Source organism: Photobacterium chitinilyticum, from assembly GCF_004104355.1.
Taxonomy (GTDB): Bacteria; Pseudomonadota; Gammaproteobacteria; order Enterobacterales; family Vibrionaceae; genus Photobacterium; species Photobacterium chitinilyticum.
Genome location: NZ_RJLM01000002.1, coordinates 576716 through 634386 on the forward strand (window position 1 = coordinate 576716; position 57671 = coordinate 634386).

The 57671-nt window shown below is 45.3% G+C and carries 49 protein-coding genes, 2 tRNA genes and 1 pseudogene (1 of these 52 cut by a window edge); 27 read left to right on the forward strand and 25 right to left on the reverse strand.

Annotated features, from left to right (window positions below; genetic code table 11):
* The 4 genes from EDI28_RS08610 to EDI28_RS08625 form a co-directional block, all read left to right on the forward strand.
* Positions 1 to 371 carry the 3' portion of a RidA family protein gene (locus tag EDI28_RS08610; RefSeq protein ID WP_128783434.1) on the forward strand. The gene continues 7 nt to the left of window position 1, outside the view, so the window shows 371 of its 378 coding nt (coding positions 8-378); the start codon falls outside the window, past its left edge; the stop codon is at positions 369 to 371.
* Positions 372 to 909: 538 nt separating this feature from the next.
* Positions 910 to 2169, forward strand: a complete 1260-nt coding sequence (locus EDI28_RS08615; protein WP_128783550.1) for an SLC5/6 family protein — start codon at positions 910 to 912, stop codon at positions 2167 to 2169.
* 464 nt (positions 2170 to 2633) lie between these two features.
* A complete protein-coding gene (locus EDI28_RS08620) occupies positions 2634 to 4274 on the forward strand; it encodes an ABC-F family ATP-binding cassette domain-containing protein (RefSeq protein WP_128783435.1) in 1641 nt (546 codons plus the stop codon).
* A gap of 48 nt (positions 4275 to 4322) precedes the next feature.
* Entirely contained in the window at positions 4323 to 4541 is a 219-nt protein-coding gene (locus EDI28_RS08625; protein ID WP_128783436.1) for a hypothetical protein, read from the forward strand.
* A gap of 17 nt (positions 4542 to 4558) precedes the next feature.
* On the opposite strand, the gene EDI28_RS26900 is transcribed toward EDI28_RS08625, so the two are convergent.
* The gene (locus EDI28_RS26900) at positions 4559 to 4708 is read right to left on the reverse strand and encodes a hypothetical protein (protein ID WP_164918509.1); all 150 of its coding nucleotides are present in this window, start codon (positions 4706 to 4708) and stop codon (positions 4559 to 4561) included.
* A gap of 46 nt (positions 4709 to 4754) precedes the next feature.
* Between EDI28_RS26900 and EDI28_RS08630 the strand changes: the two genes are divergently transcribed.
* Positions 4755 to 5030, forward strand: a complete 276-nt coding sequence (locus EDI28_RS08630) for a hypothetical protein (RefSeq protein ID WP_128783437.1) — start codon at positions 4755 to 4757, stop codon at positions 5028 to 5030.
* A gap of 23 nt (positions 5031 to 5053) precedes the next feature.
* Here EDI28_RS08630 and EDI28_RS08635 read toward each other — a convergent pair whose 3' ends face one another.
* Positions 5054 to 5707, reverse strand: a complete 654-nt coding sequence (locus EDI28_RS08635; RefSeq protein WP_128783438.1) for a GntR family transcriptional regulator — start codon at positions 5705 to 5707, stop codon at positions 5054 to 5056.
* Positions 5708 to 5853: 146 nt separating this feature from the next.
* On the opposite strand from EDI28_RS08635, the gene EDI28_RS08640 reads away from it, so the two are divergent.
* The 4 genes from EDI28_RS08640 to EDI28_RS08655 all read left to right on the forward strand — a co-directional run bounded on the left by EDI28_RS08640 (position 5854) and on the right by EDI28_RS08655 (position 11632).
* The gene (locus tag EDI28_RS08640) at positions 5854 to 7209 is read left to right on the forward strand and encodes an FAD-dependent oxidoreductase (protein WP_128783439.1); all 1356 of its coding nucleotides are present in this window, start codon (positions 5854 to 5856) and stop codon (positions 7207 to 7209) included.
* A gap of 10 nt (positions 7210 to 7219) precedes the next feature.
* Complete coding sequence (locus EDI28_RS08645) at positions 7220 to 8344, forward strand: mandelate racemase/muconate lactonizing enzyme family protein (protein ID WP_128783440.1); 1125 nt, start codon at positions 7220 to 7222, stop codon at positions 8342 to 8344.
* 96 nt (positions 8345 to 8440) lie between these two features.
* Complete coding sequence (locus EDI28_RS08650) at positions 8441 to 10069, forward strand: BCCT family transporter (protein WP_233353320.1); 1629 nt, start codon at positions 8441 to 8443, stop codon at positions 10067 to 10069.
* 270 nt (positions 10070 to 10339) lie between these two features.
* Complete coding sequence (locus EDI28_RS08655) at positions 10340 to 11632, forward strand: cytochrome-c peroxidase (protein ID WP_233353321.1); 1293 nt, start codon at positions 10340 to 10342, stop codon at positions 11630 to 11632.
* A gap of 85 nt (positions 11633 to 11717) precedes the next feature.
* On the opposite strand, the gene EDI28_RS08660 is transcribed toward EDI28_RS08655, so the two are convergent.
* The 6 genes from EDI28_RS08660 to EDI28_RS08685 form a co-directional block, all read right to left on the reverse strand.
* Positions 11718 to 12335: a DUF1190 family protein gene (locus EDI28_RS08660; RefSeq protein ID WP_128783442.1), complete on the reverse strand. Its 618-nt coding sequence runs from the start codon at positions 12333 to 12335 to the stop codon at positions 11718 to 11720.
* A gap of 11 nt (positions 12336 to 12346) precedes the next feature.
* Complete coding sequence (locus EDI28_RS08665) at positions 12347 to 12763, reverse strand: DUF350 domain-containing protein (protein WP_128783443.1); 417 nt, start codon at positions 12761 to 12763, stop codon at positions 12347 to 12349.
* A gap of 29 nt (positions 12764 to 12792) precedes the next feature.
* The gene (locus tag EDI28_RS08670) at positions 12793 to 13428 is read right to left on the reverse strand and encodes a YjfK family protein (RefSeq protein ID WP_128783444.1); all 636 of its coding nucleotides are present in this window, start codon (positions 13426 to 13428) and stop codon (positions 12793 to 12795) included.
* Between the two features lie 65 nt (positions 13429 to 13493).
* The gene (locus EDI28_RS08675; RefSeq protein ID WP_128783445.1) at positions 13494 to 14516 is read right to left on the reverse strand and encodes an ion channel; all 1023 of its coding nucleotides are present in this window, start codon (positions 14514 to 14516) and stop codon (positions 13494 to 13496) included.
* Positions 14517 to 14576: 60 nt separating this feature from the next.
* Positions 14577 to 15263, reverse strand: a complete 687-nt coding sequence (locus tag EDI28_RS08680) for a PspA/IM30 family protein (protein WP_128783446.1) — start codon at positions 15261 to 15263, stop codon at positions 14577 to 14579.
* Positions 15260 to 15661, reverse strand: coding sequence for a DUF2170 family protein (locus tag EDI28_RS08685; RefSeq protein ID WP_128783447.1), 402 nt, complete (start codon positions 15659 to 15661; stop codon positions 15260 to 15262). Before EDI28_RS08685 ends, EDI28_RS08680 begins: the two co-directional genes overlap by 4 nt.
* 357 nt (positions 15662 to 16018) lie before the next feature.
* On the opposite strand from EDI28_RS08685, the gene EDI28_RS08690 reads away from it, so the two are divergent.
* Both EDI28_RS08690 and EDI28_RS08695 read left to right on the forward strand, forming a co-directional pair.
* Positions 16019 to 16567, forward strand: a complete 549-nt coding sequence (locus tag EDI28_RS08690; RefSeq protein ID WP_128783448.1) for an NAD(P)H-dependent oxidoreductase — start codon at positions 16019 to 16021, stop codon at positions 16565 to 16567.
* On the forward strand, positions 16567 to 17772 hold the full coding sequence (locus EDI28_RS08695) for a NupC/NupG family nucleoside CNT transporter (RefSeq protein WP_128783449.1): 1206 nt from the start codon (positions 16567 to 16569) through the stop codon (positions 17770 to 17772). Before EDI28_RS08690 ends, EDI28_RS08695 begins: the two co-directional genes overlap by 1 nt.
* Before the next feature lie 499 nt (positions 17773 to 18271).
* On the opposite strand, the gene EDI28_RS08700 is transcribed toward EDI28_RS08695, so the two are convergent.
* The 8 genes from EDI28_RS08700 to EDI28_RS08730 form a co-directional block, all read right to left on the reverse strand.
* The gene (locus EDI28_RS08700) at positions 18272 to 19057 is read right to left on the reverse strand and encodes a phytochelatin synthase family protein (protein ID WP_128783450.1); all 786 of its coding nucleotides are present in this window, start codon (positions 19055 to 19057) and stop codon (positions 18272 to 18274) included.
* 10 nt (positions 19058 to 19067) lie between these two features.
* Positions 19068 to 20231 (reverse strand): amidohydrolase, encoded by a 1164-nt coding sequence (locus EDI28_RS08705; protein ID WP_128783451.1) that lies wholly within the window; start codon positions 20229 to 20231, stop codon positions 19068 to 19070.
* A gap of 56 nt (positions 20232 to 20287) precedes the next feature.
* Complete coding sequence (locus EDI28_RS08710; protein WP_128783452.1) at positions 20288 to 21625, reverse strand: APC family permease; 1338 nt, start codon at positions 21623 to 21625, stop codon at positions 20288 to 20290.
* A gap of 617 nt (positions 21626 to 22242) precedes the next feature.
* The gene (tkt, locus tag EDI28_RS08715; protein ID WP_128783453.1) at positions 22243 to 24237 is read right to left on the reverse strand and encodes a transketolase; all 1995 of its coding nucleotides are present in this window, start codon (positions 24235 to 24237) and stop codon (positions 22243 to 22245) included.
* Positions 24238 to 24335: 98 nt separating this feature from the next.
* Complete coding sequence (gene tal, locus EDI28_RS08720; protein ID WP_128783454.1) at positions 24336 to 25286, reverse strand: transaldolase; 951 nt, start codon at positions 25284 to 25286, stop codon at positions 24336 to 24338.
* 391 nt (positions 25287 to 25677) lie between these two features.
* The gene (locus EDI28_RS08725; protein ID WP_128783455.1) at positions 25678 to 26070 is read right to left on the reverse strand and encodes a SirB2 family protein; all 393 of its coding nucleotides are present in this window, start codon (positions 26068 to 26070) and stop codon (positions 25678 to 25680) included.
* A gap of 65 nt (positions 26071 to 26135) precedes the next feature.
* On the reverse strand, positions 26136 to 26279 hold the full coding sequence (locus EDI28_RS26905; protein WP_164918511.1) for a hypothetical protein: 144 nt from the start codon (positions 26277 to 26279) through the stop codon (positions 26136 to 26138).
* Complete coding sequence (locus EDI28_RS08730) at positions 26276 to 28543, reverse strand: nitric-oxide reductase large subunit (RefSeq protein WP_128783456.1); 2268 nt, start codon at positions 28541 to 28543, stop codon at positions 26276 to 26278. Before EDI28_RS08730 ends, EDI28_RS26905 begins: the two co-directional genes overlap by 4 nt.
* Before the next feature lie 353 nt (positions 28544 to 28896).
* Between EDI28_RS08730 and norR the strand changes: the two genes are divergently transcribed.
* The gene (gene norR / locus EDI28_RS08735; protein WP_128783457.1) at positions 28897 to 30447 is read left to right on the forward strand and encodes a nitric oxide reductase transcriptional regulator NorR; all 1551 of its coding nucleotides are present in this window, start codon (positions 28897 to 28899) and stop codon (positions 30445 to 30447) included.
* Positions 30448 to 30814: 367 nt separating this feature from the next.
* Positions 30815 to 32674 carry a nucleotidyl transferase family protein gene (locus EDI28_RS08740; protein ID WP_128783458.1) on the forward strand — a complete coding sequence of 620 codons (1860 nt, stop codon included), beginning with the start codon at positions 30815 to 30817 and terminating at the stop codon, positions 32672 to 32674.
* A 283-nt stretch (positions 32675 to 32957) separates the two neighbouring features.
* Here EDI28_RS08740 and EDI28_RS08745 read toward each other — a convergent pair whose 3' ends face one another.
* From EDI28_RS08745 to EDI28_RS08760, 4 genes are all read right to left on the reverse strand, one after another.
* Positions 32958 to 35783 (reverse strand): ATP-binding protein, encoded by a 2826-nt coding sequence (locus EDI28_RS08745; protein ID WP_233353325.1) that lies wholly within the window; start codon positions 35781 to 35783, stop codon positions 32958 to 32960.
* 440 nt (positions 35784 to 36223) lie between these two features.
* Complete coding sequence (locus EDI28_RS08750; RefSeq protein WP_128783459.1) at positions 36224 to 37714, reverse strand: IS1 family transposase; 1491 nt, start codon at positions 37712 to 37714, stop codon at positions 36224 to 36226.
* A gap of 382 nt (positions 37715 to 38096) precedes the next feature.
* A complete protein-coding gene (deoD, locus tag EDI28_RS08755) occupies positions 38097 to 38807 on the reverse strand; it encodes a purine-nucleoside phosphorylase (RefSeq protein ID WP_128783460.1) in 711 nt (236 codons plus the stop codon).
* A gap of 42 nt (positions 38808 to 38849) precedes the next feature.
* A complete protein-coding gene (locus EDI28_RS08760; RefSeq protein ID WP_128783553.1) occupies positions 38850 to 39020 on the reverse strand; it encodes a XapX domain-containing protein in 171 nt (56 codons plus the stop codon).
* Positions 39021 to 39599: 579 nt separating this feature from the next.
* Between EDI28_RS08760 and EDI28_RS08765 the strand changes: the two genes are divergently transcribed.
* The 9 genes and pseudogenes from EDI28_RS08765 to EDI28_RS08805 form a co-directional block, all read left to right on the forward strand.
* The gene (locus tag EDI28_RS08765) at positions 39600 to 40115 is read left to right on the forward strand and encodes an outer membrane beta-barrel protein (protein ID WP_128783461.1); all 516 of its coding nucleotides are present in this window, start codon (positions 39600 to 39602) and stop codon (positions 40113 to 40115) included.
* A 251-nt stretch (positions 40116 to 40366) separates the two neighbouring features.
* Positions 40367 to 41155 (forward strand): hypothetical protein, encoded by a 789-nt coding sequence (locus EDI28_RS08770; protein ID WP_128783462.1) that lies wholly within the window; start codon positions 40367 to 40369, stop codon positions 41153 to 41155.
* A 119-nt stretch (positions 41156 to 41274) separates the two neighbouring features.
* The gene (locus EDI28_RS08775) at positions 41275 to 41481 is read left to right on the forward strand and encodes a DUF3283 family protein (protein WP_128783463.1); all 207 of its coding nucleotides are present in this window, start codon (positions 41275 to 41277) and stop codon (positions 41479 to 41481) included.
* 341 nt (positions 41482 to 41822) lie between these two features.
* The gene (locus EDI28_RS08780; protein ID WP_128783464.1) at positions 41823 to 42548 is read left to right on the forward strand and encodes a response regulator; all 726 of its coding nucleotides are present in this window, start codon (positions 41823 to 41825) and stop codon (positions 42546 to 42548) included.
* Positions 42549 to 42583: 35 nt separating this feature from the next.
* A complete protein-coding gene (locus EDI28_RS08785) occupies positions 42584 to 44026 on the forward strand; it encodes an ATP-binding protein (protein WP_128783465.1) in 1443 nt (480 codons plus the stop codon).
* A 34-nt stretch (positions 44027 to 44060) separates the two neighbouring features.
* Positions 44061 to 45308 carry an ABC transporter substrate-binding protein gene (locus EDI28_RS08790; protein ID WP_128783466.1) on the forward strand — a complete coding sequence of 416 codons (1248 nt, stop codon included), beginning with the start codon at positions 44061 to 44063 and terminating at the stop codon, positions 45306 to 45308.
* Between the two features lie 153 nt (positions 45309 to 45461).
* Positions 45462 to 45974: a SixA phosphatase family protein gene (locus EDI28_RS08795; RefSeq protein ID WP_164918512.1), complete on the forward strand. Its 513-nt coding sequence runs from the start codon at positions 45462 to 45464 to the stop codon at positions 45972 to 45974.
* Between the two features lie 95 nt (positions 45975 to 46069).
* A tRNA-Ser gene (locus EDI28_RS08800) sits at positions 46070 to 46160 on the forward strand.
* Positions 46161 to 46410: 250 nt separating this feature from the next.
* Positions 46411 to 46518 (forward strand): annotated as a pseudogene (locus EDI28_RS08805) (NAD(P)-dependent oxidoreductase); the annotation flags it as partial.
* A gap of 107 nt (positions 46519 to 46625) precedes the next feature.
* Here EDI28_RS08805 and EDI28_RS08810 read toward each other — a convergent pair.
* Complete coding sequence (locus EDI28_RS08810) at positions 46626 to 47624, reverse strand: permease (protein ID WP_128783468.1); 999 nt, start codon at positions 47622 to 47624, stop codon at positions 46626 to 46628.
* A gap of 251 nt (positions 47625 to 47875) precedes the next feature.
* Complete coding sequence (locus EDI28_RS08815; RefSeq protein WP_128783469.1) at positions 47876 to 49057, reverse strand: cation:proton antiporter; 1182 nt, start codon at positions 49055 to 49057, stop codon at positions 47876 to 47878.
* Positions 49058 to 49509: 452 nt separating this feature from the next.
* Between EDI28_RS08815 and EDI28_RS08820 the strand changes: the two genes are divergently transcribed.
* Positions 49510 to 49600 (forward strand) — tRNA-Ser (locus EDI28_RS08820).
* Between the two features lie 266 nt (positions 49601 to 49866).
* Here EDI28_RS08820 and EDI28_RS08825 read toward each other — a convergent pair.
* The 3 genes from EDI28_RS08825 to arcC form a co-directional block, all read right to left on the reverse strand.
* On the reverse strand, positions 49867 to 50121 hold the full coding sequence (locus tag EDI28_RS08825) for a hypothetical protein (protein WP_128783470.1): 255 nt from the start codon (positions 50119 to 50121) through the stop codon (positions 49867 to 49869).
* A gap of 149 nt (positions 50122 to 50270) precedes the next feature.
* Positions 50271 to 50882, reverse strand: a complete 612-nt coding sequence (locus EDI28_RS08830; RefSeq protein WP_128783471.1) for a TetR/AcrR family transcriptional regulator — start codon at positions 50880 to 50882, stop codon at positions 50271 to 50273.
* 124 nt (positions 50883 to 51006) lie between these two features.
* Positions 51007 to 51915: a carbamate kinase gene (gene arcC / locus EDI28_RS08835; protein ID WP_128783472.1), complete on the reverse strand. Its 909-nt coding sequence runs from the start codon at positions 51913 to 51915 to the stop codon at positions 51007 to 51009.
* Positions 51916 to 52314: 399 nt separating this feature from the next.
* On the opposite strand from arcC, the gene EDI28_RS08840 reads away from it, so the two are divergent.
* The 4 genes from EDI28_RS08840 to EDI28_RS08855 all read left to right on the forward strand — a co-directional run bounded on the left by EDI28_RS08840 (position 52315) and on the right by EDI28_RS08855 (position 57624).
* Complete coding sequence (locus tag EDI28_RS08840) at positions 52315 to 53721, forward strand: APC family permease (RefSeq protein WP_128783473.1); 1407 nt, start codon at positions 52315 to 52317, stop codon at positions 53719 to 53721.
* Between the two features lie 15 nt (positions 53722 to 53736).
* Positions 53737 to 54828: an agmatine deiminase gene (gene aguA, locus EDI28_RS08845; protein ID WP_128783474.1), complete on the forward strand. Its 1092-nt coding sequence runs from the start codon at positions 53737 to 53739 to the stop codon at positions 54826 to 54828.
* A gap of 84 nt (positions 54829 to 54912) precedes the next feature.
* Positions 54913 to 55959: an ornithine carbamoyltransferase gene (gene argF / locus EDI28_RS08850; RefSeq protein WP_075762775.1), complete on the forward strand. Its 1047-nt coding sequence runs from the start codon at positions 54913 to 54915 to the stop codon at positions 55957 to 55959.
* A 396-nt stretch (positions 55960 to 56355) separates the two neighbouring features.
* Complete coding sequence (locus tag EDI28_RS08855) at positions 56356 to 57624, forward strand: RidA family protein (RefSeq protein ID WP_128783475.1); 1269 nt, start codon at positions 56356 to 56358, stop codon at positions 57622 to 57624.
* The last annotated feature ends 47 nt before the right edge of the window (positions 57625 to 57671 follow it).

Consider the following 57671-nt stretch of genomic DNA (forward strand, 5'->3'; position numbering starts at 1 on the left):
AGACAGTAAATACAGATAAAGCACCAGCAGCAGTTGGTCCGTATGTGCAAGCGAAGAAGTTTGGCGATATGCTATATACCTCAGGTCAGCTACCGCTAAACCCTGAAACGGGCAAAATGCCTGCAGACGTTGCTGAACAGGCGCAGCAATCTTTGGCAAATGTTGAAGCGATTGTTAATGCTGCTGGCTTGGCAAAAACAGACATTATTAAAGCAACAGTGTTTGTAAAAGACTTAAATGATTTCGGTACTGTTAATGAAGTCTATGCGGCATTTTTTGGTGATAATTGCCCAGCGCGTAGCTGTGTTGAAGTTGCGCGCCTTCCTCTGGATGCGAAAGTAGAAATTGAAGTGATTGCTGTTTCTCAATAATCCTGCATCTTGATAGCTTGGGAATAATAGGCCTGCATTATTGTAGGCCTTTTTATACAAGCTGTTTTTAATGTAAATCAGCCCTTAAAAATTGATGGTTTTTCATTCAATTAGTATTTAATTTGATATTTTTTGTTATTTTGAATTTTAGACAATACCTTCGACTTGCTCTTCTTGTTTCTAATTAAACATCCTCTACTTTTATATCGATATAACTTTACTCATATCCATCAAATAATAGAAAGTTGATTGCCTTGCAATGGTTTAGTAGAGAAAAATAATTCTATTTCATTGTTCTGTAACGAACTTTATAGTTTTACTCCTTCTTGTCATCGTATGATGTTTATCAGTTCCACCTTGAAATGATAATAATGTAAATGGAGTTTGATGGTTGTTAACTTATTGTTTCCAGTGCGTCGCGATAATAATAACAACTCTTACAGGTATACAATAAATGGAGTAAGTAATGAGTGAACAACTCAATGCAGGTACAGGTGAAATAAATCTGGGGAAGCCTTCGATATATACAAAAGCCAATATGACTGAAGCAGAGTGGAAAGAAGCAATTAAGTTCGATAGTGTTGATCTTGGTTGGATTGTCATGAGTATCGGGATGGCTGTTGGGGCCGGAATTGTTTTTCTTCCTGTTCAGGTTGGCGTGATGGGATTGTGGGTTTTTCTGCTTTCGTCTGTCATTGGCTACCCGGCGATGTACCTCTTTCAGAAACTTTTTATTAATACCCTTGCTGAGTCGAAAGAGTGTACGGATTATCCTGGTGTAATTACGGGATACTTGGGAAAAAACTGGGGGATGATTTTAGGCGCTTTATATTTTGTCATGTTGGTGATCTGGGTCTTGGTTTATTCTCTCGCAGTGACTAACGATAGTGCCTCTTATCTCCATTCTTTCGGGGTAACTGAAGGGCATCTCAATGACAATGTATTCTATGGCTTGGGGCTGATTTGCATATTGTCATTTCTTGGCTCTAAAGGGGAGAAGCTGCTCTTCAAGCTGTCTGGGTTTATGGCCGTAACCGTTTTATCTCTGGTTGCAATCATGGGCGTATTGTTGGTTGCACGCTGGGATATGGCGAATATTCCGCAACTCGGTGAGTGGGGTTCGATGCTTAAAGATGCAATTATTACATTGCCGTTTACGTTGACTTCTATCCTCTTTATCCAGTCACTCAGCCCAATGGTTATCTCATACCGTTCTCATGAAAAATCAATAGAGGTTGCACGCTATAAAGCATCAAGAGCGATGAAGATCGCTTTTGCTATTTTGTTTGTGATTGTGTTCTTCTTTGCGGTGTCGTTTACCTTTGCGATTAGCCAGGAGCAGGCAACAGAAGCAATGAAGCAGAACATCTCGGCATTGGCGATTATCGCGCACTATTTCCCAGGAAGTTGGGCGACAATTGCCGGTATCGTCATCAATATTTTTGCTGTTGTGACTTCGTTCTTTGGCGTATTCCTGGCATTTAAGGAAGCCTGTACCGGACTTTGTATGAACATGCTTCTTCGTAAATACAAAGAGTCACAGATTGATAAAAATCTGGTCAATAAGCTGGTGGTTGTATTTATCATTTTGATTGCGTGGGGAGCGATAGCGATTAATGCCCCCATCCTGTCTTTCACTTCAATCTGTAGCCCGGTATTTGGCTTGGTTGGCTGTTTGATTCCGGCTTACTTGGTATACAAGGTCCCTCACTTGGCAAAGTATAAAGGGATGGCGACGAATATGATTATCGTCACCGGTATATTGCTTTGTATTTCGCCGATATTGGCATTTATCTAAAAATCGAAATAGTAAAAAAGCGACCACTGGTCGCTTTTTTTATATCTGATTAACCGCTATATACCGCGTACTTCCATTCACAGTCTTGGGTATAACTGTATTTGGGAATGATAGTTATCGCAGAGTGTGATTTACCCTTAACTTTCAGAATGCCGGAGATTGAAAGGTTGAAAACGGTTACTGAGCCTGTATAGAATACCGCCATCATTTCTTGAGGAGTTTACGCCACGATGAACAACTAACACCTGACATCCTTTTTATTTTATTTTTTGGATCCTCAGGGTTAGTGGGCGTAACTTTGTCTTCGCTATTACCTATTGACTTGTATTTCATCTGGCCTCGGGCAGATAATAGTTGCAGGTGATCAGCCTCTATTTATGTCGTTCAAACTATGTCGTTTAAATTCGTCTAACAGTTGAACTAGATAGTTACCCATTGCCCCTGAAATAGTTTCAGGAGGTTTTATGACCTTATATCATCCGTCAATTTTGGCGCAATCACTTGCGGTTAGTCACGATAATGGTGATCCGCTGTTTAGTAACGTTAGTTTTTCGTTGGGACGTCAGATCACAGGGCTGGTTGGACGTAATGGTGTTGGTAAGTCCGTGTTGGCAGGGCTGTTGCTTGAGCAAGAAATGCCTGATAGCGGCCAGGTGATATGCAACGGAAAGATAGGTTACTTATCACAACTTACCCAATATCAAGATCGTCAGGATCTGGGGACAATTGCTGATTTTCTCGATATTGCAGCCAGGCTAAAAGCGCTTAGGCGAATCGAGAAAGGCAGCTGTAAGCAAGCTGATTTTGATTTAGTCGAAGATGGCTGGGGAGCTTGGGATTCACTTTGCTTTCAGCTTCAAGCGATGGGCTTGCCCCCCGATCCCTTCAAGCAGTGTTCCAGTTTGAGCGGCGGAGAGCTAACGCGGCTAATGCTGTGGCAGCTATTTCGTGCCGATTACGATTATCTGATCCTCGATGAACCCTCCAATCATCTTGATCGTGCCGGTCGCCAATGGCTGATTGATCAAATGAGCGGTTTTGAGGGAGGGATCTTGCTGATCAGCCATGATCGGCTGTTGCTTGAATATGTAGAAGAGATCATGGAGCTGACTCCAAAGGGCATTCGACACTACGGGGGAAACTATTCTTTCTACGCGCAGCAAAAGGAATTACAACACGTGGCAATAGAGCGCTCAGTGGCAAATGCTGAAAAGCAGGTGCTGCAGATCCGCAAGCAGCACCAGCGTAATCAGGAAAAAGCCCAACAACGAGCCGTGCAGGGAAACAAGGCTCGGCAATCAGGCAGCCAGCCAAAAATGTTACTCGATGGAATGAAGCAATCAGCGCAGCTGTCTGCTTCGGCACGAAAGGTCCAGTTTGCCCAGCACTTGTCTCAGGCAGAGCACAAAGCCAGTGAGCTGAAAGCCAAGTTAATACAAGTAAAGCCCCAACAGATCATGATAAACCAATCGGAGAAGCGAGTTTCTTCTGTTCTTACGCTGGTTGCTTTGCAGCTTCGCTATGGGGATAGTAAAGCGATTAATCTTAGCTTGCAGTATGGTGATAGGCTCCACCTGACAGGTAATAATGGCTGCGGTAAATCCACCTTGCTGAAGACGATTACCGGCGAGATAACGCCTGCAATTGGTCACCTGAACTGTACAACACAGCTCTGTTATTTGGATCAGCATTTCAGTCTACTGGACGAGCAGCAAAGTGTGTTGGATAACTTGCACCAGCTCTGTCCTGCCAAGACGCAAATTGAGCTGAGAACTATGGCGGCAGGTGCTGGCTTTCGCCGGGAGCGGGTGGAACTGCCAGTGGCGGCGCTCAGCGGTGGCGAGCGGATGAAAATCGCGATGTTGGTGGTTAGTCATCAGGAAGGCGAAACCTTGCTGTTGCTCGATGAGCCAGACAACCACCTTGATCTGGAGTCAAAGCAGTTACTGGCCCAAGCATTAGTCACTTACCAAGGCAGTTTGATCCTAATTAGCCACGACGATGTTTTTGTTAAAGAGATTGGAGTGAATCGGACTTTAAATCTTGCTGTTGGCAAAGAGTCTGCTCCGGATAAGGCGAGTTTCTCTGAATATGGATCATACTGATCAGAGTATCGAACTGATCTAGTCGAAGGATAGAGTGGGAGAAAAAAGGTGCTGAAGAAAATACAAGAGTTAGCTTTTTTTAAACTCTTTGGATTAATAACTGCTTACTTTATTTGTTCTTTGTTGCTCTATCATGTGCTGAAGAAGTTCGGGCATGGTGATGATCTGCTGTTTGGACTGGGTATCACTTCTGTTGCCATAACTGCCGGGCTGTTTGGAGCATTGTTTTTCATGAGAAAGAAAGGGAAGCGCAGGCCGGATCTATGAAAGGAAAAACTCAGACACTAGTCATCACCGACTATATTTAATGTTGTAAACTCGCTAATTGTATCTTTACCTTTAAGATACTCAGTATTTTGCCCAGCCAGCCATGGTTGGGCTTTTGTTTCCGTCCATTCGCTGGTCTGATTGACAGTATTGGGTATCTGGCTCATTATGAGCTTTCCTCTTAAACCTTTGAACTTTCGACAGGCTTTATCTATGACGATTTCTGCGCATTACTCCGGTGTGAACATGCTCAACCAAGCACAAAGCATGGCGACAACGGCGGCGAAAGATATTCAGCAATCAAGTCTGGGTTCACCGAGTACGGTAGGGCAAATCCCTGAGGTGAAAGGATCGGCCCCAACCGGTAGCAATAGCCCTATTGATGCCAGTATTGATTTAATTCAGGCCAAGACATACAACCAGGCGGGAGCCAATGTGATCCGCCGGGCTGATGAAATGACCGGGACACTGTTAAACATGAAAGTCTAGATATCCTCTGATGGCGATTACTTTTACTTCCTAGCGGTAATGCTGCGATAGGCCATGTCAGTCAGGTAGTCGTTTAATCTGTGTGATGCAGCGACGGCTTCTTCTGTATCGGTATGGCTGACGGCTCTTAATACGGAGGCATGCAGTGACGAAGCTTCTGTTAAATCCGAGGTGTCATTTTTATAAGCAAACCAGAATCGACGCGATAGCCCCTGTAGCGGTGCCATTGCAAGCTGCAGATATTCATTGCTTGCCGCTTTGACCAACAAGGTGTGGATCTGTTTTAGCAGCCCCGCATACGTCAAGTCATCTTTATTCATTGCACACTCTTCCAGGCTTGACGCCAGTTCGAGCATTTGTTGTTTTTCTTGTACTGTTGCGCGAGATGCCGCATAGCTAACACATAGCGCTTCAATATCCCGGCGGACTTCTAAGATTTTTAGCTGGCTTTCTACAGAAATAGCCGGGATCTGGATCCCGCGACGAGGGTGAATTTCAGCCATCCGTTCATAAGACAACCTCTGCAATGCCTCTCTTACCGGCGTTCTGCCAAGCCCCAGGCTTTCGGCTAGCTGCTTTTCGCTGACCATACTCCCAGGTTCAAGTTCCCGAAAAATAATCATGCGCTCTAACTGGTTGTATGCAACCTCTGTCTTATTTATCGAACCCATAGTCATTGTTGTCTTATTCCCTCAGGCAATATTTTAGTGAGCGATCTCACGATCAGGACAATTGCCATTGTATCACACAAAGATCAGGAATATATTCAAAACACACAACTGATATATCAGATGACTATCAGTTATCTATTAGTGAGGTAGTAATGAAAGATTGGAAAATTGTTCACCGATTTGAGGCTGTGCCGGATCTACCGGTGTTGGCTGAAGTTGATGTTCTGGTGATTGGTGGTGGGGCTGCAGGTGTTGCAGCTGCGGACACTGCCGGACGCATGGGCAAGAACACTTGGCTGATTGAAAAGTACGGCTTCTGTGGTGGTGCGGCGGTGGCCGGACTATCAGGTACTATCTGCGGTATGTATATGGCAAGTGATGATCCTGCTGCGCAACCGGAGCAGGTCGTATTTGGTTTTACCGAGCGCTTCCGTCAGGCACTGGCCGATAAAGGCGGCGTAACCGGACCTCAGCGTTACGGCAAAACGTATACCGTGACGCATGATCCTCTGATGTGGCGTGAAGTGGCGGATGACTTCCTTGAGCAAGCCGGTGTAACCACTTTATTTCATACTGCCGTAACTGGCGTGATTATGGATGGCGATGCATTTGAAGGGGTTGTGATTGAATCAAATGCCGGTCAAAGCGTGATCCTCGCCAAGATGATAGTGGATGCATCTGGTGATGCCGCTGTCATTGCTCGGGCTGGAATGGAGCATTACTTTGGTGACAATGGCCGTATCCAAAACCCGACTATGTTCTTCCGTATCGCGGGTGTCGATATGGATAAATACCTTGAGTACTACGGTGATGACACTATTTGTCCGCCGAAAGTGACCGAAAATATTCTGGCCGCAAATCAACAAGACGGCTACGACCTGCCTCGCCATAAAATCTGGATTTTCCCCACGACTCGCCCGGGCGAGCTGATGGTAAACGCAACGCGCCTCGCCGGGCAGGATGGCCGAGTGTTGAATGTCATCGATCCGCAAGACTTCACTGAAGCCGAGGTGTTTGGCCGTCGCCAGGTTCGTGGTTATGCCAAGTTTCTTAATCATTATGTACCAGGATGCGAGGACGCCTACGTAGTAGATACCGGGGTCGAGGTCGGTATTCGCCAGACTCGCTCTATTGTCGGCGTCGAAACACTGACCAATGACGACGTCGTAAACTGCCGCAAGCGGAAAGACGGTATCTGCCGTACGCCGTGGCCAATCGAGCTGCACTCCGGTGACAAACCGAAATTGCACTGGTTGCTCGATGATTATTATGACGTACCGTTCAACACACTGGTTCCGGTTGTTGGCGAGAACATTATTGTTGCCGGGCGGAGCCTCAGCGCAGAGCACGAAGCGCTTGCGTCCGCACGGGTGACAGCCCAATGTTTTGAGTATGGGCATGCGGCGGGTATCGCTGCTGTCAAAGCGATTGACGAAAATAAACGAATCCGAGACCTGAAAGGCGAGGATATCCGCTCTACTATGACTGAAAATGGTAGTGCCCTGTAAGGAGAACATCATGAAAGATACCGTGATCAAACGAGTTGAACTGTACGCTGTTGCTGACCGTGACGCTCCGCCGATTCCTTGGGCTGATAACCAGGAACCATTGCTCTATACCAATAATATCGTTCGTATCATCTGTAACGACGGTACCGAAGGGGTGGGTGCTACGATCAGTTACACCGAAAATGACTTCGATCGCTGCATTATCGAAGCTATGCGTACAATCGTCCCGGGCCTGATCGGTAAAAACCCGCTGATGACCGAAGAGCTCTATTCATGGCTGCAGGCGCGTTGCTCATGGGGGGGACTACCGGCAAAATCTCCGATTGATATCGCCGCCTGGGACATCAAGGCGAGAAAAGCAGGCATGCCATTGTACATGCTGCTCGGCGGAGCCCGCCACAAGATGCTCTCTTACGCTTCGACACCAATGTTTGATACCGTTGAAGACTACTTCCCGTATGTTGATGACTGCATCGAGCATGGCTTTACCGCGATTAAGCTGCACTGCTACTGCGTATATGAGAAAGACGTCAAACTGGTCAATGCCATTCAGGAGCGCTATGGCCATACTGGTGTCCGTTTCATGCTGGATACTGCCACTTTCTACACGCCTGCTGAGGCGATGAAAATGGCCAAGTTAATGGAAAGCTACGACTGGGAATGGCTGGAAGCCCCGGTTTCCGATTATGACTACAAGACCTACCAGCGTCTGGTTGATAAAACGGATCTGGAAATCTCCAGCCACGGCAACTGTCTGCTCACCTTGCAGGAAGTCACCTATGCCCTAGGTAACGGTTTCTGGTCTGATGTTCGCCAGGATGCTACTGTATGTGGTGGTATCACGCCGCTGAACAAATGCTTTGCTATTGCAGAAGGTCACTCGAAGAATCTTGAGATCCAAAGCATGGGATATACCATTACCCAGGCTGCCAATTTGCATGTGGCACTGGCTCACCATAACTGCAAGTTCTTCGAGCAGTTTTACCCGTATGAAAGCTCCGAGCTGGCATCAAAGACGCAGATCCGTACCGATAAGGATGGTTATGTCCATGCACCAGAAGGCAATGGTCTGGGCGTGGAAATGGATTGGGATGCTGTTCGGGAAAGCTCGGTAGCTCATTATATTTTCGAATAATTATAACAATACCTTTAATTAGCAATGGAAATTCCGCTTCCATATATCCACCGGGACAATATGGAAGTGGTTTACTAATAAATGGGACAAAACGTGATGAAAAGTACGACGGGAAGAAGTAACTTTGATAGGTTTAGCATCATTACCTCATTAGTTATTGTATCTATTATTTCAATATTCTTTTTAACTAACCCTGATCAGGCAATTAAAATTGCTGGTGATATATTTACACTGATTGCATATAACTTTGGCACGCCAATTCTCTGGTATGCATTCGGCCTTGTTATTCTCGCTGCCTATTTTGTATTTAGTAAATATGGGCATATCCGAATGGGAAATGAGAAACCTGAGTTTTCTACATTTTCCTATATCGCCATGATGGCACTTGCAGGTGTCGGTTCCGGTACGGTTTACTGGGCATTTCTCGAGTGGTCTTACTATATTAAGACGCCACCGTTCGCTATTGAAGCAGGCTCGGTAACAGCTGCTGAGTGGGCTGTAACCTACAGTCTTCACCACTGGGGGATCATTGCCTGGGCAATCTACGCCATAACCGCAATCCCTGTCATGTATTCTTTCTATATTAGAAAAAACCGCTCACTGAAAATCAGCGACGTGGTAATGTCGATGATAAAAAATAAGGCGACAGCAAAGATTGTCGGTCGTGTTATTGATATCATGTACCCAATTGCACTGATATTCGGTTTGATTATCGTCTTGTCTCTTGGTGTGCCAATTATATCTGCTGCGGTCTCTTTGCTGTTCGGTATTTCAGATAGTTTAGTTTTGAAATTATCTATGTTGGTTATTGTTGCTGCTTTATTGATTGCCAGTTCTTTCTTTGGTATCGAAAAAGGCATGCAGAAAATCAGTAATAACGGGACATATTTTGTTGTTGCTCTCGCCCTGTATATTCTAATTTTCGGTCCGACTCAGTTCATTCTTGAAAATACCAGCTCATCCATTGCTATTTGGGCTCAGAATTTTATTAAAATGAGCTTATATACTGATGCGATTAATCAGGCTAAGTTCCCTCAGTCTTGGACCGCGTATTTCTGGGCGTACTGGATGATCTTCATTCCACTGATGTGTGTCTTTGTTACCAAGGTATCTAAAGGCCGTACTATCCGTGAAGTGGTTGTCTGTATGATTGGTGGTGGTACTGCAGGTATTGCCGCACTTTTCTCGATTGTTGGCTCTTTCATGATGAAGACCCAGCTGGACGGCAAGGTTGAAATTAGCAAGATGGTCTCTGAAGGCCAGGCCAGCGAGGCGATTGTTAAGGCACTCGATACCCTACCGCTATCATCGGTAATTTTGGTGGTGTTCATTATTTCAACGTTCTTATTGTTGGTTACGACACTGGATGGCTCTGTATTTACCGTTGCATGTAATACGCAGAAAGAACTTGATGAAAAGAATAATCCGTCAACGTACCTGAAAATATTTTGGTGTCTGATTATTGTTGCGTTACCAACTATCTTTATCACGGTTAATGCGCCAGTACAGTCAATGCAATCGGCTATTTTGATATTTGCATTGCCGATACTGCTGCTAACTTCATACATGCTATTTAAAACAGTCGGCTATATGCGTGCAGACTACTCACATCTCAATGTGATGGAAATTCAGGCGATGCATAAGCTTGAGAGCGTTGTCGAGAAAGAGGAAGAAGTGTTGGAACCTGTTGGGGGTGTCTTGGCAGAAAGCCAACAACAGGGATAGTAGCTTGTAAGTAGTATAAGAATACTGTCTGCGAGTTGTTCTCTTAATAAATCAAAAGCCACCAGATTGTTGTCGGGTGGCTTTTTTCGTGCCTGCTATTGGTAATTTACATTCATTGCTACATAACTGAATATACAAAGTATGCATCTCAGTAGTCAGAATTGAGAAGTTCAATCTGCTGCTATTGTGTTTGAACTAGGGTAATAGGTTTAATGACTAATTATCCATACATAATAAGAACATAATATAGGCTAGGTTGGAGCGTTTATCATGAATACTTCTATGTGTATTCTATTAGCGGTCGTTCTGACGTCCGTTGTTTCATGTCGGGATAATTCCGGTGGCGATGACAGTTTTTCTGATGATGCAAATGCTGTGTCGAGCGGAGGCAGTGAAAGTGTGATAGATACACCTGGGGGAGAAGCCCCTGATCCCTCGCCACAAGAGCCACCAGGTGGAGAGGAACCCGTACCTCGCACTGATATCGACGGGTTGCCATTACCTGATTTGGCAACTAGTCATGATTATGAAGGCTATCTAGAAGCTCGTCCTCGATATTACACTACAACTACATCACCGTTCGGTAATGTCAGATCTCAGGACAATACACCTTTTTCAAATCCGGTCAGTAATGCAGGAGCAACGCTAGGGCGGGTACTGTTCTATGATGTCAGGCTTTCTGCTAATAGTTCTATTTCCTGTGCGTCCTGCCATATTCAAAAGCACGGGTTTACTGATCCGGCGCAGTTCAGTACAGGGTTTGAGGGGGGAAAAACCGGGCGTCATTCTATGAGTCTGACCAATGCGACTTACTATACGCCGAAGAACTTCTTCTGGGACGAGCGGGCCGACACACTGGAAGAGCAGGTCTTGATGCCGATTCAGGATCCGGTCGAGATGGGAATGAACCTGTTCGACTTGGAAGTAAAGCTGGCGGCAACAAGCTTCTATCACGGCTTGTTCGAGCAGGCGTTCGGTGACGAAGCCATTACCAGTCAGCGTATCTCTGAGGCAATGGCACAATTTATTCGGTCGATGGTCTCCTACCAGTCGAAATATGACCAGGCCTTTGCTGTCGGAGAGTGGAACGATCCGGACTTTGCTGCTGTCTTTACCGAGCAGGAAATGGAGGGGCATAAACTCTTTTCGGGCTTCCCTGTCGGACGGCAAGCATCTCTCGGTTGTATTGAGTGCCATCAAACCTCGGCACATACGATGGATCAGGCTCATATCAATGGGTTGGATGCCGATACCAGTAGCGATCCGGGAGCTGGTGGTGGTTTTTTCAAGTCGCCCTCACTGAGAAATATCGCCGTCGGTGCGCCCTATATGCACGATGGCCGGCTTAAGAACTTGATGGATGTGGTTGAGTTTTATAATAGCGGGGTGCAACCGCATCCGAATCTGAGTCCGGATCTGAGACGCAATGGAAGCCCGACTGGTCCGCCGGTGAGGATGAACCTGGATCAGGAGGAGAAAGAGGCGCTGGTAGCATTTTTACAAACACTGACTGATGAGTCTTTCCTGACTAACCCTATTTTTAGCGACCCGTTTGCTGAGTAGTTAGTGAGAGGATAGTGCGAGATAACGGAAAGGATAGGCCAGCTCGACGAACAATCGAGCTGGTATGCCACTCGGGAAGCTGGTGTTAGCCACCCCAGCTTTTGCTACCACTGGATGACTTGCTCCAGCTGGATTTTGCCGACACGGTTGAGCCAAAGCCGCCGCGCGAAATCGTTCGGCTTACGGTAGGTTTCGGCTTCATCTGATCTTTGGATATCCGGACTTTGCTTTTCTTATAACTACTACGACCATAATCGTAACCGTCAGCTGTGGTCCAGCGATCATAAAAAATACTGCCCGGGTAATATGAGCGGAACATCGGCTGGGAATAATAGCCGCGATCCCTGTCCATCATCCGACCAAACATGAAGCCCGCCATCGCCGGCATAAACCAGTTATTGTTGGGGGATTGCATACATGCATTTACCCCAAACTCAGCGGTACAGTCATATTGTGTCTGGTATTTAGGCGCAGTGCGTTCAGCTTCGTCTAGCGCGTCCTGATAGGCTGCCCGACACTCCTGACTGTAGTTGGGGTTGTCGTTAATGCAGTCATCCAAGGCTTGATAAATAGTGGCATCATTACCGTTGTCACTACAACCAGAAAGGAAGGCACCGGCAAAAGCCACTGAAACTGGCTTAACCGAGAACGTACGCCAGTTTTTGCGCATACTGCCTAGCACGACCTGCTTACTTCGTTTCATGTTGGTAGCTCCTAGTAAGTCATGCAGGCAGCGTTGAGCAGGCCAACCGATACTGAGGTTGCAGCCATGATAATACCGGCAGGGATCTCACCCGCTTCGATACGTTCAACGATTTTTGGCATAAAACCAAAGCGAACAATATAAAAGGCGATGAGCTGGGCAAATAACGCCACTATCCCCCAAAGGGCAAAATCGATCAGGTTGACGGAGTTGCTCGCTGCCCCGGCAATGGCTAAACAGTAACCGATAATGGAACCAGACAGGCCAATGGCCGCGGCGATATTCTGGCCCTCTTTAACCAGTTTCCATTCGTCATGCGGAGTAAAGCGGACATAGACAACTTTAAACAGCATCAAGAACGCGATTGATAGTGAGAAGTAGAGTAAGAAGGCACCAAGGCCTGCGAGTGAATTTGTTAATACTTCCATGTGAATCCCTAATAATTGAAAGTAACTGACTAACCAATGAGCTTGAAGTCGGTCGGTGATAGGTTGATACCTGTGCTGATAGCTAGGCTGCGTTCGGCACGGTTATGAATAATTTTTTCTTCGCCGGCAACAAAGACGGACTCGAAGATGTCATTACCGATGTTTCGTTCATAGATCATGACGAACTGGTCGGTTTCGCTAGTGGCACCATTTTCGAGCCAGGTCTTTTCTGTCATCACAACGGGTCGGCTGTTTTCCCATACTTTTTCAAATGTATGGCCTTCTAGCTCCCACGCCGGTTGTACTAGTTGGTTATCCAGCAAGTGGTTCCACTCCGAATCGGTATCGATCGGTTTGGTATCGTAGAAATAATAGAGTTTAACTTCGCTGATGTCGGCATCGCTCTGGCCGTGGGTCAGAACTTGAATAAAGCCGTCGTCATCGGTGTAATAACGTAATAGCCGAGTTTGTTCATCAAGCTGGACTTCCCCTACCGCTTTGATGAGCTGGGTACGAGCCGCACCTTCAATGATGAGATCCGGCTCGATAAGGCGCAGTTTCAAGTCATCTAACTCAAATGCGCCGCCAAGCCTCAGCCCCAAAATTTCCGGGGACTGCGGAAGTGGGGTTTCCGGCGTTTTTTTCTTTTTAAACCAATCAAACATAATGACTCCTGAGCGATAACAGCGGCCTGCTCAAAGGCTGGTTACGTTGGTTAATCGGATCCGTCCTACCATTTAAACTCAATGACACGTTCGTCCGAGATATAAAATAGCTTGCTACCGGGTTGAACTTCACGCTGTAGCGATGGGTTGAGCTCGACACCGTTGCCGCTATCAATGGCGATCAACGTGGCATCATATTGTTGCTTGAACGTTGAGAATAACGCTTCGATAGTTGTAATAGCAGCGTTCTGGGGGTAGGTGACGGAATACTGGGTCATCCCCTGGGTAGTGCTGAGCAGTTCGTGATGCAGCTCGCTGGAGCCCGGATCTACCGCAGCCTTTGCCATCATCTCGACTGCCACAGAAGGAATACACTCGGCATTCGGGCAGTGTTGTTTTAACAGCTGGCTTAGGGCCTCGTCATTAAAGTAGGCCAACAAGTGCGCTTTGGGGTTTTTGCTGACACAGTAAAGGGCGGCTGACAGCGTGATATCGTCTTCCGGGTTGTCGATAAGAATGCAGCTTGCACTGTCTATACCGGCGCGTTTCATCCCTTCATTATCTGTGAAGCTGGTAACACGGACAAACTCGACTTCGCCCGGGAGCGGGTTTTCAATTTCTGGACGGACACACAGAACAATCGGGCGGTTGCCTTTCTCTTCGTGCTGCAGCATCTTGATTAGATGCAAGGTACGCTGCTCGTTCCAGCCCAGAACTAAAATATGATTGTTCACTTTGAGACTCCGTTTTCCCAACAGACCGCTTTTCCAATAGTAAATAAAAAAGCTGGCGACACGCCCGACCCCCAAGGCAAATAATCCAAGGCCTCCGGGGATCACAAAGAGTGAGGCGACCCATTTCCCCATTGTTGTTGTCGGAGACATATCACCGTAACCAACAGTTGAGGCGGTGACAAAGAGATAATAGACAAAATCGGTAAATGAGCGGGTGAGATTGTCTTCACCTGCGAATGTTAATAGTAACCAGCTTATTACACTGTAGCCAAGCAGGGTAATCAGAAGGTTTCGTCCGTTCAACTGGGTAAAGTTTCGTACGGCCCATCGTTGAAAGAGAATCCACAATGACATGATTACCTCCGCTTGCCTGCGTGAGAACTGTTTGTAAGTAATAAAACCAAACTGACAGCCTTACTTACCTAAAATACGAGCCAGCTCGTCTTCCGCAGACGACTTTCCGCCTGCGGTTATTCCGGCCTCAGCCAGTTTCTTGTCAAGGCTACTGCCTGATTGCTCTTCTGCCATCTCAGCAGCGGCTTCAAGCTGGGCAGACTTTTCGGCCTGACGTTGCTTGATACGTTCCAATGACTCGACAGCGGTGTGCATTTTGGCATTGGCACCGACATTTGTGGCTGATACGGCTGATTGCGCTTTCTGAACCGCCTCATTGGCCTTAACGACGTCGACTTGTTGTTCTAACTGACGAAGCTTGTCTTTAGCTTGCGCAATATTGGTACGCATACTTTGCTCTGAGGCGACAAACTGATCCAGATAGACCTGCTCGGCCTGTTGCTCGTTGCGCAGGGTGGCAACTTTTTGAGCACACTCAAGGGCCAGTTCTTGTTGGCCTTTTTCCATCGCAGTGCGGGCATGGCCTTCGTACTCTTCCACACCATTATTGATGGCATCGACTTTTTGCTGCGACATCTTACGCTTGGCTACAATGCTGACTAATGCCTCGTCAGAACGTCGCAGTTCTTGTTTGGCTTCACGGATCTCTTGGTCAAGAATTCGAAGTGCCTGGTTGTCTGCAACATTTTCGGCCGCTTCGTTTGCACCACCCTTGATGGCAGTGAACAGTTTTTTCCATACACTCATGATGCGTTCTCCGTTAAGTGATCCTGGTACAGGTCGATAAATGCTTCGACATTGCGGAATAGGGTGGCGACTTCAATGAGGATACTCTCAGCTTTGGATTGGGAGGAGAGTGAACCAAAAGCCACGTAGTAGCTATCGCCATCAATGTTATTGATGCCAATGGTCGAGAGCGGGAACATCTTGTGGGTACGCAAGATAAGGTCATTCAATGCATGCACATCGCTGACCTGCTGGTGCGGGAAAAGCAGGACTTCTACCAAAATCTGTTCGCCGGCAACGGCAAGGTATGCGTCGATGTTGTCTTCATTGCTGATGATAAGTGTTTGGTCATGTTCTTTGACTTGCCAGCCATCATGGTCAGACAGTACGGGGAGGAGTTCTGTTAATTGCCACGTCATAGACATACCTTATTGATAAGTGAATCGGGATGAAGAAAAAATTACTCTTATTATGATTTTAAACTCATGAATTACCATCATTCATTCACGAATTTGTTGTTATTTTGTGAGCAGATGTGAGATTTGCTGGGTAAGTCTTGCTCTCTGAGAGCCAAGTTCAATTTGTCTTCGTGGATTTCATCAAACAGAGACATACCATTTCTAAATAGTATGAGCTGCCTCTATAGGAGAAGGACAAATGTCCTCTCCTTGCCGCTACTGAGACTTTTATAATCAACCCGGTTGAACCGACAAAGACCGCCGGACTGAAAAAGTAGAGATTTAATTCTGCTTATTTACATTATTAGGAATAATTACATGAATGTACTCGTCATCGATGGACATCCAAACTTACAGGAATCAACTGCAAACGCGGCTATTTATAAGCACTATCAACAGACAACAGAGTGGTTAATTCACAACCTGGCTGTTTATCAAGGCGATATACAGGAAGAGCAGGCTGCGCTATTGAGGGCTGATGTTATTGTTGTGCAGTTCCCATTGTATTGGAGCACTTTCCCCGCAGTGCTGAAAAAGTGGATTGATGACGTGTTTACCTACGGGTTTGCTTTTGGCCCTGACGGCAGCAAGCTAAAAGACAAGAAGTTAGTGTTTTCTATCACGGCCGGTGCGACAGCAGATTCATACAGTGAAAACGGTTTTAACTTCATGCCGTTGAGTGTGTATCAACAAGCATTCGAACATGCATTCCGTGCCGCTGAAATGGATATTGTCGACACTATTGTGACGTTTGAAATGAACGCCAATCCTGATGAAGGTGGAGACAAAGAGAAGACAATAGAACTTGCACAGAATCACGCCGAAGCAGTAACTCATGCCGTAACTACGCTAATAGGAAAATTATAATGATTCAGTCTGTACTCGGTATTGTTGCCCTGTTGAGCGTCGGGTTTATCTTCTCCGAAAATCGTAAAGCAATTAGCTGGCGTGCCGTAGTGGGTGCCTTTGCGATTATCTTAGTTGTTGCTTTTTGTGTTCTGGCTACTGATATGGGAGCAGGCGTATTACTGTCTATATCAAACACTGTCGGCAATGTTTTTGGTTACGGTGCTGAAGGTATTAAATTTGCTTTTGGCAGTTTGGTAAATTTTAGCGTTGATGGGATCGGATTTGTTTGGGCTCTCCAGGTTCTACCGCAAATCATCTTCACCGCATCTTTGACCTCATTGCTTTATTATCTAGGTATCATGCAGTGGTTTGTGTATGTGATCGGTGGCGGATTGCAAAAAGTACTCGGTACATCTCGTGCGGAATCAATGAATGCCGCCGGTAATATCGTGCTTGGCCAAACTGAAGCTCCTTTGCTTGTAAAACCTTATCATCGCGTTCTGACTCGTTCGCAAATCTTTGCCGTTATGGTTGGTGGCCTATCGTCAATTGCGGGATCCATTTTGGCGGGTCTTGCCGGTATGGGCGTTGAGCTTAACTATTTAATCATGGCATGTTTTATGTCTGCGCCAGCGGGATTAATGTTTGCCAAACTAATCATTCCTGAAACGGAAGTGACTATCAACGAAGTGCCTGAGCTTCCGGATGATGAAAAGCCAAGCAGCTTTATTGATGCGATTGCCAAAGGGGCAATTGCAGGGGTAGGGATTGCTGCTATCGTCGGTGCGGTAATTATTTCCTGTATTGGTCTTATGGCATTGCTGAATGGCGGTTTAAACTCGATTGGTGAGATGGTCAACATTTCAGGGTTGTCTGTTGATATGATTCTCGGCACGTTGTTCTCGCCTGTTGCATGGCTAATTGGTATTCCTTGGGATGAAGCAGCGATTGCTGGATCATTTTTAGGCCAAAAGATTGCGATGAACGAGTTTGTAGCATTCGCCAATATGGGCAACGTGGTCATGACGGAACGCTCAACAGCAATTATGACGATTGCTTTGTGTGGTTTTGCGAATATCGGGTCCGTTGCGATGGTATGTGGTGCTCTGAGTAAAATGATCCCGACTAAAGCGGGTGTTATCGGACAGCTTGGTATGAAAGTATTACTTGCTGCGACATTGGCTAATTTAATGAATGCGACAATTGTTGGCTTGTTTGTTTAATTTCTAAAATAGAATAGCTAGAGTATTTATCTGCTCTAGCTCTTTTCTCTTTTCATTTCTCTTGTATCCTTTCTCGTATCTCGTATCTCGTATCTCGTATCTCGTATCTCGTATCTCGTATCTCGTATCTCGTATCTCGTATCTCGTATTTCTTATCTTTCTATTGTCATTTCTTCCACTTTTATTTTCTTACTTGGTTGTGGCTCTTCATTTTTCCCTTGAACTGAACACTCTGGCTTCACTCTGAATCTTGAGGTAGCTTGGGCATATATTTAATAAATTGGTGCCTTGCCTCGGAAATAATCAATTCTTGCAGAAATTAATATTAATTATATTGGGTCGCTTGGCTATATTGAGTCTGATAAATATGTGATAAACGGAACTGCTTGAGGAGGAAATTAAAGGTTGGTGTGTTCGGAGTGTAGGGCGAGCAAGCGTAGTCATGAGTAAACTAATGGGATAACTCCGGCAGAGGGGAGCCTGCCGGAGCTGTGTGTGATTAGCCTTTTAGACCTTCGCTGATCAGCAGGTAGCCACGATTGCGTTTAGTATCCATAGTTGCCATAGCGTCGAACAGCTGAGCGCTGTCGACCCAGACCCAGTCCGCTTTAGCATTCGATACATCCATGATTAGGAAAGAATCCGATGCTTTGTCGTAGGCACCAACAGGTGAGTAATGACCTGAACCTGGCTGGTTAAGCGTTTTGCGCGAGTAGTTGACGACAACATACTGGTTCTTGGTCTCGAGGGCATGAACCAACTCTGCTTTCATGGCCGCTTTGTTGTCTAGGTTGTCGACAAAAACTGTTTTTACTTTTAGCTGGTTGGATGTTACCAGATCTGTCATTTGATCAAGCTGTAGACCGTAATCCGGGCCAGCACCTTCGGTAACAGGTTGTCCCATGATTTGTAGTCGAGTTTTAGCGCTGTGGCCTAAAACCGTATTTTGGGTATAGCGATCGTAGAATGGGCTCCAGTTACCTTGAGGGAAGTAAGCTCGGTCTTCCGGAGTGATTCCTGATTCATCTAGCGGGATTTCAGTAACATTCTGACGAACCCGAAGCGCGTTCATTATAATGCTGGTGGATGCAACACCACAGTAGACTTTGTTGTCTTGCGCATCATAAAAGTTTGCCAGCTTGAAGAAGTCTTTCTTGAAATGAGACTGTTCAAGGCGAGTGATCCCTTCGTCGCTTGACCAGTTGATGACATCGGCAAAGGCTGCAGAGGTTGGTACAACAGCCAAAGCGAGGGAAAGTAGGGATGTTTTTAGCATTGTTTTCATAATTAACCTTTTACACTAATCGTTGTTTTGCAATACGGCACAGCATAGTGACCCCTAGAGGAATGATGCTGTCATCAAAATCAAAATCGCAGGTATGGAGGTTGGTGCCTTTTGAGCCGATCATAAAAAAGCAGGCACCAATACTGTCGTCTTTCTTGAAGAATGCCATGTCTTCGCCCCCCGGACTGGGCTCGACATTGGTGTTGAGGTTTTCTGTTCCGACGGTTTCCTTGGCAACATCAATCACGCAGTCAACCTGTTCGCAGGTATTTACTGTTGCCGGACACAGAACTTCGAAGATAACTTCAGCTTCTGCGTCATAGGCTTCGGCAATGGAACTAGCAAGCAGTTGCATCTTGCGGCGTAGCGTCTCGCCGACTTCACGTTCGTAGAAACGAATAGTACCGCCAGCTTCGGCTGATTCAGGTATTGAGTTGAATACCTCACCGCTCATAATTTTCGTTACCGCCAGTACGCCCATTTCAGAGCATGGTACGCACTCCGAAACAATGGACTGCCAGGCTGTGATGATCTTGGCGGAAATTGTGATTGGGTTGATGCATTTATGCGGGACACTGGAGTGGCCGCTGCAGCCTTTTACAATCAGACGGAACTTTTCGCCAGCGCCGGTAATAGGGCCATATCTCAGTGAAATGGTGTTCTCCGGCAACCTTGGCATATTGTGGAAACCATACACTTCGTCAAAAGGGTATTTTTCGAACAGGCCATCTTCCATCATGGCTTTGGCTCCGGCGCCTATTTCTTCTGCTGGCTGGAATAAAAAGATGATGCGGCCTCGGAAATCCCGGTTTTCGGAGAAATACCGTGCGGTTGCCAGTAACATTGCCATGTGGCCGTCATGGCCGCAGGCATGGGCTTGTCCTGGATGTTGAGAGGCATATAGTTGACCTGTTTGATCCTGCATCGGCAGGGCATCCATATCAGCACGGTAGGCAATGGTTCTGCCTTCGCCCAGCGTGCCATCAATAATACCGACAACACCGGTCTGGCCGAAGCTGCGATCGATTTTCACGGCCCAGGATTCAAGTTTGTTCGCGACATATTGAGATGTGTTGTGAAGTTCAAACCCTACCTCTGGCATGCTGTGCAGCGTATGACGCCATGTGGTAATTTCCTGATGCCATTCGTTAATAAGTTCAATTGTGTTCATCATCTTTTATGTCCGGGTAGTAGCCAGAACCATAGGTTCTGGCTGGGTTTACAAGTGGGTTACGCCTTGGTAGCTGCAGGTTCTACATGTTGCTCTGCTGCACGCTTGCGAGCGATGAAGTAAAGCGGAGAGATCAGTACCATAGCACCCAGACCGACAAGGATTTTGGTTAGGCTCTGGTCGGCAAGTAGCCATAGGCAGATACAGACACCAGCAACTGGAATAACCGGACCGAACGGTACTTTGAAGTTTTTCTTGGTGCTTTCGTCACCTTCGAAACGCTTACGGAACCTGAGTACAGCAATACAGGTAGGGATGTATTGTGCAAAACGGGTTACCACACTTAGCATTGCCAGAGTGGTGAATGAGCCAGATAGGGCAATTGGAATGGTTACCAGGCCGGATACTAAGATAGCCACAGTAGGGATACCTTTTTCGTTCTTGCGACCAAAGACCGCAGGGATCATCTTGTCGTCAGCCAGCGGCAGCAACGCACGCGGAATATGGAAAGAAGCGGCAACATTAATCCCGGCAATAGAAATGATTGAGCCAATGGTGATCATATAGAAACCAGCATCACCAAACGCGACTTTTGCAGCATCGGCCAGCGGTACAGTAGAGTTGGCGATGTCAGGACCAAGGATACCGACAGAAACTGCCATAACAGCGGCATAGAATACTGTCACGGCGATGATCACAATAATAATCGCTAGAGGAAGGTTACGTTTCGGGTTATCCATATCTTCAGCGGCAGTACCGAATGTTTCAAATCCGGTAAAAGCGTAGAAACAAAGGATCAAAGCTGAACCTAGCGTTTCAAATGAAAGAGAGTGTTCTGCCGTTTCTGCTGGTGCAGAAGAGATAGTTGGCATGATGTATTCTGGGTTGATAAACCATACACCACCGACAATTAATAATACCAACGGAACCATTTTTGCTAATGTGGAGATATTGTTTACTAATTTAGCGGCACCAACTCCAGCAAGGTTTAATATTGTTAGTGAACCTACAATACTAATAATAATTCCGCTGCGTAGCATTTGGTTGTCTTCAAAACCAAAGGTATTAGCAAGAATATTAGTTAGTGCTACAGCCATTACACCCCATGCAATACATTGCATAATCCATTTCAGGAAACCGACTTCAAAACCGGCGAAAGGACCAAAGGCTTCTTTGGTATAAACATAGGCGGCACCATTTTGGCTAAAATAGCCTGATGCTTCAGCAAAGCAAAAGGCAATTGTTGCGACAATAACCGCGGTAATAAGAATAAGGGCAACAGACCAATCGCCAGCCAATTGATATAAAGAGCTAGGTAATAAAAATATTCCGGAGCCAATGATGGAGTTAAATCCGAGTAATACTATACTCGCGAGTCCTAATTTTTGTTTTGTCATCTTTCGACCTACTATTACGTCCAATATAAAAATCTGGCACAAGGGAGCATCCGATAAATCGGTGTGAATTTAATACTGAAATCAAAAATCAAAAAAAGTAAATATGGATTAATGAAGTAATTATTCCCTTGTGCTTATGTTTTAATTCAAAATGAGAATACGCTTTATATAAGAGAAAAAAATCCCAAATTTTCCACAGCAGGTCTGATTTATAGAAATGTTTTCTACAATATGTCAATATGCATAAATTTATTTTCAGGCATTGATCTTGGTTATGTAATGGGGGGTTGCTTGGTTTGAAATAGCTGATCTAGTTCAAAAAAATGACAGAATTATAAATAGATACATCTATAATAACCCTTCACAAAGTAAGACTTTAGTCACATATTCATCAATTGCTAATAATGAGCATATTAAAGCACAAATTCAGATGTAACTGAATTTAATAAATGTGTAAATACATAATTAACAGATAGGTTGGTAATGGTTATAAACTAAAGTGATATTTGTATTATGATTTTGAAGCCAAGGTAGGAGTTATGTTTGTATAAAGAAATTGGTGGAACAAAAAAGCCAGGCTATAGAGCCTGGCTTTGAAAGCAGTTAAGCTGTAATGCTTAGCTCAGTAGTTCTTTTGCTGTATTAACTACGTTCTCAACAGTGAAGCCGAACATTTTGAATAGTTCGCCTGCTGGTGCAGATTCACCGAACGTTGTCATACCGATGATACGGCCACCGAAACCAACGTACTTGTACCAGAAGTCAGCAATACCTGCTTCAACAGCAACACGAGCAGTCACATCAGATGGCAGAACGGCTTCACGGTAAGCAGCATCCTGCTTGTCGAATAGGTCAGTTGCTGGCATAGAAACAACGCGAACCTTGCGGCCTTCAGCGGTTAGCTGCGCGTAAGCTTCAGTTGCTAGTTCAACTTCAGAACCTGTAGCGATAAGGATTAGCTCTGGTTTGCCTTCGCAATCTTTCAGGATGTAGCCACCCTTAGCGATGTCAGCAACCTGTGCCGTTGTACGTTCTTGCTGTGCAAGGTTCTGACGAGAGAAGATCAGTGATGTAGGGCCGTCTTTGCGCTCGATAGCGAATTTCCAAGCCACTGCTGATTCAACCTGGTCACATGGACGCCATGTGCTCATGTTAGGAGTCAGACGTAGTGATGAAACCTGCTCTACCGGCTGGTGCGTAGGACCATCTTCACCCAGACCGATTGAATCGTGAGTGTAAACCTGGATGTTTTGCACTTTCATCAGTGCAGCCATACGCATTGCGTTACGTGCGTATTCCATGAACATTAGGAATGTTGCACCGTACGGTACGAAGCCACCGTGCAGAGCAATACCGTTCATGATAGCAGTCATACCGAATTCACGTACACCGTAGTGGATGTAGTTACCTGTGAAGTCGTTTACTTCTAGCGACTTAGAACCAGACCACATGGTCAGGTTAGAAGGAGCAAGGTCAGCAGAGCCGCCCATGAATTCAGGAAGCATAGCACCAAACGCTTCTAGTGCGTTTTGAGATGCTTTACGTGATGCAATGTTTGCTGGGTTTGCTTGAAGATCAGCAATGATAGCGTTAGCTTTTTCTTCCCACTCAGCAGGAAGGTCGCCAGCGGTACGGCGTTTGAATTCTGCTGCTAGCTCAGGGTGAGCGGCTGCGTATGCGGCAAACTTCTCATCCCATGCAGCTTCTTTTGCTGCACCGGCTTCTTTCGCGTTCCACTCAGCAGCTACGTCTGCAGGGATTTCGAAAGGACCGTGGTTCCAGCCAAGGAATTCACGTGCTGCTGCGATTTCTTCTGCGCCTAGTGGTGCACCGTGACAATCGTGGGAACCCGCCTTGTTTGGCGAACCAAAACCGATGATAGTCTTGCAGCAGATCAGTGTCGGCTTACCAGTTTCAGCTTTAGCGGCTTCGATAGCTGCGTTGATCGCTTCTGGATCGTGACCGTCAACTGCTGGGATTACGTGCCAGCCGTAAGCTTCGAAGCGCTTAGGTGTATCGTCAGAGAACCAGCCTTCAACTTCACCGTCGATAGAGATGCCGTTGTCATCCCAGAAAGCAACCAGCTTGCCTAGACCTAGCGTACCCGCTAGAGAACATGCTTCGTGAGAGATACCTTCCATCATACAACCATCACCCAGGAACGAGTAGGTGTAGTGGTCAACGATGTCATGACCTTCGCGGTTGAACTGGTCAGCCATTGCTTTTTCAGCAATCGCCATACCAACTGCGTTGGTAATCCCCTGGCCTAGTGGGCCAGTTGTTGTTTCGATACCCGGCGCATAACCGTATTCAGGGTGACCCGGTGTTTTCGAGTGAAGCTGACGGAAGTTCTTCAGATCATCGATTGATAGTTCGTAACCTGTTAGGTGAAGTAGAGAGTAGATAAGCATTGAACCGTGGCCGTTCGATAGGATGAAACGGTCGCGATCTGCCCACTCTGGGTTTTGTGGGTTATGGTTCATGTGGCTACGCCAAAGTACTTCAGCGATATCTGCCATACCCATTGGTGCACCTGGGTGACCTGAATTTGCCTGCTGTACACCATCCATGCTTAGGGCACGGATTGCATTTGCTAACATTTTACGTTCCATATTGGTTTCCACTATAGAATTTGTTTGAATCGATAATTCTATCAATTCATAAAAGTAAGAAAGCGGCTTATTGGCCGCTTTCTGGAATTCATTAAGATTTACAGACGATCTGCAATCATAGTCTCAAGCTTGCCTTGGTCAACCGCGAAGTTGCGGATGCCGTCAGCCAGTTTTTCAACGGCCATTGGATCTTGGTTGTGATCCCATAGGAATTCTGCGTGAGTCATTGCCGCTGGGCGCTCTTTGATTTCAACATCAGCAACTAGCTTCTGTACCACTTCACCTTCTGCATCGCTTAGGGCTTGTAGCAGATCAGGGCTGATAGTCAGGCGGTCGCAACCAGCTAGTTCAAGAATTTCACCTGTGTTACGGAAGCTTGCGCCCATCACAACAGTGTTGTAGCCGTGTTCTTTGTAGTAGTTGTAAATACCTGTTACTGATACTACGCCTGGATCTTCTGATGCTTCGAAGTCGCGGCCTTCTTTCGCTTTGTACCAGTCCATAATACGACCTACGAAAGGTGAAATCAGGAATACGCCTGCTTCAGCACATGCGCGCGCCTGAGCAAAAGAGAATAGTAGAGTAAGGTTACAGTTGATGCCTTCTTTCTCTAGTACTTCCGCAGCACGGATACCTTCCCAAGTAGAAGCTAGCTTGATGAGGATACGGTCGTTGGTAATACCAGCATCGTTATACATTTTGATTAGCTGGCGAGCTTTTGCGATGCTGCCTTCAGTGTCGTAAGAAAGACGAGCATCAACTTCAGTAGAGATACGACCCGGTACAACTTTCAGGATTTCTTTACCGATGTTTACTGCAAGCATGTCGCAAGTGTCTTGAACCTGCTGTGCTTTGTCATCGCTTTGAGCTTTAGCGTAAGAAATTGATGCATCAATAAGAGGAGCATACTCAGCGATCTGTGCAGCTTTCAGGATCAGCGATGGGTTGGTAGTCGCATCTTCAGGCTGATACTTGCTGATAGCCTCAATGTCGCCAGTGTCAGCAACAACAGTTGTTAGTGCGCGCAGTTGTTCCAGTTTAGTGCTCATATCTTTCGACCTTCAAAGTGTTAGGGCTTGTCTGATAGCTAGCTAAAGTGTAGCCAGAAAAGGTATTTTTACCTGTAATTAACCCAAATGTTTCAAACCAAAAACACAGCCTGTGAACATATGGATCATCAAAGAACAATTGATGTGGTGATAATTAGCTTTTTGCTGCAAATTGTCAATTGGTAAGAGTATCAAACCGTGCTTAGATCGCATTTTCATACGTTTTTTAGACGTTTTTGAGAATTGTTATTAGGAATAAGTTGTTTATTAGCTTTAGTGAAATGTTTAATGTGTGAGCATATGATCTGGGTGTTGAGCTTTTGTTCGCGCTTGGCACGAAAAAACGGCCTGAATTCTGCTGAGGAATGGCATTTACTGGTAGAGCCGCACCTTATAACCAAACGATAGCGTCAAAAATAAAATATTTGCTAATAGCGAGATTGATAATAAACACGAGCCAGCCCATTGCTCCGGCAAAAAAGCCCCAACGCTGCCAGGCCCGTTTGGATTTAAGGGCAAAAGCCCCACAAAGTATATAGGCCACCACACTCATCAGCTTTATAGATAGCCAAGGGGCAGCTGGTGTGAACGGAACAAAGCCCGAGAGACTAATAAGGGCAATGCCGCTGGTAAGCAGCAGGGAATCATTGATATGCGGTATAACTTTCAGTATTGGGTTATCAGCCCAGGAAGATTGTCGGCATAGCAGACTGAAACGGAATAAAAATAAACTAATGCTGAGCATTACGGTAATAAGATGAAATGTTTTTATAGCCAGATACATAGCGTTCTACTCTTCGAGAGCAGTTCAGGCCGCCATAAAATAAGGCGACCTGAACCGAGGGGGAGTTACAAAAGTACGGGTGTCATCCATCCCATCTCAATGGACAACTGAACAAACAGTTGTGGCAGGCTAGTCAGAAAGGCACTGCCGAGGTAGATACCTGAAATAGCCAGTAGTACTTTAAGCCCGGATAGGATGTGATAAGTCATCGTACTAGTGCCTCCGTCTCTTTGCCTGACTTGATTGCACGAACAATCAGCTTGGCAAGGAAGATACCGAGGAAGATACCGCCAGCGCCAAATAGCATGTCACCAGGCATACGTAACCAGACGAGCGTTTCAACGAGTGGGCTGTGCATAACTTCCGGTGAACGCGCGAACCAGTAACCGTTTTCAATTACTGCAAAGAACTGAACCAGGCCGACCGGCAGCAGCGACATGGCAAGCATCGCAACCAAGCCAATATTCAGTGACCAGAATGACCATTTCAGCCATTTGTCATCCCAGCCCCGTGCCTCTCCAGCCAGGCCGCGTAGGCAGAACAGCATCAGGCCAATACCAAGCATACCGTATACACCCATAAAGGCACCGTGGGCATGAGTTGCCGTTGTATTCAGCCCTTGGATGAAGTACAGCGCGATTGGCGGATTGATTAGGAATCCAAGCATACCTGCACCGACTAGGTTCCAAAATGCCGTGGCTACAAAAAACATAATTGCCCATTTGTATTTTGCCATCCAAGGCGTTGCGCTGCGCATTCGATAGCTCTCGACAGCTTCAAAACCAATCAATGCTAGCGGTACGACTTCAAGAGCCGAGAAGATTGAACCCCAGGCAATCACCGATGTTGGTGTGCCGGTAAAGTAAAGGTGGTGTAGGGTACCGATCAGACCACCAGTCAAAAAGACTACTGTTGCGAATAGGACAGCACTGTTGGCCGTTTTCGCTCTCACAAGACCAAGACGAACAAACATCAAGGCAATAACCGAGGTTGCGAAGGTTTCAAAGAAGCCCTCAACCCATAGGTGGACTACCCACCAGCGCCAGTATTCAGCAATCGCCAGGTTGGTGTGTTTTCCTTGGAACAGACCGGCACCGTAGAAGAGGCCGATCGCCACACAAGACGCATACAGCACCCAAATTACAGGACGCATTTCTCCTTGCTGAGAGAGTGCCGGACGGATAGCGCGTGTGACCAGTGTTAGCCAGATCAGCAGGCCAGCTAATAGCAATACTTGCCAAACGCGGCCGAGATCAATGTATTCCTGACCCTGATGACCAAGCAAGTAGCTGGTATCAAGATCAAAGTACTGCTGAACGGCCAGCCACTCACCCGCCATCGAACCGAGTACGACAACTACCAAGGCAATCCAAAGCACATTGACGCCCAGACGCTGGAACTTAGGTTCATGGCCAGATAGCGCCGGTGCAATATACAGCCCGGTCCCCAACCATGCAGTTGCGATCCAGAATACAGCGAGCTGGGTGTGCCAGGTACGCGTTACCGAATACGGGAGAATTTCCGACAGTGGGATACCGTAAAAATCTTGTCCTTCGACACCATAGTGGGCGGTGATACCCCCAAGGAAAACCTGCAGTAAGAATAGGCCAACAGCAGTAAAGAAGTACTTACCTACTGCTTTCTGCGAATCCGTTGGTTTGCTGTCAAACAAAGGATCATATTTAGGTGGCGTTGGTAGTGGTTCGTGCTTTAGCGTAGCGTGGTACCAGGCCAGCGCGCCAACACCGGCAATCAGTACAACAACACTCAAGATAGACCAGACAATATTGCTTGATGTCGGTGTGTTGCCCACTACCGGATCATATGGCCAGTTATTGGTATAGGTATAGCTTTGGTCAACGCGTTCTGTCGTTGCAGCCCATGCGCTCCAGAAGAAGAAAGCAGTCAGTTGCTCGCGGCGCTCGGCTGTCGATACCGTACCTTCTTTCATTGCGTAGTCTTCACGCAATGGCTGATAGGCAGGATCGTCACCAAACAGACCGATGTAGTGTTGTTGTAACATGGAAATCGCATCAGAACGGAGTTGAGAAATGGTGATGACACCGTTTTCCACGTTGTAGTTGTTGGGGCGCAAGTCATCACGCAGCTGTTGTTCTAGAGCGGCCTGCTGGCTGTTTGACAGTTGAGTGAAAGGCTTGTCAAACTCATCGCGGGCTTTGAGCTCAAGCCAGTTATTCGCCTCGCGGTGCAGCCAGTCCGCAGACCAGTCAGGTGCAACGTAAGAACCGTGCCCCCAGATAGAACCAAGCTGATGACCGCCCATTGAACGCCATACTAGCTGGCCTCGCTGGATATCATTTTCGGTAAAGATAACGTCACCGTCGGTGTTCACAACCTGAGTTGGGATCGGCGGTGCCTCTCGATAAATGTCGCTTCCGATGCTGAGCAAAACTGTAAATGAAGCCAAGCACACAATGAGAAGCGATATGATTGATAACTTTTGTTTAGTCATATCTGATTACTCGAATGTTGTTTTAGTATCGAGACTAGATAATCAAGTATCATGCCAAAAGTTAAGTTGTTGATTTTAAGCTGATTTGTATTATCTGTTGTGTCAATATGACAGTATTGACTGTGTGTCAATATTACACTTAGATGTCAAATTGACAGTGTGGTGACTGTAACAATGCGCTACTGTGTATTATCTAGGGGGATCATGAGATGAATGATTTAAGCCCAAAAGATCAAGTTATTAGAAGTTCTGTTAGAGGTTACGCTTAATTCTGGCATTGAGATTTCTACGATTAGTGTCATAGTGACATTATCTTTCTGACATCCTGAACAATATCCGTGGAGATAACTGACATGGTTTTGGCTACGCGTGACTTTACCCACATCGCCTTGGATCTGACGACCAGTATTTCCAATCAGGACCGCTTTCAGCGTTTGCTCAACACCATTCGTCAAACTCTAAACTGTGATGCATCAGCATTGTTGGCATTTCAGGGGCAGCAATTTACACCGCTGGCTATCGACGGCCTGGTGCCTGATGTGCTTGGCCGCCGTTTTACCATCAATGAGCACCCAAGGCTTGAAGCCATAGCGCGTGCTGGTGATATAGTCAGGTTTCCTGCCGATAGCGATCTGCCTGATCCGTTTGATGGTCTGATCCCCAATCATGAAGATGAGCTAAAAGTGCATGCCTGTATCGGCTTGCCACTGTTGGCAGACGATAACTTGATTGGGGCACTGACCATTGACAGTTTCGATACCTCGTCATTTGCTGAATTTAGCGATCAGGATCTGCGGACCATCAGTGCCTTGGCGGCTGTGTCACTTAATAATGCCTTGATGATGGAACAGCTTGAAAAAGTGGCGACGGAGAGCCCGACCCAATTGCCGTCAATTAAAATTGGCGATAGTGACAATATAGAAATGGTTGGTCAGTCTGCACCAATGGCTGCCCTCAAGAGCGAGATTGATGTTGTTGCCAAATCCGATTTGAATGTGTTGGTGTTGGGCGAAACGGGTGTCGGCAAGGAGCTGGTGGCGAAAGATATCCATCGTAAGTCAAGCCGAACCGGGCAGGCTCTCGTCTATCTCAACTGTGCAGCTCTGCCGGAGTCTGTCGCCGAGAGTGAGTTGTTTGGCCATGTAAAAGGAGCCTTTACCGGCGCTATCAGCAATCGCAGCGGAAAGTTTGAAATTGCCAATGAAGGTACGCTTTTTCTCGACGAGATCGGTGAATTACCGTTGGCTCTTCAGGCCAAGTTGCTGCGGGTGTTGCAGTATGGTGACTTGCAACGGATCGGCGATGATCGCAGTCTGAAAGTCAACGTCCGGATCATTGCGGCGACTAACAAAGATCTTAAGCAGGAGGTCGTTGACGGGCGGTTCCGTGCCGATCTTTACCATCGCCTCAGTGTATTCCCGCTTCATGTTGCGCCGCTGCGCGAGCGTGGTGATGATATTGCTTTGCTGGCCGGGTATTTTATTGAAAAATGTCGGGCAAAATTAGGCATACAGACTTTGCGATTAAGTCAGTCAAGTCTGACAATGCTTTCTCAATATAGTTGGCCGGGGAATATCCGGGAGCTTGAACACTGTATTCATCGCGCTGCAATTTTGGCTCGTTCTGAGCACGGTGTTGAAACGCCGCAGATCCGCCCCCATCATTTTAACTTTGATGGTATCGCTCAAGAGGCCACTATTACAGGATCGGCTCGGGACTCTGTCCGCGTAACAAGGTCTGTTTTTACGGGTGACAATCTACGGGATGCGACCGAGTCGTTTCAGGCGCAGTATATTCAACAGACGCTGGACGCTAATAGCAATAACTGGGCCGCGACCGCAAGACAGCTTGGCATCGACAGCGGCAATCTGCACCGTTTGGCTAAGCGCCTGGGCTTGAAGTAGCAGCGGTTGAAATCGCAGTAATACAAAAGTCCCCCGGCAGATAATGTTCTTCCGGGGGACATTATCGGCTCTGTCTCAAATTCTTATTTAAGTAGCAATAGTTTCACAAAACTTATTTATCCTCACTAATCGCTCATTTACAACCGGTGAAAAAACACTCACTAAACTGAAACCAAAAATTCAGTAATTATATATTAAGCGCCTTCAATGATTATAATTATATATGTATAATCCCTTTTTTTGATGTTGGGAGATACTGGTCGTAATTAAAGTTAAGTCTAGCTTTTACTCAAAAGCGAAAAGATAACCAGCCTATGGGTTTTCAAGCACTTGTCGACGATTAATGATCAGTATGTGATGGGGAAAGATGATCGGTTTTAAAAGGTTTGAATACAAACAAAGACTATTTGAATACAAATTAAGACTCTTTGGGTACAAATTAAGACTATTTAAATACATACTCATACATAAGATTACATTTAAATACAATCGTGAGTCTATTAATAATAAAATAGCGGTGCTTCATGTTAAACGTGGTGATTATCATAAGGCAATAAAATATTATGAAGAGGTTCTATTAAAGGCTAATAAAGAAGAATATTACTATTTATTACTTAACTTATATATCATGTCTAACGAGACCTGTAAGATAAAGTCACTAATGAATAACTATAAGTGCCATTCTATAAATGATTTAAACCCTATGGTCATGATAGATAGAATTAATGACACAGTTAACAAATTAGATAAGTTCAATTTCATTAATGATTATGTTAAAAGCAAAGGTGCAACACCATTATTTGTGGTTGTTGTAAATCGAGGAGTGAGACTTGATAAAAAGTCACCTGAAGAAAAAGAATTATTGTCAAACCAAAATGTTTATATAGAACAGAGACGTGAGTGGCTCAAGGACAACAACCCACCAGAATATATAAAAGGTCTTTATAAAGACGAAGAAAAAGACAAAATAAAAGATCTTTATAGCTATAAAGCCCCTATAATAAAAGCAACAAAAGTTATATCATCTGATTTTAGTAATTCTCTTGTAACTGTTTCAAATGGTTTAAGACGGACAAAATATCAACCTAAAAATTATAATAGAAAAGTTTTATTTTTTGGCTCTTCAACGACTTTTTCATCTGGTGTGAGTGATCAAGATACACTAGTAAGTCAAATTCAGAAGAAGATCAATGCTTCACTTAGCGACATAAAAGTTGAAAACCATGGTGTGTTGGGAGCGAATTCCTTACTATCGATAAATAACCTTGTTCAAACAAAAATTAATCCTAATGATGTCGTCGTATTTTTTGATTTTGATGAGTTTAAAGATCTTGATAGTGAAAACATTAAGGTGGTTAACCTAAATGAAATAGATAGGGGGAACGATTTTTTCATAGATCTAACTGAGCATCAGTGTCACTATTCTCCTAATGGAAACAAGAAGTTAGCTGAAGAGATTGCAACCAAATTCCTCCTGCCTGTGATAAAGGATAGAAACGTAAATTTGAGCTCCTATACCAATTTAGATGATAGAGTTTTCAGTGTACTAGATAATTTCAAATACTTTCTATATAAGCAAACAGCACAGCTTTGTGAATCTGGAGAAATGAAAGAGTATCTTAATTTACTTGATAGGTATAAACCTCTCTCTGGGTTAAAAGTTGGCAGTATTGCGGTTAACTGTAACCCTATCACTAATGGTCATATGCACTTAATAAAATACGCTTCTGAACAGGTTGATAAATTATATGTTTTTGTTATAGAAGAAGATCAGTCATTCTTTAAATTTAAGGATCGATTCAGGTTGGTTTCTGAAAGCACAAAGCATATTGAAAATATTACGGTACTTCCTGGTGGGAAATTCATTTGTACAGAGTTAACTTATCCTGATTACTTTAATAAAGAAGAAGAAACTGAAGTAATTACAGATGCATCAATGGAAGCTTGGTTCTTTTGTGAGTTCATTGCTAATAAATTGAATATCAAAACAATATTTTTAGGTGACGAACCAACATGTAATGTAACAAAGCAGTATAATGAAAAAATGCAAGAGTTACTTCCTGAATATGGTATTAATGTTGATATTATTGATAGAATATCAACAAATGGTCGTATTATTAGTGCTTCAACAGTTCGAGCATGTTTGAAGAACAAAGATTTTGAAATAATTAAAGAGTTAGTGCCAACACCAACGTATGTATTTTTAAAAGAAAATTATGGAAATTAACGTTGTTCTACTATTCCGATGTTAATTCTGGATTCTTGTTTTTTGGTCGACCTGGGACAAAGAAACCAAATAGAATAACTCCTAGCACCTAAGGTGTTTGGAGCGAACTGGATCGCAAATATTACTTCTACGAACGGCTCAATATTTGAGCCGTTTTTCGTTATGGTAGAATGTTGCGTCTAGCTCGTTCCCGATTACCCTCAGGCTTATGGGGAGCGAGCTGGGAGAAGTTATCGTACACCACATAAGTTCATCTTGACTTGCTCAGCCAGCATTTATTCAATTAGATCGTAATTTCAACTTGTTGATGAATTTCTTCAATCAGCTTGTGTAGTAATTCATCCAATTGGGACAATTCAGACTCTGTGGGTTGTTTACTTGCTTTGACTTTTTTCTCGATGACTAATGCCGCCTCGCGAACATAAACGGCACTGATACTACCCGAAGCGCCTTTTAATGAGTGGCTAAGCAATATAGCTGAATCATAATCGTCCTGTGTCAGCGCGTGCTTCAGCTTGCCGATATCTTGACTGTGTTCTTCTGCAAACATTTGTAAAAACTGCATAATAATATCATGGTCTTGATCCATCATATCGAGTAGTGCGGTGAGATCGATTTGCTGGAAACTATCAGGGTTAAGCGGGCCTTCATTATTACTGTTATTGTTACTGATTTCGCTGCAGTCGTTTTCTATGATTTCCCTGAAGAGTTCGTCGTTCATTATGTTGCCGCCAATAGAAACGTCGGTTTGCAATTCTTCCTCTTGCGTATTGTCAGGCTCTCTTTCTGCTTCTTGGGCTGCTCGAAGCAATGCCATATGGGTGATTTTATTTTTAAAGCGTTGGAGAGCATCGAGTAGTTTCTGTTCATCTAATGGCTTTGTGATCACACAGTCAACGCCAGCAACAATCATATTTTTCTGTGTTTCTTCAAAGACATCAGCGGTGCAGGCAAAAATAGGGATTTGACTGATCGGAGACTGTAGTGCCCGGATCCGAGCTGTCGCCTCGATACCATCCATGATTGGCATATGATTATCCATCAGGATGACATCAAAAAACTCGTTTTCTAGGATGGATAAAGCATCGGCTCCATTTTCGGCGACACAGGTTTGAAAGCCGCGTTGCTTGAGGAAAGAATCGATAATCAGGACATTGAGGTTGTTGTCTTCGACGATCAGTACCTTGAGGTTAGCAAACGCACGGTGGTCGAATTCTACGCTTTCCTGTTCCGGCAGCATGTACTGCCCCTGGTGAATGCCCAAGGTGACAGTGAAGGTTGAACCTGCCCCGGGTACGCTGTCGAGGCTGATGCGACCATTCATGAGTTCAGCTAACTGCTTCACAATGCTTAGCCCAAGCCCTGTGCCGCCAAAGCGACGGCTGGTAGAGGCTTCTGCCTGGGCAAAAGGGTCAAAGATGTACTGGACGCGCTCAGAATCGATACCGATCCCCGTATCTTGGGTAATAATCGTGAGTGTTTTTTCGCCAGGGTTCTCCCCATTTTCCAGTTTTAGCGTTACCTGAACCTTGCCTCGTTCCGTGAACTTGATAGCGTTGTTAATCAGGTTAAAGAGAATCTGGCGGATCCGGGCCTTATCGGCATAAAACCAATCATTTTGATTAAACTCGCACCGGATATCGAAGCCGATTCCTTTCTCTTTGGCTAACGAGTAGTAAGTACTCTCGATGGTGCCGACCAAATCGGTAAAACAGAAATTGGTTTGATCCAGTTTGAGCTGTCCTTGCTCAATTTTGGAAAAGTCGAGAATGTCGTTCAGCAGAGACATCATATGTTTGCCCGAATCGAGCAGGGTACGGAGGTGATGCTCCTGTTCTTCTGTCAGCTCTGTTTTCAATAATAGCTGCGACAAGCCCAGCATCCCGTTCATAGGGGTCCGGATTTCATGGGAAAGGTTGGCGAGAAAGGCTGATTTTGCTCGATCAGCGGCTTCTGCCTTGTGCAGTGCCCGGTTAAGCCGCTCGGTATCGTACGAAATTTTGTCCGCTCCCTGATTCAGTGCGTCATGCAGCACCTGGAGCTCGTGTGGCCCCTCAATTCGGTCATTGCGGGCATAGTTACCAAGTTTAAATTGAGCCGCAAATCGAGACAGTTTTGCCAGCGGCATAGTGATCCGTTTGGTTAGGGCTATCGACAGAATAATCACGACGCCTGCAGTGAGAATAAGGGCCAGCATGAAGTAGCGGTGGAGGTAATCGACAGCTTGGGTTACCGTATTTTGCGGGGTTATCGAAACCAGTGACCAAAGTGGTTGGCTATCGTTCCCCGTCGTGCCGAGGCGGGTTACGGTTGCAATCAGCGGTTCATTATAACGGTCGGTATAGTGCATGATTTCACTGGTAGAAGAATGACCGTCAGTGTCATTTTGCTTATAGTTTTGCTGAAAATTTTCAAATACTTGTAGTGAATGCCCCTGGTGCTTTCCTGATAGGATCACGTTACCTTTTTGATCGATAAGAATAATGTAGTCGGTATCACTAATCCGCTCACCGAGAAACGTCAGTTGGTTATTGAGTTCACTGAGTTCATATTTGACCACAAGTAATTTTTGTTTTAGTTGTGATTCTTGCTCAGGGTGCTGGTGTTTGGCTGCTGTGATGAGGTAAATAAACGGAGTATTGTCCAGATCTCGTGGTTGCGAAATATAAACATCACCATATGATGTGTTGAGTCTGTCAGCAACATTACTTAGTTGGGAAACCCCAGCAAGCTTGAGTTCACGAGTTAGGTTTTGAGTTGAATGTTCTTGGGAGGACTCAACGACAGCGTATGTACTATTTTTGACCTGATCTCTTTCAAGTAAGTAAAACTCCGAAAAGGCAGTATCAACGGTTGTGAGCTCGGAAAGGTAGTGGCTGAGAAATCCCTCATCCGTTTTAACGGACTCAGAGGCCAGCTCAAAGACCGGCGAATTGGCCAAGGTTTTGATGCTTAGGAGCCGCTTGGCGATAATATCATCGATATTCTGTGCGGCCAGCTCGGTTCGGCTGCTTAAGCCTTGCGAAATTTGAGAAAGGGCAACAGTCGATAACTTTTCGTTACTGACCCAGCTATAGATAAACGCAGGGATAATGCCCACAAACAACATGCTCGAAAGTAAAATAGGCTTAATTCTGTTTGGGACTATCCTTATCAAACTACATTTACCCCGATTTTGGATTTATTAATTATTTGTAAATAAATCTTAGATAATTATCAATCACAACGTTCTCTAGAGGGAAGGAAAGTTGATCCCTCTAGCAAAGAATGCTTCATATTATACCCAAGTGACTTCAAGGTGCTTGCTTCAGCGAGAATTTATTGGTTCTTGGCTAGGCGCTGATTTGAAGGCATAGTCGCTCTACGTCTGTTTGAAAGTAGAACGCGGGAGCCGATGAAACGATAGGGTAGGGTTATTAGAATATCAGGTGTTGAACTAAAACTGTTTTAAACAATGGTTGCTTTTGGTAAGAGCAATACAGTTTTAATGAGAGATTAAGGCTGTCGGGGTCAGACAGCCAGAGTTGAACCAAGTCGAACTATTTGATATCAGTTGAGAAGCTGTTCTAGTGTTAGCGGTGCTGACGTTAAGCCCATTTGTTGTGCCGGTGTTAATCCTGAGCGATCTTGGTGGCATAGGTTATGCCAGGCACGGTAAATATCCAGTAGTGGCAGCAGACCTGCAGGGCGCAACTTCCTGCGAGGCTCGTCAACCAGTTGGGCGAACTGATCATGGAATCGATTTTGGTATTCAGAAATCGCACCGTGTGAAGCCAGTTCCAGCCACTTTTGTTCATTGCCCTTCTCGCCACCGAGATGACAGATGCCTTTGCCGATGTCATTGTGCCTCGTGAATGCCCAGCGATCTCGCCACCAACCCATGAGAACAATATCGACTCTTCCTGCCGCTTGACCATGCTCCCAGCCTTTATCTACCTCGACATAGACGGGGTCAATCGTTTTGGCTTTGATCCGCTCCATGAACACCGAGATACAGGCAGAGCGGAGTAATGGTTCCTGAGGCATGAAGATAGACAGTGACTCGTTGTATTCCAGCATCTGTGCCAGATGCAAATAATGGGCATACACCGTATATTGCGGGCGGATCAAGCAACCTTTGGTTGGATAGTTTATCCGAGGCATACTGGTGAGTGGATCTTCGAGATTCGGGCGAGAGAGTACCTCGCGGTATTTGGTATCAACTCGGGCGAGGATCCCCTGTGGAGCCGGAGGTGGTACTTCAACCAGTTTTGCGCCTGGAGGAGCCATAAAGCGAGTGCCGTCAACATACGGATCATGCTGCTCGGTTGGGTTCTCAACGTTGTTTTGCTGATAATTGACATGTTGGCCAACTACGTAGCCTGAGGTTGCTTCACAGCTAGCAATCCAGCTTACACCGTTGCTGCTGTGGGGTTGTAGCGGGATTAAATCTGTGGCGAGTGACAAGGTTTGCGAATGCTTAAATAAACGAGCATCAAACATAGACAGTTGGCGGCGACACCGGCTGGCGATATGCGACAACTGATCGTAAAAAGACTTCGGATTCATGCCTAGGCGACGACAGATATCCCGCACTGAATAACCGGTGAACAGCAGGGCAAGTAGTTTTTGCTGGATTTGGTTTTTGCCATTGAATCCCGACCATCGGTCAACAAACGTAGCCTGGCAGCATTTGCAGCGATAGCGCTGACGATCACCACTGTAACCGAATGCATGGTATAGATGGCGATGAGTAAGAACAGGAAGTCCGAGGTTTTCGCAATCCGGGTTACTGCAGGCAGGTAGTCCGCTGCTCTGCATTAACTTAAGTCTGGAAACTTCTTCCACCACGTCATGGTTGTTTAGAATCGGTGGAAAGGCACCACATTCACGGCAGACGAGTGTTGGCCGTTTTGGATTGGTTCGCTGCAGTACATAGTGGTTCTTGTCTTCGGAACCAAAATTGCAACAACCTACCGTTTTGCAGTGGTTAAGCTGAAGTTGACCGCTAGCAGGAGGCAACAAGGAATCATTGCTATCGGAGTGAAACTTTTTCATCATATCAGCCTAACCTTGTCCTTGTGCCTGAGCAATACGTGTGACGTTTTATACAGCCACACATAGAAGGGGTAGGGAAGGGTACTGAATAAAAGGGGTTAACCTTTTATTCAGTACAAAATTAGATGCAATGATTTTGCAGAGATACTACTTAGCACGCCTGAGGGATGCCTTGTTGGCAATACTCAGTTTAAATTGTGTAAGACGCCACATTTTACAAAATTTTTGAGCCGCGACTAAATTGTATACCTGTAACTTCATCAGCACTAATTGTCCCTAGTTTTCACTAATACCAATATAATCAAAATGTTAATAACATTAGTATTAGCGCTAGCTAGTGAGATAAGCGGCCGGTGCATCGGGGCGCACCAGCCACCTAAAGTTGTTAGATGTTAATTGCTGTTTCTAGTGCAACATTCATCATTTGGTTGAAAGACTTCTGACGGTCTTCTGAACTTAGCTTCTCACCACGTTTAATGTGGTCAGAAACAGTCAGGATTGTCAGTGCCTTCGCACCAAGCTCTGCAGCAACACCATAGATACCAGCAGCTTCCATATCAACACCCAGCATGCCTAGCTTTTCCATCTTGTCGAAAAGGTCAGCTTCAGGGCTGTAGAACAGATCGGCTGAGAATACGTTACCGACGCGAACAGGAACATTCTGTAGGCGAGCTTGGTTAACTGAGGTTTCCAGTAGGTGGAAATCAGCAATCGCCGCGAAATCGTGGTTGCTGAAACGGATGCGGTTAACTTTAGAGTCTGTTGATGCACCCATACCGATGATTACGTCCATCAGTTTTACATCATCATGTACGGCACCACAGCTACCTACACGGATAACATTCTTCACACCGAAATCTTTGATCAGTTCGTGAACATAGATCGAGCAAGATGGGATGCCCATACCGTGGCCCATTACTGAAACAGGCTTGCCTTTATAAGTACCGGTATAGCCGAACATGTTACGAACGTCACAAACTAGCTTTACATCTTCCAGGAAGTTTTCAGCGATGAATTTTGCACGCAGTGGATCACCTGGCATTAGGACAGTTTCTGCAAAATCACCAAGTTCAGCGTTAATATGTGGGGTAGCCATAGCTCACTCCTAGGAATTTGTTAATAATAAATGATGGGGGACTTAAGAGAAAAAACGTTCAACTATATTTTGGTATGCAATACCACCAAGGTAAACACCAACGATACCCATAATGCCTGGTAGTACTGGTGGCGCAGGCAGTGGAAGTTTGATGGCCGAAAAGAATACGCCAACTATTAACCCTGCAAAAACCGCAAGCAGAATTTCGTTCATGTGTTTACCCTCTGTGTGTTGCATACAAGTTGCATATAAATAGTGACGGCTGTGAGGCTGCTCTAAGTTGGCGCCTTTTAGTGTTGCCGTTTGATAGAGCAAGTGTAAGGAACGTGCGTTTATATTCTCGCGATCTTGATCACAATTTGTTTCCCTATTATCTAAAAATAGCACCTTGATTACCAATTCTGTTGAAAATGGGAAGGAAAGCGTTTGCCTGTTGCGTTGATACATTTAGAAAATGAATTTGTGTTTTTTGTTAATAATTGTTATTTATCAATTTGTTGTGGTGTTTTTGGTGCTTGTCGATGTGAGTGTATGGAGTATGAAACAAGAGATGTTAATGTGTGATCTTGTAATGGATTTCATGTTGCGCTAGGCGATACTTCGATGAAATTGAGTGATTATTTGCTCTTATATTATAACGGCCGGTAATTATTAAAATGTGACTTTGAGGTGAGTACGAACACGGAATTGAGCTAACAGACTGGTATTACGGTATGTTCTCGGCTAATTCTAAGAGATAACAAAAAGTACGTTTGATTTAATAGCGCATATTTAAGACGAGGGAATGTAACCATGAAGAAAAGTTTGCTAGCTGCCATGTTGGCATTGACGGCTTTACCGGCGAGTGCTGATATTTTTGGATTATCTGTTGGCGCGACGGCAGGAGCGGCTCAATTAGACTTTAAGGGCAATACAGAATACGGTTTTGAGTACGGTGTCAATGCCAGCTATCAGCTAAATGACTTCTTTAGTATTAATGCTGGTGTGGTTCAGGGAAGCGCTGAGGTAGATGCAGAGCTATCGGCATCGAAGAATGATATTGACTATACTGCCTTTCCGGTCACTTTCCGTGGCGATATCCCGTTATTGATCGGTAGCTTGTACGCTAAAGCCGGTACTAACTATTATGATGTTGATATTGAACAATCCGGTGTGAAAGCAACTGATGACGGCTGGGCATTTACTGGCGGAGCCGGTTTTGTATTCACGCTGTTGCCATTGGTGGATTTAAGCCTCGGCTATGAGTATCGCGACATGGGTGAGGTTAAAAACAATGCTGTTGTCGTAGGCGTTGATATCAGTTTGTAAGCTGGATAGGCACTTTATCTGGTTCATAAGGAAAAGCTGCATTACGCAGCTTTTTTCTTTGCAGCATCCCAATGAGCTCGCTGCGCATTGGGAATAAATGTTGGGTAATAGGTATGTTTGACGATGATTCTTTGCCTCTCATTTGGCTTTAGTAGGATAAGTTCGCAAAAAGTCGAAACGGATCAATGTCGAAGTATGCATAATCACTTACTATGAACTCATAACTAGAGATCATCAGCAGAGGGTAGAGTATGTCAAACTATGAGCATTACCAGGCAACAGTTGCAAGGGTTAATGCTGCTATCCTTCGAAAGCTCACCCGTCCGTGGCGGGTTCAGTACCTGGCTGATGATGAGGCTTCCAATATCGAATCAGATGAGCTGAAATTGTTGTTAGTCGCGCCAAGCGGTTCCATTTGTCAGCGACTTACCCTACCGAAAGTAATGGCTCAATCATTCTGGGCTGAAAATGAGCCCGTGAGCAATCAGGTTACAGAATATGTCGTGCGCGGTGCGGCACGTTTAGCTCCGCTTCGTCAGTCATCCTATCGGAACAACTTTCCTCATTGGCTTGAACACTGTCTTCAGCAGTTGCATTACTTGATGCTTTCAAAAGAGCAGCTGATGCAGGTTATGGCGGATACTCGTTATCCCTATCCCAGCAAAGTGAAAATTGAAGGTGGTTATTTGCCATGCTGGGTGTGGTACGAGGAAGAAGATCATCGTGCGGTATCTGTCATAGATAAACGAACAGGCCTGTTTAGTAAGCCCCGTATTGTTGATACCTATCAACTGGTTGACAGTGAAAAGTGGTTCGGTGCCCAGGTGATTGATTCTGCCGAAGAGTCGATTGAAACGGTTACCTATTATGTCTCAGAGCAAGTCAAAGGTCAGAAGAAGCCTGATGACAGCGAGCCAACATTGACCGATGCCCTGCATAATCCGTGTACATCAACATTAAGTCCGTTACTAAGCGTCGCCTTGGTAACCGGTGTTTTGGTTGGCTTCTTTATTATACTGAAAATGCATCTTGGCTTCTGATCACCTCGTCAATTATCCCTGTTTGTGTGGAGACCTATGATGTGTTTGGTGGCTTAGCCATTGGTCTAAAGTGAAAAATCGGCTACTATCGGCGCTGTGTTTCACCGTGGTACTGGGCTATGCATAATTTAACACTATTATCTCAAGCTGAAAAAAATCGAATTGAACTTGATAAACAGGCAGCTTATGCCGTGTGGCAGGTAAAGAATGCCAAGAAAGGATATGAGGTATTTTCCGAACTGAGTAACAATATCGATGACGACGACGACCGAGATTTTTTCAATCGCGCTGTGAGTAAATATAAGACTCAGATGGGCGTAGCATAGTTCACTGGCTTGATAGAAAAGCTGCCGCTGGCAGCTTTTTTTGATCCGGCAGTGCTCGCCGTTATGCTTTCCACCTACTTTATTTGGGGGCAATATTGAACAAAGCCTCTGTGTTATTCGCGAAGTTCATGATTCTGAGGCATAATACACGCCTTTTTCGGTACGGTCTGGTATCTTAGGAAGAGACATAACCGGACAAGCAATTGCTGACCTTTGGCTTCAGCAACCTTGAACTTCCGGATTGACTATTTGGAAACACATTGGTGCCCGTTAGCGCAGGCAGAGTGCTCAGCAAGCACTTGTCGGCAAGTTGAGGCGACCTGGTACAAAAGGAAGGTGAGATGAGTGCGAGCAAGAAGGTCCTTGTTGTTGATGACGATCAGGAGATTCGCGAGCTATTGGATGAATACCTGTCAAAAGCAGGGTTTACGGTAATAACGGCTGCCGAAGGCGAAGAAATGAAGCGTCGGTTAGCGTTGGGTTATCCCGATCTCATTTTACTGGATGTCATGATGCCCGGTGATGATGGTTTCACCTTATGTCAGTTCATTCGTAAAACTTCTGATGTACCAATTATTATGCTGACGGCCGTCTCTGACGAAATGGACCAAATAATTGGTCTTGAGCTTGGAGCGGATGACTATATTGCCAAGCCTTTTAGCCCACGACAGCTGATGGCACGGATCAAAGCACTGATGCGCAGAGTGAAACCTGCCGAAACACAGCAAGCACCTGCAACGCCAAAAGCGATTCGGTTTGCCAACTGGCGGTTAGAGACATCTTCTCAGCGCCTGTTTGATTTGGATAAAGGCAAGGATTATGAGTTGTCCGGTAGTGATTTTGCGTTACTGATGCTATTTCTCTCCCGTCCGAATGAAGTTCTCGATCGCGATACCATCTCATTTGCGACTCGAGGCCGTGAATCTCATCCATCAGAGCGCGGTATTGATGTTCAGCTTAGCCGTTTACGCCAGCGCCTGGGTGACAAAGGCACACAGCAAAGATTGATTAAGACCAGTCGCGGTAATGGTTATTCATTTAATGCTGAAGTCACCTACGAAGAATAGTATTGCGCTGATGTGACAGAAGAAGGCATCGATACATGAATTGGAAAAAATGGTGGCCAAAGTCTCTTCTGGCACGCACTTTATGGTTTACCTTGCTGGCGGTGTTTCTGGCCCAGTTAATTGCAACGATTATTTGGTATGGGCAGTCAAAACAGCGGGACTTGGAAGGACTTGAGTCGGCATCGGCCAGCATGGCGAACATGTTTGCATCGACGGTAACCTTCTTTCAGTCACTCCCTCTCGAATATCGACATATCGTATTGGATCAGCTGCGAAACATGGGAGGAACCCGTTTCTTTGTTTCGTTTAACGAAGAAGAAATTCTTATTGATCCTATTCCTTCCTCCCAGATGAAAAATACGGCGGTTAGAGTTTTCGAAGAAACCCTGAGCGAAAAACTGCCTCGGTTAGATGTTATTCGGGTTGAGTTTTCCCGGCCGGAAACCCTGCACGTTCTGAAGAATGATATCTTATTGACCGATCTGCCACGTTCTTGGGCACATTACACCCTGAGTCTGGAGCCGTTCAATCCACCTATCCTTGTCGTGCAGTTAGAGCTGGCAACCAATGAGTGGCTGTATATTGCCGCTTTGCTACCTTCACCCTATGTGACGTTGGAAGATGAGATCATTACCAAACAGCAGGTTATTTTTCTTATCTTTATCACGACGCTGCTGCTGGTCTTCACTTATTTTATGATCCGCCGCCAAACCAAACCTCTCAAGCGGCTTGCCAATGCCGCCAATGCATTAAGCCTGGATATTTATCAGCCGCCGTTGGTAGAAGAGGGGGCGAGTGAGCTGGTCACGGCAACACAGGCCTTTAATCGTATGCAGCTTCGTCTGCGACGGTATATTGATGACAGGGAACATCTGTTCTCTGCTATTTCTCATGATTTAAAAACCCCAATTACTCGATTGCGACTTCGGGCTGAGCTTATTGATGATGAAGCGAAGATTGAGAAGTTCAACAATGATCTCGATGAGTTGGAAATGATGGTGAAAGGTGCGCTACAGACCGTAAAAGATACCGATCTCCACGAGAATCTAACCACAGTCGATCTGTCGGAAATGCTGCGTAGTATTGCTGAGAGGCACAACAATAAACAAACAAAAGTCCACCTTCCCAATACCCAGATAGCACCGATGACAGGTAAACCGCTGGCGCTGAAGCGTTGTCTTAGCAACCTCATTGATAATGGTGTGAAGTATGGCCATGAAGTTAGCGTAATTGTTTCGGATGAGTCCGATGCGTTGGTGCTGATCATCAAAGATAAGGGTGAAGGTATCCCGGCAGAAATGCTGGAGACTGTCTTTGAGCCGTACTTTCGTATTGCCAAAGATGATGAGGGGCATGGTTTGGGAATGGGGATCGCCCGAAATATTATTCACGCCCACGGTGGTGATATGACTATCCATAACGCTGAAGAAGGTGGGTTGGAAGTTAAAGTCTATATTCCGCGTTTGCTGGAAGAATAGCGTCACTAGCCGTATTTGCCGTAAGAGCGAGATAATGAAAATAATACAGACACTTTCAGCATTAACCCTGGCGCTTACGGCTGCCGTGACACATGCAGGCGAAGTCGAAGTACTACACTGGTGGACATCGGGCGGCGAAGCCAAATCGGTGTCGGTACTGAAAGGGATGATGGAAGAACAGGGCAATAGCTGGAAAGATTTTGCTATTGCCGGTGGTGGCGGTGAAAGCGCGATGACGGTGCTCAAGACCCGAGCTGTGTCTGGCAATCCGCCGTCGGCGGCACAAATCAAAGGCCATGATATTCAGGAATGGGGAAAGCTGGGCTTTCTCACTGACTTGAGTGATGTCGCCACTGCCGAAAATTGGGACAGTGTCTTACCTGAAGTTGTCACCAAGGTGATGAAATACGATGGTGATTATGTGGCCGTGCCAGTCAATGTCCACCGTGTGAACTGGTTGTGGGTGAATCCTGATGTTTTGAAAAAGTCAGGTGCATCAGTGCCGACAAGCCTGAAAGAGTTTTTTGACGTTGCCGACAAAGTCAAAGCGGCTGGTTTTATTCCGTTGGCGCATGGCGGCCAGCCATGGCAGGACATTACGCTGTTTGAAGCCGTTGCGCTTGCCGTTCTCGGTGCCGCCGATTACCAAAAAGCTTTTGTCGATCTGGATATGGACGTACTGGGTGGTGAGCAAATGACGGAGGTTTTTGCTCAGTATCGTAAAATGCGTGACTATATTGACCCTAAATATCGGGGAAGGAATTGGTACTCGGCAACATCGATGGTGATTAATGGCGAGGCTGCAATGCAAATCATGGGCGACTGGGCGAAAGGCGAGTTTGCTGCAGCCGGTAAAACACCGGGCAAAGATTACCTGTGTGTTGCTGCTCCGGGCACTCAGGGGCAGTTTACCTACAACATCGACAGCTTTGCATTTTTCAAACTCAGCGAGGAAGAAGATCGCCAGGCACAAAAAGATTTGGCCCGTACCATCTTAGATAAAGACTTCCAGGAGATATTCAATTTAAACAAAGGATCAATTCCGGTTCGCCTCGATATGGACATGAGTAATTTCGACAAGTGCGCATTAGATTCAATGGCGACGTTTAAATCGACATCCACCAATGGTGGCCTTGTTCCGAGTGTCTCGCAAGGGCTTGCCACGACAAGTTATGTCCAGGCTGCCATCTTTGACGTGGTAACTAATTTCTTCAATGCAAAGGATCCGGATCCTAAGAAGGCTGCAAGCAAGCTAGCACGTGCCGTTAAATCTGCAATGTGATCCGCTTGGGCCTTGGAGTTCCGGGGCCAAATTTCCTCTCATATTTTGGTTTTCTCCTCGTTTGTCTCTTTCCCTTTACGACGGTTCCCAAACGTTTCTATATACTTGGAATGAGTAATGCGATTCTGCGCTACGTTGGAGGGGACGTTGAGAATGAAGTTACTTTTTCTAGTTCGCCATGCAAAGTCTTCCTGGGATGATCCTACACTCGATGATCATGAGCGGCCGCTAAATGAGCGTGGAATGAAAAATGCGCCTGAAATGGTGCATCGTCTTAATGCCTGGCAAACTGGCCCTCAGCTTATTGTTTCCAGTTCGGCGCTAAGGGCTGCCCAGACAGCCTATTTCTTTTCTAAAGGACTTTCTAGTCAGCCAAAATTAGAAACTCGGTCTGAATTGTATACCGAATCGGCCTTTGAACTGCTGGATACTATTAAGGCAAGCACTACTCAGGTTGACCGCTTAATGGTGGTGTGTCACAACCCGGCCATTAATGATTTGGTTAATATGTTGGGGCTGAACATCGATAACATGCCAACCTGCGGCGTGGCAGTCTTTGGCTTTGAGGTCGACTGCTGGCAGGCTATTTTTAGCGAGCATGCTGCAACAATTTACTATGATTACCCGAAGCGAAAGAAGGGAATTATAGTTCGAGATGACGAGTAAATGGACTACCTGATGAAAACCTCATCAGTTGATTGATAAGGTAATCAATGGTGCTTTACAACCTTGGTCGCACTCTGTATTATTCGCCGCACAACGGAGAGATGGCTGAGTGGTTGAAAGCACCGGTCTTGAAAACCGGCATACGTTTGTAGCGTATCTAGGGTTCAAATCCCTATCTCTCCGCCAAACTCAAGAAAACCGCTGAATTATCAGCGGTTTTTTTATACCTAAGATCTAGGGTTCAGCCGAGCGAAGCGAGACAACGTTGCTAGCCGAAGGCGTTTTAGAGCAACGGCCCGCAGGGCGAAGTAAATCCGCAATACCCTCGAAGCGCTCCGCCACATTAGAAAGCCCAGACTAGGCGTCCCCGAAGAAATGCTGGGCTTTCGTCGTTTAGGGTCGATGATGCGGACGTTGAAGTACGCCAGTTTGACTTGGTGGCGAGCAGTTGCTGGCCGACGAGCAGGGGGCAAGCCGTATTTCTGTGAGTGATTACGCAGTAGCAATGATTGACGAACTAGAGGCAGGCAATTATCTAAACTAACGTATTGGTGTGGCTTACTAGAGCGTAAGTATTTGCTGCAATGTTTAGCTTATATATATAAAAACGCCTCCCGGAAGGGAGGCGTAGACGGTTAAAAACAGCCAGGATTAACCAAATAGGTAGGAGTACAGGTAACCGGCTCCGATTGCCATCCCGAGGATGACGGTAAGAAAAGCGGCTATCATCTGATTCTTGAAGATAGACTTCAGAAGGATGACTTCGGTTAAACTTGCGCCCGCACTGCCGATGATCAATGCCATTACCGAACCTAGGGCCATTCCTTTTTGAACAAGTGCGGCACTTAGCGGGATAACGGCTTCTGCACGAATGTATAGAGGAATACCAATTACCGCCGCGACAGGGATTGCATACCAGTTTGCGGCACCCGCATATTTCGCAATCATGTCTGTTGGGATGAAGCCGTAAATGAACGAGCCCAGCAAGATACCTGCAAGCAAGTAAGGAAATACTTGTTTGAAGTCCTTCCATGTTGCACGCCAAACGCGCATCCAACGGCTCTCTTCTTTGACGGTTAAAACAGCTTCGCCACACGCATTGACTTCGACTGAAGCGCTTGAGTTACAGCATGATGTTGTTGCTGGTGCAGCCTCACTGCAAGATGTACCACAGCTTGAGCCGGTATCTGCCGTCTCATAAGCTTCCTTACGTACATATCGCTCGAAGCCCAGTTTCTCCAGTACGAAACCTGCTGTTACCGACACCACCATCGCAACAAGGAAATAGAATACAGCGACTTTTACACCGAAGGTCACGACAAACAGACCAATGATGACAGGATTAAGTAACGGGCTGCCAAACAGGAAGACCATCATCGGACCAAAACCGGCACGAGCTCGAAGCAGACCTTTCAGGAAAGGGATCGTCGAGCAGGAGCAGAACGGCGTAATGGCGCCAAGCAGTGCAGCAATAAAGTATCCCTTGCCTTTGCGCGAGCTTAGGATTGACTGGATTTTCTCGGGAGTCAGGAACTCCTGCAAAATGCCCACCAGGTAGCTGACGACAAGAAAAAGGATAGTCAGCTCAGCGGCTAAGAACACAAACATGTCTGCCGCTTCTTTTATCATCGTAATAATTTCAGGACTCATAATTGTTGCCTTGTAAGAACGGTTGTTTCGATATGTTTGGAAATATAAATTCAGGAATGGTTTCTGTCAATACGTTATTTCTGGTTTTATCGAAATGGTGGCGCGTTTGAGTAAACCTTTTGACAATTTGAGGTTTGTAATTTGCTCGCTTTGCTTGATTTCGCTGTGTTGTAACTGTTTGTGGTCTGTAGGTGTAGATGCTGAGCTGCATGGAGAACAGCTGCAATGCTTTCGGCTAAAGGTAGGAAGAATCAATACTCTTTTGGTATTTCTCCTGCTTTATAAAGACTCCAACGTGTAGTGAGTGGGCCTAGCAACTCAAAGAGTACCGTTGTCGTCACTGCTAAGGTTAATACCGATTCGCCAATTTCGGGTAACTTCTCGCTTACCAAGAGAGCCATACCAATAGCAACCCCTGCTTGGGGCAGCAGGCACCACCCTAAATGTTTGGTAACTTGCGGCGATGACTGAGCACAATGTGCAAATATTTGAGCCCCAAGTATTTTGCCTATACATCGTGCAACAACATAGACAATCCCGGCGATACCTAGTGTATTCAGTGCTGATAGATCAAGGTTCATTCCTGATAGAATGAAAAAGATGACAAGAAATGGATCGCTGGCTGTTTCTATGTCATGAAAAGGTCTCTCGATATGCTTCGCCCTTCTTGCGACCGTTGCCCCGAGCATCATACAAGCCAACAAATAGGATACGTCGAAATAGATTGCACAACCTCCGCAGATAAAAACAAATCCCATAGCCTCGACGATAGTAGGTTCGCCAGGTCGGTGTCGTCCAATAACTACCGACATCGGAATTCCAATCAACGCTCCAAGTAGTAAAGCACCGCAGACATCCCAGACACCATATGCTATATCTACAATGCTGGTACCCTCGCCAGATAAGGCGGTTGCAATAGCCAGCAGCAGGCAGAATATAATTATTCCCCAGGCATCATCAACGGCAACGACCCCTTTAAGTATTCTTGATACAGGTCCGCGAGCCCGAAACTCGCGTATGACGTCTACCGTTGCTGCTGGGTCTGTTGCGGTTGCGATACCTGCGAGAACCAGTGCTAAGGCGAGATCTGAAGTCACCAGTAATACAGAACTAAAAACCGCAATAGCAGGAACGATTGATGCTCCTAGAGATATAAAAAGGATCTGTCGCCTTTCTGCCTTAATGTCACGACCAGCAAAGCTTTCCCCCAGTAAAAAGCCAATCATCGCCAGTGCCAAGTGTGACACCGTTGAAAAGTGTTGTGTAAATTCCGGTGAAACCAAATCAAGTACAGCCGGCCCTGCTATAACACCAATAGAAAGCAGAATAGTTACGCGTGGAATATGAGCTCTTGAACTAATGACGTGGGCTATCCATCCAGTAAGGAATATAAATCCAATAATTAGTAGATCTGGCATTTTGTCAACTGACATGCTGGTCTTCCCTAGTTATTATGTAATTTATGTATCAGGTTGGCTTAGACAATTGATATCAGTTCTCTAGCCATTTATGGCTGATTAGTTGGTCGAATAAAACTATTATGGGACAGTTAGTTGGAAAAGTTCTGTTCAGCAACTCAGAATCAGATCGCAACACCGTGATTTTTCCAGTTTTAATTGGCACGCTCTAAGCCATTGCTCACATTCATTATCAAGTGTATTTCTAATGGTTCTGCAATCCAAAACTCAACCGGATAAGTGGTTAAGGTTATCAATGACAGCCAGTCATTGGCTGATTTAAACCACGAGATGAGAAAGTTCTCGGTGTAAGTTTCATGTATTCATCTGCGATAACGCCCTGTTGTTCAAGGTTTAATCACATAAGCCGGGTTTTTAAAAATCTGCTTTACAAGCATAAGTTAGCCCCGTATTATTCGCCGCATAACGGAGAGATGGCTGAGTGGTTGAAAGCACCGGTCTTGAAAACCGGCATACGTTTGTAGCGTATCTAGGGTTCAAATCCCTATCTCTCCGCCACATTAGAAAGCCCAGCAGAAATGCTGGGCTTTCGTCGTTTAGGGTGTTTAGTTTTGATAGGGATTTGAAAATCCCCCCATACCCAGAACGCTCCGCCACATTCAAGAAAACCGCTAAGCAATTAGCGGTTTTTTTATGCCTAAAATCTAGGGTTCAAATCCGCAATACCCTCGAAGCACTCCGCCACATTAGAGAGCCCAGACTAGGCGTCCCCGAAGAAATGCTGGGATTTCGTCGTTTAGGGTGTTTAGTTTTGATATAGATTTCTACAGCTTAAACTTGCCTGTAATTTCAGATAAGCTTTCCACTACACGGGATAATTGCTTCGTTGAGTGCTCTGTACTTTCCGCATTCTCATTGGTTGCTTTAGCAAGGCTATTTACTTCGATGACCGATTGATTGATCTCTTGAGCCACTGCATTTTGTTCTTCTGCTGCCGTTGCTATCTGAGTGTTTATATCTTGTATTTGTCCAATAGAGGTCAAAATAGCATTTAATGACTCTCTTGCTTTTGATGCCATTGAGTAGCATCTTTCGTATTACTCTTGTTGAGCTGAACGTCAGTTTTAGAGTGGGTATCGCTAACGAATAAGTTCCCTCAGTAAAATGCTGTTTATATATTGGTTTTGGGTTTCAATTCTCGAATTATCCAGAAGGAATGCTCAGAGCTTCATTCTGAATCGACTCTTTGACAAATTTTGGGGATGTAGATTTGAATATACGACTCGGTAAGGCGTACCGCTTCTTGAGCTAACTCTGGAGTGATATAACCAAATTTTCGATAGGAAAGAGAATAGATTTTATCAGCAACCTGTAGTGATATGGCAAAAATATTAATAGGTTGCGACAGTTGAGGGATATCGAAAAAACGTCTATAAATCATTTCAACCTGATGACCTAATTCAAGATCATGCTCGGTATCTGCATGGCCTAATTCAGAGAATGTATGGCGTCCTAATATTAGCTTCTTCGCAATAGGATTATTATTGTAATAGTCCACATAGGCAGTTTCTATCATCTTGTTAATATCAGTCCAATGCGAGACTTTTTCTTCATCTATACATCGTTCCAATAATAGGTCGAACTCGTCAAAAACATCCTTTAATAATGTATGAAACAAGTCTTCTATGTTGGGGTAGTGATGGTACAACGTTGATGTTGCCATGCCACATTCTTTAGCGACATCATACATAGAGATATCCGTTGCTTCACGCCTATCCATCAACCGGACAACAGCTTCGTGAATTCTCCGTAATTTTTCTTCTGTCTTAACTTTTCGCATATGCTTGCCATACATTAAGTCTAATACTAATTAGAAAGATAAAGGAGCGCTTGCCAAAGATCCATTGAGAGAATGAAAAGTTTAGCCAGCTCTCCTTTAAACAGCTTATCAAACAGTAATGGTTTTATCGGCGGATATGAGTACCGGATTTTCCTTCAATGATCTCTAACGCGCAAGTCAGGTCACCGATATGCCCTTTTTGACCTGTTTCTTTGACAAACTGACAGCATGCATCCACTTTAGGCCCCATGGAACCTGCTGGGAAGTTGTATTGTTTCATTTGCTCAACGGATACATTTTCCAGCTTCTCTTCGTCTGGTGTTCCCCAGTTCAAACAGACGTGAGTGCCGTCTGTCAGAATAAGTAGGTGTTCGGCACCAATTTGTTGAGCAATCAATGCGGCAGTCATGTCTTTATCGATAACGGCTTCAAAGCCCACATAGGCACCGTATTTTTCGACCACGGGGGCACCACCACCGCCGCCACAAATGATGAGATGCTCTTTCTCTAATAGGTCCTGAATGGCTTTTATCTCTAATACTTCCAGTGGTTTCGGAGACGGCACAACACGACGCCAATGCGCCCCATCTGGTTTTACAATCCAGCTATTTTGCTCGGCAAGTTGCTTGGCTTGCTCTTCGGTATACACAGGTCCAATAAATTTAGAAGGATCTGCCACCGCTGGATCGTTTTCGTCGACAACAATGCGAGTCAGAATGGTGGTGGTATAACGGTCTTCAATGGCAGCATTCAGCCCTTGTTGGATAAGGTAGCCAATCATCCCTTGCGTTTCGGCACCAAGTACATCAAATGGGTAGGGTGGACAATCTTTGTAAGCATCATTTTGCAACGAAAGTAAGCCCACTTGAGGGCCATTGCCATGAACAATGACCAAACGATAATCTTTGCTGAGCTCAGCTAATGAGCTTGCTGTCTGCGCGATGCTTTTCTGTTGATTTTCACAACTCATGATTTCACCGCGTTGTAGCAAAGCATTTCCGCCTACAGCGACAACAATAATAGGCTTAGACATATCGAGTTCTCCGAATAAGTGAAGTCAAAAAGACTTATCACACTGTATTGAAATAAATCCTTGTGATTGTGGATAAAAATCACAAATCGACTCTTGTTTAAAAGCTGCATTATTAAACCTTACCTAAATCACAAAAATATCATTAATCCACTTTCCAAATTGGATATGTGATCTCGGAGACACTTTAATTATCCAGCCTTTTATCGATATCCTAAAAGTCAAATATTGATCAAAATCAATTGTCCGGTCTATTGGGTATATTTTCTCTATTTATGTTGAAGCCATTTTATTTTTAATCCTAATTGATTTAACCAAAACCGATATTCAGTTTTCATCAAAGTTCTTTACGGAAATTTCTCCTTTAATAACTAGCGAGTTGGAATTAAGGAGAGAAGAGCGATGAGTAACGAAACTCAAGGTAAAATGGGAGTCACGGCTATTGCACTATTTACTTTATGTGCAGTATTGGTAGTCGACACATTAACCGCCTCTGCCAGTATCGGTGTTAGTGCCATTGGCTGGTGGGTGTTGATGTTAATCTTTTTTGTCATCCCTTATGGGTTGATCACATCCGAATTAAGCACAACCTACCCAGGCGACGGGGGGATCTACGATTGGGTAAAACAAGCGTTTAATTTCAAATGGGCAGTCCGCACCACATGGTTCTATTGGATCAATGTTGGCTTATGGATGCCAGCGGTTTACATCATGTTTGCCGGAATGTTTGCCGAGCTATTTATGCCGGAGCTCTCCCTTTGGGGACAGATCGCCATCTGTATCTTGCTAACCTGGCTAACCGTTTGGATTTGCAATGTGTCTGCTGATATTGGTGTCTGGGTAACGAACGTCGGTGCAGTGTTGAAAATCATCGTGATTAGCACACTTGGAGTGGGCGGCTTTGTCTATGCGATGAACAATGGTGTCGCTAACGAATTTAGCTTCTCAGCCATGATTCCAAATATGGATTCGGCAGTTTCCTTCTTACCCGCGATTGTCTTTAACTTAATGGGCTTCGAACTGGTTGCGACCATGACCAAAGAGATGAAAGATGTTCGCGACATGCCTAAAGCGGTCTTCCTTTCTATTGGCATCACGGCCTTCCTATACATCTTCGGTACCCTTGGTATTTTGATGGCTCTGCCTGTTGAAAGCATTGGCCTTGTCGCCGGCCTTATCGATACCTTCAAAACCTTATTTGGTGACGGCGTATTCGGTACTGCCATGGTGTACCTGTTCGGCACACTCGCCCTGCTAACCCTTATCGGCAACATGGTGAGCTGGACTATGGGGGCAAGCCGAGCAGCAGCAGAAGCGGCACAAGAAGGCGAGCTACCAGCTCCTGTGGCAAAAGTGTCAGAAAAAGGTTCACCAGTCGGTGCAAACAACATTACTGGTATCGTTTCTACCGTGGTGATTTTGTCTTACGCATTGTTTGCACAAGGTAACGATGACTTATTCTGGTCAATCTTCGCCTTCTCTAGCTGTATTTTCCTACTACCTTACTTGTTCATGTTCCCGGCGTATCTAAAGCTGCGCCTCGTTGATGGCGAGCGTGAGCGTCCATTTCAAGTGCCAGGTGGCATAGGTGCCCAATGGCTAATGTCCATCGTGTGCTTCTTTGTCATCTTCCAAGCTGTCGTATTGTTTATCTTCCCGGAAGCACTCGATCTTACGGTCGCAGATTGGAGCTATACCGGCCCCGTATTGGCAGGTGTCATTGCCACAATCTTGATGGGTGAATGGATTTTGCTAGGTGCACTAAAACGCAAAAAAGAACAAGTAGAACAGCAAGAAGCGAAGGCTTAGTTCAGGAGAAAAATCATGAAAAAAGTATTTACAACGACTCCAAAACAAGATGGTTTCAGAATGCCCGGTGAGCATGAGCCTCACAGTGAAATTTGGATGGCATGGCCAGAGCGTACAGATAACTGGCGCAATGGCGCCAAGCCAGCACAAAGAGTGTTTACCGATGTCGCTAAGCAAATCAGCAAAACCACCCCAGTGACGATGCTGGTGAGTTCAGAGCAATACGATAACGCGGTTTCACGTTTACCAGACGATATTCGTGTACTTGAGATTTCTACTGATGACTCATGGATGCGTGATATTGGTGCGACATACGTCACCAACGACAAAGGTGAACGCCGTGGTGTCGACTGGGAGTTCAATGCATGGGGTGGGTTTGTTGATGGCCTTTATTCACCATGGAATCGTGATGATCAGGTAGCACAAAAAATGTGTGAAGCTATCAGAGACTCACGCTACAGAGCGCCTATCGTTCTGGAAGGCGGTTCAATCCACGTTGATGGTGAAGGCACGCTCTACACCACTGAGGAGTGCCTCCTTCATGAAAGCCGCAACCCAGACTTAAGCAAGGAGGAGCTCACTGCCGTTCTGTGTGAACACCTCAATGTTGACAAGGTAATTTGGCTGCCACGAGGACTGTATAACGATGAAACTAACGGTCACGTCGACAACATTCTTCACGTCGTGAAGCCTGGCGAAGTCGTACTGACCTGGTGCGAGGATGAAAATGACCCTCAGTATGAAATAAGCCGTGAAGCTTACGACTACCTGTCCAGCCAAACCGATGCCAAAGGGCGAAACATCGTTGTGCACAAGCTGCCGATGCCAGGCCCGTTGTTTATGTCTGCTGAAGAAGCCGCAGGTATTGATATCGCGGAGGGAATGGAGCGAGAGGCAGGCGAACGCTTAGCCGCTTCTTATGCCAACTACCTTATTACCAATAAGCAGATAGTACTGCCTCTGCTTGATGAGCGATACGACAACGACGTCAAAGCGATATTAGAGGACATCTATCCGGGTTACGAGGTTAATGGTGTACCTGCCCGTGAAATCTTACTTGGCGGCGGAAACATCCACTGTATTACCCAGCAAGTACCAAAAATTTAATTTAAATCTACTCCAACAACTTTCAATGAAACAAAAGGGGATGTTCGACAAGAAGATCCCCCGGATAAAACAAGGAACATTATCATGAAACTACCTTCTTCAAGCGCGACTGAACTAAACAAAGCAAACATGGAACACATGGTGTCAATGAAAGACTTCTCTGTTGAAGAGATGGACAACATGATGGAGCTGATGACATACCTCAAACAAGCGCGCAGAGATAACGCCATCCCTCAGCTTTTCAAGGGCAAATCAGTAGGGATGATTTTTGAGGCGGGTTCTACTCGTACTCGAGTATCTTTTGAAGTGGCAGCGACGTTACTTGGCGGACACGCACTGTTCCTGTCTCCTAAAGACATCCACCTGGGCGGTAAGGAGTCTATTGATGATACTTCACGTGTATTATCACGTATGTGCGACATCATCATGGCGCGTACGAATAGTCCAGAAACTCTTGATGGCCTGTTAGAGATGTCAACAGTGCCGGTAATCAACGGTCTGGATACTCGTTTCCACCCGACACAGATGCTTGCAGATCTTTACACCATTAGAGAGCACATCACGGATGGTCGCAGACTATCAGATCTTACTCTTGCCTTTATGGGCGATGCGACAGACGTATGTCGCTCACTGATGCTGACATGTGCAAAATACGGTATGGGCTTTAAGCAAATTGGTCCTAAGAAATACCATATGGAGCCAGAGTGGGTAGAACTTGCAGAGTCTTTCTGTAAAGAGTCTGGTGGTCATATCGAGATCACTGACGATGTAGATCAGATCAGTGAATGTGATGTGGTTTACGGCGACAGTTTCTACTGGGTAACGCAAATGGATGAAAAAGAAGAGCGTCTTGCTGCCTTCATGCCAGATTATGTGATTACCGAAGAACTGATGGCGAAAGCTCGTCCGGGCGCAATGTTGCTGCACTGCCTACCTGCCAATGACAAAGAAGAAGTCACTCGTGGTGCGCTAGAAAGTGAATACTCAGTCGCATTCGACGAAGCTGAAAACCGCTTAACGGCTCAAATGGCTATCTTGGTATACTTCACGCATAAGCATGCGGTGATCCCGACAGAAGAGACCATTAAGCATCACGAAGAGAAGATCAACGGTTTCTTAAAAACGCTATAATGTATAGCGACTAACCAAGCTTAATTAACAAAGACCTCTATCTTTTAGAGGTCTTTTTATTTATAGCGAGCACTGGAATAAGATAAGAAACAGCCTTACCAAAATATCAGTTATCTCTCCAGTGATAAAAACTCACTATCGGTTTTTCTATGTTATTTCTTTAATATATTTAAATGAAGCTAACACTTTTTATTCGAAACTAATGGTTAATCCGGAATCTTGACTCTAATCAAATTCAATTAAACCTTGCTTCATTTATTATAAAATTATTAGCTATTCACGATTTTAACTATCCGCAATTACTTGTCATTTAAACAAGACAAGAACGAATGAAGAATTAACTCAAGCCAATACCAAGAAAATATTCACTTACTCTACAACAGGATAAATATCGACATGACCAGCAAGATCGTAAAACTTTCAAGAAATACTGAGAACGCACCTAAAGACTTGGCCTCCACACAGACCGTTGCATTTTCTCACTATAATAATATTTCAGCTCAATTACCGATAGACCCTGCCACTGGCCTTGTTGTAACTGGTGGGATCAAAGAGCAAACCAAACAGTGCCTGGATAATATCAAAGCCATTGTTGAAAGCATCGGCCACATTATGGACGATGTGGTTAAAGTCAATGTGTTTGTTAAAAACATTGCTGATGTTGATGCCGTAAATAACGTCTACTCAAGCTTTTTCAACAGTTACCTTCCGACTCGAACAACTGTAGCAGTTGCTGCGCTGCCAATAAATGATGCATTGGTTCAAATCGATGCCGTTATCTCTAATGGCGAAGGTACCCCATCACAAGAGCCGTGTGATCTCATCAAACGGGTAAGAAATACAGACAATGCGCCACAAAGCTCAGTGTCGACACAAACGGTGGCGTTTTCTCATTACAATAATGTGTCTGCTCAATTACCGATTGATCCGAAAACGGGCCAGATTGTTTCTGGCGGAATCAAAGAGCAAACAGGGCAGTGCCTACAGAATATCAAAGCGATTTTAGAGAGCATTGATGTTCCATTTGACGATATTGTCAAAGTAAACATTTTCCTAAAAGACCTTAACGATATCGAAGCCGTCAACGAGATCTATAGTACCTACTTCCCAGATTCCGCAATTGCGAGAGCTGTCGCCTATGTACCTGCTCGCTCAGTGGTTGCTGCTTCTGCATTACCCATGGATGCGTTGGTACAGATAGACACAGTGGTATCACACGGTGACGGCACTCCACCGCAAGAAGTAGAAGATCGCCATGGCATCGTTATCAAAGTCAACAATACAGAGAACGCGCCAACAAGTCCGTATTACACTCAAACGGTCGCGTTTTCTCATTACAATCATATCGCAGCACAGTTACCGATAGACCCTACCACTGGGCTTATTGTAACTGGTGGGATTAAAGATCAGACCAAACAGTGCCTAGATAACATCAAGGCGATCGTTGAAAGCATCGGCCACATTATGGACGATGTTGTGAAAGTGAACGTTCAACTGACAGATATTGCTGATATTGATGCCGTCAATGACGTTTATGTCACCTACTTCCAAGATGAACTACCTGCCAGAACAACAATTGGTGTCGTATCTATTCCTATGTCGGCATCAGTTCAAATTGATGCGGTTGTGTCTAACGGTGAAGGGACGCCACCAAACTTAGAATAAGTTGCGAATGACATAGTACTACAATAGAACACCCATTAATTTGAGGG

Excerpts from the sequence above, each read along its gene's own strand:
- EDI28_RS08685 (WP_128783447.1), bottom strand. The coding sequence starts at position 15,661 with ATGACGTGGCAATTAACAGAACTCCTCCCCGTACTGTCTGACCATGAT.
- EDI28_RS08765 (WP_128783461.1), top strand. The coding sequence starts at position 39,600 with ATGAAGAAAAGTTTGCTAGCTGCCATGTTGGCATTGACGGCTTTACCG.
- EDI28_RS08830 (WP_128783471.1), bottom strand. The coding sequence starts at position 50,882 with ATGCGAAAAGTTAAGACAGAAGAAAAATTACGGAGAATTCACGAAGCT.
- EDI28_RS08635 (WP_128783438.1), bottom strand. The coding sequence starts at position 5,707 with ATGACTATGGGTTCGATAAATAAGACAGAGGTTGCATACAACCAGTTA.
- EDI28_RS08700 (WP_128783450.1), bottom strand. The coding sequence starts at position 19,057 with ATGAAAACAATGCTAAAAACATCCCTACTTTCCCTCGCTTTGGCTGTT.
- EDI28_RS08760 (WP_128783553.1), bottom strand. The coding sequence starts at position 39,020 with ATGAACGAAATTCTGCTTGCGGTTTTTGCAGGGTTAATAGTTGGCGTA.
- EDI28_RS08730 (WP_128783456.1), bottom strand. The coding sequence starts at position 28,543 with ATGACTAAACAAAAGTTATCAATCATATCGCTTCTCATTGTGTGCTTG.
- EDI28_RS08640 (WP_128783439.1), top strand. The coding sequence starts at position 5,854 with ATGAAAGATTGGAAAATTGTTCACCGATTTGAGGCTGTGCCGGATCTA.
- EDI28_RS08815 (WP_128783469.1), bottom strand. The coding sequence starts at position 49,057 with ATGTCAGTTGACAAAATGCCAGATCTACTAATTATTGGATTTATATTC.
- EDI28_RS08855 (WP_128783475.1), top strand. The coding sequence starts at position 56,356 with ATGACCAGCAAGATCGTAAAACTTTCAAGAAATACTGAGAACGCACCT.
- EDI28_RS08680 (WP_128783446.1), bottom strand. The coding sequence starts at position 15,263 with ATGAGTGTATGGAAAAAACTGTTCACTGCCATCAAGGGTGGTGCAAAC.
- EDI28_RS08615 (WP_128783550.1), top strand. The coding sequence starts at position 910 with ATGACTGAAGCAGAGTGGAAAGAAGCAATTAAGTTCGATAGTGTTGAT.
- EDI28_RS08825 (WP_128783470.1), bottom strand. The coding sequence starts at position 50,121 with ATGGCATCAAAAGCAAGAGAGTCATTAAATGCTATTTTGACCTCTATT.
- deoD (WP_128783460.1), bottom strand. The coding sequence starts at position 38,807 with ATGGCTACCCCACATATTAACGCTGAACTTGGTGATTTTGCAGAAACT.
- EDI28_RS08770 (WP_128783462.1), top strand. The coding sequence starts at position 40,367 with ATGTCAAACTATGAGCATTACCAGGCAACAGTTGCAAGGGTTAATGCT.
- EDI28_RS08670 (WP_128783444.1), bottom strand. The coding sequence starts at position 13,428 with ATGTTTGATTGGTTTAAAAAGAAAAAAACGCCGGAAACCCCACTTCCG.
- EDI28_RS08655 (WP_233353321.1), top strand. The coding sequence starts at position 10,340 with ATGAATACTTCTATGTGTATTCTATTAGCGGTCGTTCTGACGTCCGTT.
- tkt (WP_128783453.1), bottom strand. The coding sequence starts at position 24,237 with ATGGAACGTAAAATGTTAGCAAATGCAATCCGTGCCCTAAGCATGGAT.
- EDI28_RS08750 (WP_128783459.1), bottom strand. The coding sequence starts at position 37,714 with ATGATGAAAAAGTTTCACTCCGATAGCAATGATTCCTTGTTGCCTCCT.
- EDI28_RS08665 (WP_128783443.1), bottom strand. The coding sequence starts at position 12,763 with ATGGAAGTATTAACAAATTCACTCGCAGGCCTTGGTGCCTTCTTACTC.
- EDI28_RS08695 (WP_128783449.1), top strand. The coding sequence starts at position 16,567 with ATGATTCAGTCTGTACTCGGTATTGTTGCCCTGTTGAGCGTCGGGTTT.
- EDI28_RS08630 (WP_128783437.1), top strand. The coding sequence starts at position 4,755 with ATGACGATTTCTGCGCATTACTCCGGTGTGAACATGCTCAACCAAGCA.
- EDI28_RS08745 (WP_233353325.1), bottom strand. The coding sequence starts at position 35,783 with ATGTTGTTTGTGGGCATTATCCCTGCGTTTATCTATAGCTGGGTCAGT.
- EDI28_RS08620 (WP_128783435.1), top strand. The coding sequence starts at position 2,634 with ATGACCTTATATCATCCGTCAATTTTGGCGCAATCACTTGCGGTTAGT.
- EDI28_RS08725 (WP_128783455.1), bottom strand. The coding sequence starts at position 26,070 with ATGTATCTGGCTATAAAAACATTTCATCTTATTACCGTAATGCTCAGC.
- EDI28_RS26905 (WP_164918511.1), bottom strand. The coding sequence starts at position 26,279 with ATGACTTATCACATCCTATCCGGGCTTAAAGTACTACTGGCTATTTCA.
- argF (WP_075762775.1), top strand. The coding sequence starts at position 54,913 with ATGAAACTACCTTCTTCAAGCGCGACTGAACTAAACAAAGCAAACATG.
- EDI28_RS08840 (WP_128783473.1), top strand. The coding sequence starts at position 52,315 with ATGAGTAACGAAACTCAAGGTAAAATGGGAGTCACGGCTATTGCACTA.
- EDI28_RS08785 (WP_128783465.1), top strand. The coding sequence starts at position 42,584 with ATGAATTGGAAAAAATGGTGGCCAAAGTCTCTTCTGGCACGCACTTTA.
- EDI28_RS08710 (WP_128783452.1), bottom strand. The coding sequence starts at position 21,625 with ATGACAAAACAAAAATTAGGACTCGCGAGTATAGTATTACTCGGATTT.
- EDI28_RS08660 (WP_128783442.1), bottom strand. The coding sequence starts at position 12,335 with ATGAAACGAAGTAAGCAGGTCGTGCTAGGCAGTATGCGCAAAAACTGG.
- EDI28_RS08810 (WP_128783468.1), bottom strand. The coding sequence starts at position 47,624 with ATGAGTCCTGAAATTATTACGATGATAAAAGAAGCGGCAGACATGTTT.
- EDI28_RS08705 (WP_128783451.1), bottom strand. The coding sequence starts at position 20,231 with ATGATGAACACAATTGAACTTATTAACGAATGGCATCAGGAAATTACC.
- EDI28_RS26900 (WP_164918509.1), bottom strand. The coding sequence starts at position 4,708 with ATGAGCCAGATACCCAATACTGTCAATCAGACCAGCGAATGGACGGAA.
- arcC (WP_128783472.1), bottom strand. The coding sequence starts at position 51,915 with ATGTCTAAGCCTATTATTGTTGTCGCTGTAGGCGGAAATGCTTTGCTA.
- EDI28_RS08740 (WP_128783458.1), top strand. The coding sequence starts at position 30,815 with ATGATCGGTTTTAAAAGGTTTGAATACAAACAAAGACTATTTGAATAC.
- EDI28_RS08795 (WP_164918512.1), top strand. The coding sequence starts at position 45,462 with ATGAAGTTACTTTTTCTAGTTCGCCATGCAAAGTCTTCCTGGGATGAT.
- tal (WP_128783454.1), bottom strand. The coding sequence starts at position 25,286 with ATGAGCACTAAACTGGAACAACTGCGCGCACTAACAACTGTTGTTGCT.
- EDI28_RS08675 (WP_128783445.1), bottom strand. The coding sequence starts at position 14,516 with ATGTCATTGTGGATTCTCTTTCAACGATGGGCCGTACGAAACTTTACC.
- norR (WP_128783457.1), top strand. The coding sequence starts at position 28,897 with ATGGTTTTGGCTACGCGTGACTTTACCCACATCGCCTTGGATCTGACG.
- EDI28_RS08790 (WP_128783466.1), top strand. The coding sequence starts at position 44,061 with ATGAAAATAATACAGACACTTTCAGCATTAACCCTGGCGCTTACGGCT.
- aguA (WP_128783474.1), top strand. The coding sequence starts at position 53,737 with ATGAAAAAAGTATTTACAACGACTCCAAAACAAGATGGTTTCAGAATG.
- EDI28_RS08775 (WP_128783463.1), top strand. The coding sequence starts at position 41,275 with ATGCATAATTTAACACTATTATCTCAAGCTGAAAAAAATCGAATTGAA.
- EDI28_RS08645 (WP_128783440.1), top strand. The coding sequence starts at position 7,220 with ATGAAAGATACCGTGATCAAACGAGTTGAACTGTACGCTGTTGCTGAC.
- EDI28_RS08690 (WP_128783448.1), top strand. The coding sequence starts at position 16,019 with ATGAATGTACTCGTCATCGATGGACATCCAAACTTACAGGAATCAACT.
- EDI28_RS08780 (WP_128783464.1), top strand. The coding sequence starts at position 41,823 with ATGAGTGCGAGCAAGAAGGTCCTTGTTGTTGATGACGATCAGGAGATT.
- EDI28_RS08650 (WP_233353320.1), top strand. The coding sequence starts at position 8,441 with ATGAAAAGTACGACGGGAAGAAGTAACTTTGATAGGTTTAGCATCATT.